We start from the raw sequence: 57671 nt of genomic DNA on the forward strand, positions 1-57671 counted from the left end.
CGGCCTTCCCTGCGCAATGGCTTTACGGCTTATGCCGTGCTCTCCCCGGAGACGAGTTCTTGGTTGACTCCGTCGCTGCCGTTCAGCTCTCGCCTACCCGACAGCTTGACACCTGCAACGGGTGCCAGGACCACACCGTTTTGCCGTACGCTTATCCACGCCGTCGTCGAGGCGTAAACCAGCGTCCACCGCAACCCGCCCAACGTCCGTGACGACGGCCGACGCCCTCTGAGTGGGACGGGATGGCGATAGATGCGCACTGATTTGGGTCGGCCGGCAACAGAAATATTTTTGATTTACAGAAATTTTCTACTTGACACGATTTCGGACAATCAGAATTGATTTGCCCGTCGGGTTGTTTTGTCGCACCCTCGATCGTCATTCCGGGGCTCGCGAAGCGAGAGCCCGGAATCCATCGGGCGACAGCACATGCGGCCTGATGGATTCCGGGCTCGCGCTGCGCGCGCCCCGGAATGACGACGGAGCAGGCAGCTACACCGGCCGCTCGCCTTTCACGGTCACGCGCGTGCCCGACCTTGTATGCGGCCAGTAATCCCACATCGCGCGGTGCTGGCCGCAGCGGTTGTCCCAGAACGCGATGGCGTTTTCGGTCCAGCGGAAGCGGCACTGGAACAGCGGATTTTCCGCATGCTGGTAGAGATAGGCGAGCATCGCATCGCTCTCGTCGCGGGGAACGCCGATCAGGAAACGCGTAAAACCGCGGTTGACGTAGAGCGCCTTCTTGCCGGTCACCGGGTGCGTGCGCACGACAGGATGCTCGGCGCGCGGATATTCCGGGCGGTCTTTGACGCCGTAATTGGCGTAGAGCCCGCGATAGGTCTGTTCGCCGTCATGCAGCGCGGTTAGCGCGTCGAGATAGGCCTTCATGCGGTCCGACAGCGATTCATAGGCCGCATACATGTTGGCGAACAGCGTGTCGCCGCCGCGCGGCGGGCACTGCCTGATGTAGAGGATCGAGCCCATCGGCGGCTCGACGTCGCAGGACACATCGGTGTGCCAGCCCTCGCCATTGGCGCGCGGTGAATCCTTGTCGGCGTAGATCTTCATCAACGCGGGATCATCGCCCTCATGTGGTGCCGCCGGATGAATATGCAGCTCGCCGAACTGCCGGCCGAATGCCAGATGCTGCTGCGGCGTGATGTGCTGGTCGCGAAAGAAGATCACGAGGTTTTCGGCGAGCGCGCGGTGGATTTCGTCCATCGTGCGGTTCGACAGCGAGTCAGCGAGATCGACGCCCGAAATCTCCGCGCCGATGATCGGGGTCAGTTTTTCGACGCCGATAGTCTCGTAGGGTTCGCTCTCGCCGGCGATATGCCGATAGCGGGGTCCCTGCTTGCTGGAGAGTGAAGACATGGGCGTTTCTCCCAATCATTATTGATTGGGAGCATCGTAGCGCAGGCGATGCCGAGCGCAATGCAATAGGTGTCGTCCCGGCCTTGAGCCGGGACCCATACGCCGCGACCTATCGGTGAGGGTGCTGGCGTTAGATATTTTCCGCAAAATTAAGGCCGCGGCGTATGGGTCCCGGCGTTCGCCGGGACGACACCGATGGCTACTCCGCCGCCGTCACCGGTGCCTTGGCATTCGCACCATAACGCTGATCGATATAGTCGATCACCAGCGCCTTGAAGTCGGCGGCGATGCTCGGGCCGCGCAGGGTGCGGAACTTCTTGCCGTCGACGAACACCGGGGCGGCCGGGGCTTCGCCGGTCCCGGGCAGCGAGATGCCGATATTGGCGTGCTTGGATTCGCCGGGGCCGTTGACGATGCAGCCCATGACCGCGACGTTCAACGCTTCGACGCCGGGATATTGCGTTTTCCAGCCCGGCATCTCTTCCCTGATGAAATCCTGGATCGAGCGCGCCAGTTCCTGGAACGTGGTGGAGGTGGTGCGGCCGCAGCCGGGGCATGCCGCGACCAGCGGCACGAAGGTTCGAAAACCCATGGTCTGCAGCAGTTCCTGCGCGACCTGGACTTCCAGCGTGCGATCGCCGCCGGGCTCGGGCGTCAGCGAAATGCGGATGGTGTCGCCGATGCCTTCCTGCAGCAGGATGCCGAGCGCCGCGGATGACGCCACGATGCCCTTCGATCCCATGCCGGCCTCGGTGAGGCCGAGATGGATCGCGTAATCCGAACGCTCCGCGAGTACCTCGTAGACCGCGATCAGATCCTGCACGGCGGAAACCTTCGCCGACAGGATCATCTTGTTCTTGGGCATGCCCAGTTCCTGGGCGCGGGCCGCCGACAGCAGCGCCGACTGCACCATGGCTTCGCGCATCACCGCGCGCGCATCGCGCGGGTTCGGCAAGGCGGTGTTCTCGTCCATCAGCTTGGTGAGCAGTTCCTGATCGAGCGAACCCCAATTGGCGCCGATGCGGACCGCCTTGTTGTTCTTGTTGGCGATCTCGATGATGTCGGCAAACTGGGTGTCGCGCTTGTTCTTGAAGCCGACATTGCCGGGATTGATGCGGTATTTGTCGAGCGCTTCGGCGCAGGCCGGATAATCCGCCAGCAGCTTGTGGCCGATGTAATGGAAGTCGCCGATCAGGGGCGTGGTGATGCCGCGCTTGCGCAAACCGTCGCGAATGTGCGGAACGGCAGCGGCGGCCTCGTCACGGTCCACCGTGATGCGGACCATCTCGGAGCCGGCGCGCGACAAGGCTGCGACCTGGGCGATGGTGCCGTCGATATCGGCGGTGTCGGTGTTGGTCATAGACTGCACGACGATCGGCGCACCGCCGCCGACGGCGACATTGCCGACCATGACCTGGGTGGTTTTATGCCGGGCGCTGGGGCCGGCGACGTCGTCTTGCGGCGGTTTTTCGGGCTTGTTCATGGCGTCTCGAATATCAGGTTTTGGTGACATTCACCAAGGGGACGGGGATGGGCCAGCCGGCCGGACCCAAATTTGAACTTTATCTCTGTATTTTCAATGGCTTAATCCCGCCATTGCGGTTGGAGGCAGGCGATCAACACTCGGCCTCCCTGTCAGCTATATTGGACAGGAATCGCCGGATTGAAAGGGCAAGATGCGCCGGGCAGGGCGGCTTTTCATGTGACGTCGGAGACCCCCTTTTTGTTCAAGCGTGATCTTTTCGGAGAACCGGTTCCCACTTTTCCGGATCCTGCTCTACCATCATTCAAATAACGGGAGGTTTAGCATGTCGGAGCTGATCAGTACGACGGAACTTGCCGGCATCCTCGACCGGCCCAACCTGCGGCTGTTCGATTGCACGACCTATCTCGAACCGGCGCCCGAAGGCAGCAACGCGCCCTATATCGCGGTGCCCGGCGACCAGACCTTCGCGGCCGGCCACATTCCCGGCGCGGATTTTCTCGACCTGCAGGGCGAATTCTCCCAACAGGGTATCGAGCTTCGCTTCATGATGCCTGATATCACGCAACTCGAGGCGGCGTTCGGGCGGCACGGCGTCAGTGCCGATGGCCGCGTCGTGCTCTATTCGATCGGCACGCCGATGTGGGCGACGCGGTTCTGGTGGATGCTGAGATCGCTCGGCTTTGACAATGTCGCTGTTCTCGATGGCTGCTTCGACAAATGGAAGGCCGAGGAGCGGGAGATCGAGACGGGCGCGCCCAAGGGATATAAGAAGGCCACCTTCAAGGCGAAGCCGAGGCCCGGTCATTTCGTCGGCAAGGACGAGGTGCTCGCTGCTGTCCGAGATCACAGCGCCGTGGTCGTCAACGCGCTGGGCCCGCAATTCCACCGGGGACTGGAGCCAAGCCGTTATGGCCGGCCCGGACGGATTCCCGGCAGCTGCAACGTATCGGCGGCAACCTTGCTCGATCCCTCGACGCGCGTTTTCGTGCTGCTTGCGGACGCCGAAGCGAAATTCGCGACGCAAGGCCTGCGCAAGGACAAGCAGGTGATCGCCTATTGCGGCGGCGGCATCTCGGCCACCATCGACCTGTTCCTGCTGCACCGGCTCGGCTACGACAACCTGACGCTCTACGACGCCTCGATGGGCGAATGGGCCAAGGACGAGGCGCTGCCGATCGAGACGGATTAGCATGTGGTGATTGTCGGACGGGCCGAAGACTCGCTTCACCTCTCCCGCTTGCGGGGGACGCGACGAGCGAAGCTCGCTCTTAGGTCGGCGCGTAAGCGCCGGGGGGGGGGCTCTCTCCACACGATCGGTCCGACTCGCGGCAACACCCCCACCCCAGCCCTCCCCCGCAAGCGGGAGAGGGAGCGCAGCGCCTTCGCCGACGCACTTGAGCCCTCACACATTCGGATCCGGCGCTACTTCTGCCCTTGCCGCCACGGGCCGGTTGACGAGATAGAGCCCGGCGATGACCAGCAGCGCTGCGACGCCAAACGCGATCGTCAGCGTGTCGTGCAGGATGAAATACGCGGCCACCACGCCGAACAGCGGCGTGATGAAGGTGAAGGCCGATAATTTGCTGGCCGAATAGGTTTTCACCAGCGCAAACCACAGCAGGAACGTCAGGCCCACGACCCAGAACGCCTGATAGGCCAGCAGCGCCAGCGACAGCGGCCCGGGAATATGGGTGATGGTTTCGCCGGAAATCCACGCCGCAAGCGCCAGGATCGGGATCGAGATCGCCACCTGATAGCCGAGCCCCTTTTCCGCCGGCGCCTTGATCAGCGCGGTGGCCTTGACGATCAGCGTCGTGGTCGCCCACAGCGCGCCGCCCACGACGATCAAAAGATCACCCATCAACACATTGGCATCGACATTGGCCTGGGGGACGCCGATCGCCAGCGCCACACCGGCAAAACTCAAAGCGAGCCCGCCCCATTGCGAGGCGCGCAGCCGTTCGCCGAGAAAGACGTAGGAGCCAAGCGCTACGAAGAACGGCGCCGTGTACAAAAACACCGCGGCCCGCGACGCCGACGTCAGCAGCAGGCCGCGATAGATCAGCACGAATTCAATACCGAAGATGACGCCCGCGATCATGCCGGGCCACAGCGTGCCGTCGCGCGCGAAGAATCTGACGCCGCGAAACCAGCCGATGATCAGCAACACCGGCAACGCGCCAAGCGAGCGGACCAGGGCCTGCAGCATCGGCGGCACGTCCGGCAATACCAGCTTCACCGCGATCTGATTAAAACCCCAGCTCAGGCACAGCATCAGCATCAAGGCGATAGCGCCCGGGGTGAGGGCACGCCCGGCGGCAGAGATCACAGGATTGGACGACATTTATCCTCGTAGCCCGGCTTGGCGCCGCGTTCTTATTTCTGACAATGCGCGCAGGTGCCGGCAATCTCGACGACGGAAAGCTTTGGCGCAAAGCCGGACGCGCGCGCCGCCGCATTGAGGCTTTGCGCGACCGGGGCCGCGGGAATTTCGCCGACCGAGCCGCAATGGTCGCAGATCAGGAACGCCACCATCGCGGTCGCGTCATGGTCGTGCGCGCAGGCGAGAAAGGCGTTGCGGCTTTCGATGCGGTGGACGAGGCCGTTTTCCATCAGGAAATCCAGCGCGCGGTAGACCGTGATCGGCGCCGGCCGCGGCATCGTCTTGGCGAGTTCGTCGATCACCTCATAGGCCCCGAGCGGACGGTGGCTGGACAGCAGCGCCAGCAGCACCTGACGCCGGATCGGAGTGAATTTCTGCGCCCGCTTGGCGCAAACCTGCTCGGCATGCGCGATCGCGTCCGCGGCGCAGCGGCCGTGATCGTGGTCGGGTGCGGGAAAGGTAGGTTTTGCCAGGGTCATTGCGTCAGGTTTGTAGCATTTTGGCGCCCAATCCCAAAGCCCGGTGGTTCCGCAGACACCAGCCATGTTCTGAGGGCGGAGCTGGTAACACTTAAGCCGGCATGCAGAATTCATAAGCAAGCTTATAATATCCAAAGCTTATGGAGGCTGGCGATGCGCGGTTCCGTGGATATGAACTTCCTGTTTACGCTCGGCGAAGTGCAGCGGATGATGCGCGCCTATGCTGACAAGCAGGCGGCGCGCTATGGCATCACCCGCGCGCAATGGGCGGTTTTGGCCAAGGTCGAACGATCCGAAGGCCTGAAGCAGACGGAACTCGCCGAACTGATGGAAATGCAGCCGATCACGCTGACGCGATTGATCGACAAGCTCTGCGACAATGGCTGGATCGAGCGCCGCGGCGACGAGACCGACCGCCGCGTCAACCGGCTTTACCTGAAGAAGGCAGCGCGGCCGCTGCTCGGCAAGCTAGCCGGGTTGCGCTCCGAACTCACCGCGACCGCGCTGGAAGGCATCAATCCCGCCGATGCCCACCGCCTGCTGTCGCAACTCGATCTGATCAAGGAAAACGTTCGCAACGCGGTCCAGAATCCGCCCAGCGAACCGCCCAGGAAGGAACAGCGCTATGGCTGATCCCGTGCTCAAATTCCCCCCCGAGCAGAAGGCTGCCGAACAGAAGGGCAGTCCGGATTCGCCGACGCCGCGCCCGAAACTGGCCGCGGAGCCGCGCCGCCGGCTGATGGCCGGCATGCGCCGCTATCGCCGTTTCCTGCTGCTGGTGGTGCTGCCGCTGGTCGCCGCGGTGGCCGGGATTACCTTTTATCTCAATGGCGGCCGCTACGTGACCACCGATGATGCCTATGTCGGCGCGCAGAAGGTGCTGATCACGTCAGACGTATCAGGCAAGATCATCAACGTGACCGTGAAGGAAGGCCAGCAGGTCTCGACCGGCGACACCCTGTTCCAGATCGACCCGGTGCCGTTCCGCCTGGCGGTAGCGCAGGCGCGCTCCAAGCTCGATGACGCCAAGGTCAGCCACGACACCCTTGTCGCCAACGTGAAGCTGTACGGACAGACCATCGAACTGGTCAACGCCGGCATCGCGCTCAAGCAAAAGGACGTCGAGCGCAAGAATTCGCTGGTCAAGAGCCAGGCCGGCTCGCAGCTCGATCTCGACAACAGCGCCACGACCCTGGTCACCGCACAGGCGCAGCGCCAGCTGGTCACGCAACAACGATCCAACGCCCTCAACCAGCTGCTCGGCGATCCCGAGCTGCCGCTCGAAGCGTTTCCGGCCTACATGCAGGCCAAGGCGGCGCTAGACGACGCCCAGCGCAACCTTGATTTGACCACCGTGCGCGCGCCGATGAACGGCGTCGCGACGCAGGTCGAGCAGATCCAGCTCGGCCGCTTCGTGATGGCGGGCAGCCCGGTGTTTTCCATCATCGACGTCGCCAACCCCTGGGTCGACGCCAATCCGAAGGAGTCCGACTTCACCTATGTGGCGGTCGGCCAGAGCGTCACGCTCGACGTCGACGCCTTCCCCAACCACGTGTTCAAGGGCACGGTCGGCTCGCTCTCGCCCGGCACCGGCGCGCAATTCGCGATCCTGCCGCCGCAGAACGCGACCGGCAATTTCGTCAAGGTGGTGCAGCGCGTTCCGGTGCGGATCTATTTCGACAAGAACGACAAGTTCGTCCGCAAGCTCAAGGCCGGCATGAGCGTCTATGCCAGCATCGACACCAACCATCGCCGCTCGCTCGCGCACCTGCTCGGCCTCTCGCCGGCGGCGGCTAACCACGAAACCGACTGACCATGCCGGCGCCGGACTCGTCACCTGCTGCGGTTCCCGGCCTGCGCCGGAACATGGTGACGATCTGCGCCATGACGGCGACGATCATGCAGGCGCTCGACACCACCATCGCCAATGTCGCGCTGCCCTACATGCAGGGCTCGCTGTCGGCCTCGCAGGACCAGATCAACTGGGTGCTGACCTCCTATATCGTCGCCGCCGCGATCATGACCGCGCCGGTGGGCTGGATCGCCAACCGCTTCGGCCGCAAGCGCATCTTTATCGTCTGCTCGGCCGGCTTCACGATGGCATCCGTGCTGTGTGGCCTGGCGCAAGACATCAACCAGATGGTGCTGTTTCGTCTGCTGCAGGGCGTGTTCGGCGCGGCATTGGTGCCGCTGTCGCAGGCGGTGATGCTGGATTCCTACGCGCTGCACGAACGCGCCAAGGCGATGGCGATCTGGGGCATGGGCGTGATGATGGGTCCGATCATGGGACCCTCATTAGGCGCGTGGCTGACCGAAACCTATTCCTGGCATTGGGTGTTCTTCGTCAATTTGCCGTTCGGCATCTTCACCGTGCTCGGCCTCATGATCTTCATGGACGAGACCGGAAAGGACCAGGAGCTGCGCTTCGACTGGTTCGGCTTCACGGCGCTCGCGGTCTCGATCGGATCGCTGCAGCTGGCGCTCGACCGCGGCGAGCAGCTCGGCTGGCTGGAATCCAACGAGATCATCGCCGAGTTCATCATCGCCGGCATCGGTTTCTATTATTTCCTGGCGCATTCGTTCACGACCTCGAAGCCGTTCATCCAGTTCGCGCTGTTCAAGGACAAGAATTTCGTCGGCGGCTGCGTGTTCATGGCGGTCATGGGCCTGGTGCTGTTTTCGACCATGGCGCTGTCGTCGCCGTTCCTGCAGAACGTGATCGGCTATCCCATCATCACCGCCGGCGTGCTGCTGGCGACCCGCGGCTGCGGCACTTTCGTCGCGATGATGCTGGTCGGCCGCATGATGCGCTTTGTCGAGGCGCGCAATCTGATCATTGCCGGCCTCAGCATCACCGCTATTTCGCTATTCTACATGACGGGGTGGACCGACCAGACCGGCGTCACCGAGATCGTCGTGATCAGCGTGCTGCAGGGATTCGGCTTTGGGCTGGTGTTCGTGCCGCTGTCCACCGTGGCGTTCCTCACGCTGCCCAATCACCTGCGCACCGACGGCACCTCGATGCTGACATTGATGCGCAATGTCGCGAGCTCGGTCGGCATTTCGATCGTGATCTCGCAGCTGACCGAGGGATCGCGGCGGGTCTATGCGGGGCTGTCGGAAAATATCAACCCGTTCAACCACGCCCTGCAGATGCCCAATGTGCGCGGCATGATCGATCTTACCACCGATACCGGCCGCGCCATGGCGGACGCCATGGTCAAGGCGCAGTCGCAGATCATCGCCTTCTCGCAGGACTACCAGCTGGTGATGTTGTTCGTTCTGGTCTCGATCCCGCTGGCCATCATGATCGGTTCGACCAAGGCGACGTTGCGCGCCCAGTCGGTGGCACCGGATCATGCTGTCATCGAGTAGAGACTATCGCGCCTCGCCCGGCTTTGACCGCAGGCACAAATACATGCCGCCAAGCGACAGCGCGCCGCCGATCAGATGGATGATTGTCGGCGCCTCGCCGAGAAAGAGGATCGACAGCACCGCACTGACGATCGGGCCGAGATAGAGGCTGAGCGAAGTCGATACCGCGCCGAAGCGCCCCCCGAGCCAGGCATAGGCCCCGTAGGCAAACAGCCCGGGGACGAGACCCGCAAAGAGATAGACGAGCGCGGCGCGGCCGGTGAAGGCGGCTGATGGTGCCTGCCAGATTTCATGGGCCGCAAACGGCAGCGAGAACAGCGCGCCGGCCGCCGCGAACAGGCCGATCCGCGCCAAAAAGCTGACGCCCTGGCCGACGCGATTTTGCATCAGCGTGTATCCGGCCCAGCCCAGCATCGCGAGCAGCGCCAGGAGATCGCCGGTGGAGAGGCCCGTCCCGACCGAGGCCTGTCCTTTGGTGATGATCAGGAGTGCGCCGGCCAGCGCGACCGCCATGCCGATGATTTGCCTGCGGGAAATGGATTCCCGCCCGGTGGCAAAGGAGAACAGCAGCACGACGATCGGCGACAGCGCCATGATCAGCGCGAGGTTGATCGCCGACGTGGTGATCCCGGCGACATAGACCGGGCCGCCGCAGATGAACATGCCGAGAAAGCCGGCCAGCGCGATGCCCGGCCACTGCCCGCGCAACGATGCGGGCTTCTCGCGCAGCGCCATCACGACGACCGGCAGCAGGCCGAGCGCCACGATGCTCCAGCGGAAGAACGCGATCGAGAACGGCGGAACACTGCCGGCCACGCCGCGCGCCAGGATCATGTTGGAGACCTGGGCGGTGGCGACCAGGAGGAAGCCGAGCAGGCCCAGCACTTCGTGCGTCCGCGCGCCTGTTGCCGCTTGTGGTTCGCTCATGGTCGATCGCTTCAGACATTCCCGGCGGCGCGGTCCTGCCCCGCCGCCCCTGTCAGCTAGCACATCGATCCGAGCAGCTCTAGCGGCAGCCGAAACTCGTGGCCTGCGTTATCGGCCCGCTGCCGTTCCGTCAGCAGGATCTCGTCGGGGGCGGTGCCGTACCCGCTCTATGCGAGCAGCCCCCTGAGGTCGTCGCAGATGAGATCGGCAGCGGCGGCGCTGGCGGGTGAGATCGAGGTGTAACTGAAAAACCCGTGGTTCAATGTCGGAAACTCGCGATAAATCACCGGCACGCCCACGGCCTTCAAGGCGGCGTGATAGTTCACGCTGTGCTCATAGAGAAAGTCGTACGGGCCGACACCGATGATCGCAGGCGCGAGGCCTTTGAGATCCGCGAGAATCGGCGATGCGCGCACATCGTTGAGTTTCGCTTCAACGTCGCCGCTGCCGAAGTACGGCTCACGGATGTCCGGATTGCGGTCCTTGCGCACGTCGAACGCGCCGTAGAGCAGTACCTGGGCAGCGAGTTTGATACCGGCTTCGCGGCACTTGACGGCCGTCACGGCCGCGAAATTGCCGCCGGCACTATCGCCGCCGACCGCCAGCGGCTTGCCCGCTCCGCCCAGCCGGTCAAGGTTGGCGTGCGCCCATTTGGCACCTGCGATGGCATCTTCGACGCCCTGGGGAAAGGGGTGCTCGGGCGCCAGCCGATAATCAACGTTGACGACGACGACGCGCGCACGATTGGCAAACCGGATCGCATGGGCCTGGTGGCTGTCGATATCGCCGACGATGTAGCCGCCGCCGTGGAAATAGACGAGCGTGCCAATCGGCGCGCCTTCGACCGGCTGCACGATCTCGATGGTGATGGGCCCGTTCGGACCCGCAATGCTGGTTCTTTCAAGCTTGCCCGTCGGCAGATTGGGCTTGGGATAGAGAAACGCGCGAATATTGCGCGCCCGTTCGCGGCTGACCGGGCCATTGCGTCCGGCATACAGATCGGGGATGCCGCTTTCCTTCCACTTGCGCTCTATCTCGGCGATGGCGGGATCGAGTGGCTGTCGGTTCTCTGTAGTCATGGTATCTCCGCGGGCAAGAGCGTCAGTTTGCAGGTTCGACGTTCGTCAGATCGATCACGACCGATTGGCCGATCGGCGGCGTCTTGATGGCGTTCGAGGCAAAGTAGGCGACATGTATCGCCGCAACGGGCGCGAGCCACGCGACCTCCACGACGTGGCCATAGACCTTCTTCCAGGCGTCCCCGGCCTGGTCTACCGGCAGGTTCGAGGCTTCTTCCATCAGCCTGGTCAACGTGTCGTCCGTGTTGGAGTAGTAGTTGAAGCCACCCTTGGCATCGAGCACCTGAAACTTGGCGAGGTTCGGAATACCCGAGTTCGAGTTGAGGACCGCGGCCGAGAACGCCTTGTTGTCTGCCATGCTCCGCATAACACCAAAGTGCTGGGCTTCGATGCCCTTGACGGTAATGCCGACCTTGCGAAGCTGGGCGCCGACGGCCTGTTGCAGGAACTGGCTCATGGAGTTGTTGACGTAGGCGACCGTCAGTTCGAATCCGTTCGGATAGCCCGCAGCCGCGAGTAATTCCTTCGCCTTGGCGGGGTCATAGGGGTAGCGCTCCTCGAGCTTGGCGTCGTAGCCGACAAAGCCGCGCGCCTGCAGTTGCGCCGTCGGCTCGGCAAATTTTCCGAAAAGCGCCTGCGACATCAGCTTGCGGTCGAGCGCATGGTTGATCGCCTGGCGGACGCGCACGTCCTTGAGATAGGGTTGCGGACCCTCGCCATTGCGATCACTCAGGATAAGTCCGGTCCAACCGACCGGCTCCGACACGATACGTATGGTGGGCGGAAGGTTCGCCGCATTCGAGTTGGCGGTGAGCGGATCGGAGCTGAGGAGCATCAACTGGCCCGCCTTCATGGCCTGGATGCCGGCGTTCTGATCCTGAAAGACCGAGATAACGACCTTGTCCCACTTCACCCTGCTCTTGTCGTAGTAATGCGGGTTTGGAACGTAGGTATAGCTCTTGCCGAGAATGGTCGCCGCTGGATCGATCTTGTAGGGACCGGCGCCGAATGTTTCCTTGGCGAGACTGTCCGGATTGTCGACGCCTTTGGGGCTGATCAGCATGCCGCCATTCCAATAGGCTTCGAACAGGTTGACGAGGGCGGGTTGCGGTTCCGACATGTTGATACGGAACTGGTACGGCCCCAGCACGTCGATCGACGTCAGGGTCTTCAGATTGGTCGCGAAGCCGCCACCCTTGCCTCGGAAATATTCGATCGATTTCTTTGCAGCTTCCGCCGTGACCGGCTCGCCATCGCTGAATTTAGCGCCCTCGCGCAGCGTGAATGTCACCGACTTGCTGTCGGGGGACATTTCCCATTTGGTGGCCAGCGCCGGGCGGAACGAGCCGTCCGCGGCGACGCGCACCAGCGGCTCGTAGGCAGGCCCGATCGCCATGCCGGCGCGGCCGTTACCGCTCAGCGCGGGATCGAGGCTGACCGGCACAAAGGCACTGCCGACCGTCAATACTTTCTGCTGTGCGAAGGCACTGCCCGCCGCGGCGAGCGATGTGGTTGCGAGTATGGCGGCAAGAAAAAGCCGCCGGGTGGCCAATAGATTTTTCATAAGTGGTTTCCTCCAGCCTCGGATGCAATCATTTCTTTTTGACGGCGCCACGCCTCGCGACGCTGGCGTTGTTCCTTCGGATTCGGAACGGGCGCGGCCGACAGCAGTGCCCGTGTATACGAATGCTGAGGTGCCTCGTGGACGGCCTGAGAATCCCCGTGCTCTACGATCTCACCCTTGTAAAGCACGACGGTGCGGTGAGACACGTGCCGCACGACTGTCAAGTCGTGGGAGATGAACAAGAGCGACAGACCCATGCTCTTCTGCAATTCGCTGAGAAGGTTCAGGACCTGCGCCTGGACCGAGAGATCGAGCGCGCTGACCGGCTCGTCGCAGACGACAAGGCGCGGACGGGCAATGACCGCGCGCGCAATCGCGATGCGCTGTCGCTGGCCGCCGGAAAACTGCGCGGGATAACGCGTGGCGGCGTCGGTCGGCATCCCGACGCGGTTCAGAACGTCGCTGATGCGGGCGTCACGCTCAGTGCGCGACAGTGCACGGTCCATCAGCAGGGGTTCTGCCAGCGTGTCGCCGATCGTGCGCGTCGGATTGAGCGAGCCGTATGGGTCCTGGAACACCACCTGGATCTCGCGCGCCAGATCTCGGCGCCGGCGCCGCGACGCATGCGTGATGTCCTCGCCGTCGAACATGACACGCCCCGACGTGGCCGGAGCCAGGCCGAGGATGACGCGACCGATCGTCGTTTTGCCGGAGCCGGACTCGCCGACGAGCCCGACCGTTTCGCCGGCCATCACGTCGAAGGACACACCATTGAGGGCACGAAAAACCCGCGCGCTGCGCTGCGCGAAATGAACGTGCAGGTCCGAAATGCTGAGAAGCGGTCCGCTCATCCCACACCTTCCTGAATCGATCGCAGCGTCTCTTCGATCGTCGGCAGCGGTTCGCCCGGCTTTGCCCCATGCGGATTGGCTTTCAGCAAAGCCGCGGTATAGGGATGGCTTGGCCTCTCGAACAGATCGACGACGCTTGCGGTCTCGAGCGCGCGGCCCTGATAGAGCACCATCGCCCGGTCGCAGATGTCAGCCACAACGCCCCAATCATGCGTCACGATTATCACCGCCATGTTGCGCGAAGCGCTGAGGGCGCGGAGCAGTTCGAGGATCTCGGCCTGCACCGTGACGTCGAGCGCCGTCGTTGGCTCGTCCGCAAGCAGGATCCTGGGCTCTGCCGCCAGAGCCCGCGCGATACCAACCCGCTGGGCCATGCCGCCCGATATCTGGTGCGGGTAGCGACGGGCGACATCTTCAGGGTTGGTAATTTTGACTTGATGCAACAATGCGATGATCTGCTTTTCGATATCCGCCCTGGACCCGCCCTTGTGCACCCGGATTACCTCGGCGAGGTGATGACCTACCGTGAAACACGGATCGAGCGCGGCCATAGGCTCCTGGAAGATCATGCCTATTGTGCCGCCGCGCAGCGCCTCGAGCTGGCGTTGGTTGCCGAGATCGATGGTCGTGCCATCCAGGCTCATGCGACCGGACGTCATGCGCGTTCCTGCCGGCAGCAGGCCAAGCATCGACATCACGGTCAGCGTCTTGCCGCTGCCGCTTTCGCCGACAATCCCGAGCGTTTCTGCGTTGGCAAGATCGAGATTGACGTGGTCGACCAGCGTGCGTGCACTTTCACCTTGACCGCTCACAATGGTCAGATCGCGCAGCGCGAGGATCGTGTGGGCCGGCGCATCGGTAATCGGCTCGGGTACTCGCACCTGTGGCGTGTGCCGATGCGCGGCTGCGGCCCAGGTCTCGACCGCCGTGTCGCGGAGGCTGTCGCCAAGCAGCCCGAAACTGAGAATTGTCAGCGCCAGCACGCTACCGGTCGGAAGCAGCAGCCAGGGAAAGTCGTTGATCGATGCGGAGGCCTCAAACACCATGCCGCCCCAACTCGGCGCAGGTGGTGGAACACCGAGGCCCAGGAAGTTTATGCCGGTCTGGATAACAACCGTGATGCACGCGAAGAGGGCGAGTTGAACGACCACCGGGCCAAAAATGCGGGGCAGTATGTGCGTCAGGATGATACGCGCATCGCCAAGGCCAGAGATTCGAGCGGCGGCTATGTAGAGTTCCTCGCGGACGCCGAGCACCACGCTGCGCACGACGCGCGACACACCGGCCGAGCCAAGAATACCGAGCGTGACCATGGCTGCGGACATCGACTGGCCGAAGATGCTCAATACGGACAACAGCACCACAATGACGGGAATGGCCTGCAGGAGGCTGACATATTGTACGACGAGGCGATCCCACCAACCGCCGAAATAACCGGCGCTGAGGCCGAGCAGCACGCCGATCAGGCTGACGACCGCCAGCGCCTGAACGACGCCGACAAGGCTGGGGGTCGTACCGTGCAGCAGGCGGCTCAGAACATCACGTCCGAGCGCGTCGGTCCCCAGCAGATGCTCCGCGCTCGGCAGCTGTTTGATGGCGAGCAGATCCTGATCGAGCGGGTCATAGCTCGAGATCTGGCCGGCGAACAGACCGCCGACCACGACAATTGCGATCCAGATCAGCGCAAGGAGCGCAAGTGGACGACCGAGCAGCCTCGCGAGGAAACGGGCCGGCCTGGGCAATGCTTTTGGCACCCGCAGGGTTTCGAGCGCTAGCGCGCCAGCGATCGGAGACTGGCCTTGCGTCATGACAGCCGTACCCGCGGATTGAGCCAGCCGTAACTGAGGTCGACTAGCAGGTTGATCGCGACCGCGAGCAAACCGAAATAGAGCGTGGCGCCTTGCAGGACCGCTATGTCGTTCTGCTGCGCGGCGTCGACGGCCAGACTGCCGAGGCCCGGGAGTACGAACACGCGCTCCACGAATACCGTTCCCGAAATGGCGCCGATCATGACGAGTCCGAGGACAGTGATGACCGGTAACGCTGCATTGCGCAGAGCGTGTTTCCAGATGATCGAGCCCTCGGGCACGCCGCTTGCCCGCAAGGCTCGGATAAAATCACGGCGCAGCACGTCATTCATGCCGTCGCGGGTCTGCTTGGCGATGTTGGCGATCGGCAGGAATGAGACTGAAAGGATTGGCAAGACCAGGCTGGCCAGCCAGCCGGCGGGATCCTGCGAAAACATCACGTAGCCGGTCGCGGGGAGCCAACGCAGCCAGACCGCGAACACCATGATGAAGAGCAGCGCGGCCAGGAACGACGGCATCATCAATCCGACGAGCGACAAGACGTCAATCGCCTTGCCGATCCAGCCACCACGAAGCGCACTCAATACGCCGAACAGGAGCCCAAGCGACACACAGACCAGCATGACGCCGGTCATGATCGACAGTGTAACCCCAAGGCGTGGGTTGAGCATCGACAAGACGCGTTCCTTGGTAAGGTATGACGCGCCGAGATCGCCGCTCAAGGCGTTGCCGAGCCACGATGCATATTGAATCAAGATCGACCGATCGAGCCCCAAATCGTGGCGAAGTGCGAGGTACTGCTCCTGCGTACCGTCGGCTCCCAATATCGTCCGCGCGAGGTCGCTGGGCGACAGGCTGTTCAGGACAAACGACACCAGCGTGACGATCAGCAGCAGCGGCACCGACAACAGGAGCCGGGTTCGAATTGTCGCCAGCATTTCCCCTCCCAACAAGGCCGATCTGTCGTCAGCCGCCTGCCTCAGCAATATCAATCCTGCGCTAGACTAGCGGCAGCCGAAACTCGTGGCCTGCGTTACCGGCCCGCTGCCGTTCCAGGTCGTTTTCAGCGGATAGACGCAGATCGGATAGCTGATGCTTTTGTCGCGCGAGGTCAGCAGGATGTCGCCGGGCGCTTCGCCCTTCTCGACCCAATCGACCAGCGCGGTGAAGAACTGGTCCTGCTCGCGCGTCGGCGTCTGGTTGGCATTGCCGGGCAGTTTCGGCATTGGCACGGTGTCGTTCTTGCCGCCGACCGTGTAGGCCCGGCCCTGCGAAGAGTGCGCGGCGCCCGGCACCAGATACATCCGCATGAACTTCGCCACCTCGGCGTGCCCGCCCATCGCGGCCAGCACGCGCTCATGATAGTTGATGTTGCCGGCGGGCGGGATCGCATCGTCGACGAGGCCGGTCCAGATCACCACCTTGCGGCCGAGGTCGCGCAGTTTTGTCAGGTCAGCCTTATCGGTGATGAGGTTGCTGAACAGCGTCGGCTGCAGCGCGACGTTCTTGCCGACGGCGTCGGCCAAACCGGCATAATCGAGTTCGAGCCATTTGTTGCGCACGGCTGTCGAAGCATTGCTGATCGGTATGGCCGATGTCGCGCTGGCGTCGGCGGCATAGCTGACGTCCTGCATCGCCTGGGCCACGCTGTCAGCGCCGGCGCTGGTGATCTGACCGCCGATGCCGGTCCCGCGGGTGAACGCCCACCAGACCTGCTTGGGGCCGAGCGACTTGCCGCTGCGGCTGTCTGATGTCTGCGCGGCGTCAAAGCTGCCATCCGGCGTGGCGCCGTACCAGATCCGGTTCAGCGCCATCGCCTCCTTTGCGCTCATGCAGGTCGCGGCATCCGGATTGCTGCCGGTCACGCCCTCGCCGGTCGCACCGGCACACAGCGCCGCGGCGTCGCGTGCGGGGTTGTAGTTGCAGGCAAAGGGATCGAGCAGGAAGCCGAGCCCGGCGGTGTCGCAGGCGGCGACGGCGCGCTGGTTGGCGGCGGCGACCTTGGCGGCGAATGCCTTCGCCGCGTCCTTGTTCACGGCCGTGAAGCCCAGTTCGGTCTTCATCACGATCTGCGGATACAACCCGGACGTTCCGAACTTTGCGATATTCGGCGCGGGCTGGGCGATCAAATAGCCATCGTAGAGTTCAGGGTACTCCTGGAAGACCTTCATGCCCTGCCGGCCGCCCTGGGAATGGCCGTCGTAGTAAGTGTATTTGGGCGCCTTGCCATAATAGAGGCTGGCCAGCGCCTTGGTCTTGTTGGCCTGCTCCACCATCGCGCGCACCGAGAAGTCGCGCAGCGACTCGGTATTGAGCTTGCCGTCGGAGAGGAATGTGAACGAGCCGTCCTGGTACCAGGGCTGCCCGGCATCGGTGGTGCCCGACGCATAGCCGATATTGGCGTTGACGATGGCCGGAACCTTGCTGCCGATCTGATCGGCATAGCGATGTCCGCCGCCGACCCATCCGCCGCCGCCATAATTGCGGATGCGCTCGTTCCAGTTGACAGGCGCCGGTAGCCAGACCTCGATGCCGATGCCCTCGGAGTACGAGCGCGCGGTCTTGTCCTTTTCCGCGGTGGCGCCGGGGCCCACCAGCAGTTTCACCAGGCAGAGGTCCGCCGCCGCCGTCACCGGCTGCGGCGCATCGGGCGCCTTTAGTTCCTCGCCCTTCTTCACCCGGCGAACCGCCACGACCGTGGTGTCGGCGTCGGGCTTGAAGGCCGTCTTGATGCCATCGTCGCATGGAAGTTGCTGCGCCAAGGCCGGCGTTATCTGGCCGCAGGCGGCCAGCAGCAGGACCGCCCAAATGCGGTTGCCCGGTGTGATCGACATCGTTTTCTCTCCCCGTGATTTTTGTGTCGTTATCGCTTTATGCGGATGGCTGATCGATCGCGCCGCCGAGAAAGAGCTGGCCGACGCGGGGATTACTGAGCACCTTGTCGGCCCTGTCGACGAGACGGGTCTGGCCAAGCTCGAGCACGATGCCGTAATCGGAGATCTCGAGCGCCGAGCGCGCGTTCTGTTCGATCAGCAGGATGGAAACGCCGCGATCGCGCAATTCCTGCAAAATGCCGAAAGTCTGCCGGATCAACAGCGGCGAGAGCCCGATCGACGGCTCGTCGACCAGCATCAGTTGCGGATTGAGCAATAGCCCGCGCGCGATTTCGAGCTGCTTCTGTTCGCCGCCCGACAGCGTCGACGCCTGTTGCGTCGCCTTCCGGCGCAGCACCGGGAATTGATCGAGCGCCGCTTCAATGCGCGCCGGCAAGTCCGGAATATCGCGCCCCGCGACCACCGCGCCGAGCTCGATATTGTGGCGCACCGACAATTCCGGGAAGATGTTGCGGCCCTGCGGCACGTAGCAGATGCCTGATGTCAGCAGTTCGCGCTGGCTGAGGCCGGTGACGTCGCGGCCCTTGAATACGATCTTGCCTTCGCGCAGTTTCAGCAGGCCGAAGATCGCCTTGAACACGGTGGATTTTCCGGCGCCGTTCGGCCCGATCACCGTGGTGATGGTGCCTGCCGGCACCGAAAAACTGGTGCCGTTGAGGATGGTCATCTTGCCGTAGCCGCCGACCAGGCCTTTAACGTCGAGGATGGGTTCGCTCATCTGTGTTCCCTCATCCACCGTTTCAGTGGCCGAGATACGCGTCGATGACGGCGCTGTTGGCACTGATCTCCGCGGGCGTACCGATCGCCAGCACCTTGCCTTCCGCCATCACCACCACGCGCGAGCACAGCGACATCACGAATTCCATGTTGTGCTCGATCACGACGAAGGTGGCGCGCTTCTCGCGGTTGATCTCGGCCAGCCGCGCTTTCAAATCGCCGAGCATCGTCAGATTGACGCCGCCGGCCGGCTCGTCGAGCAGCACCAAGCGGGGGCCACCCATGAAGGCCATGGCGGCATCGAGCAGTTTCTGCTGGCCGTAGGACAATCCGCCGGCCAGTTCACCGGCGAGATGGCCGAGCTTGAAAAACTCGATCATCTGATCGGCCGCCTGGCTGAGGCCTGCATCCGATGGACCCAGCAGCCGCGACAGCATGTTGCCCTGGTGCTCCTGGCCGGCGAGGATGAGATTTTCCCGCACCGACAGTTTTGGAAACACCTGAAGCAATTGGAACGTGCGGCTGACGCCGAGCCGGTTCAAATCCGACGGCCGAAACCCGGTGACGACCTTGCCATCGACCTTCACCTCGCCGGCGCTCGGCTGCAACTGGCCGAGAATGCAATTGAACAAGGTCGACTTGCCGCAACCGTTCGGACCGATCAGGCCGAGGATTTCGCCTTCCTGCACGTCGAAGCTGACGCCATCGACCGCATTGATGCCGCCGAAGTTCTTCTTGATGTTGCTGATCTCGAGAACCGCGGTCATGGCGCCGGCTCCAGTCCTGATTTCGCAACCGCGCGCAGTGCGGAGGCGGCCTTGGTGCGGCGCTCGGTCAGATAGCGATCGAGAATGCCGAGAATGCCGGTCGGCGAATAGATCAGCAGCAGGATCACGGCAACCGCGTAGAGCATCAGATAATAACCCTGGGTGAAGCGCAGCCATTCCGGCAGCAGCACCGCGATCATCGCGCCCAGGAACGGGCCGAAGAAGAAGCCCGAACCGCCGACGATCACCATCATCAAGAGATCGAGCGAAAGCGACAGATTGAAAGGAACGGGATCAATGTACTGCGTCAGTGGCGCATACAGCGTGCCGGCGACGCCGCCGAGCGCCGAGCCGATCGCAAACGCCATCAAGGTGTAGCGCCTTGTATCGATGCCGAGCGAGAGCGCCCGCACCGGGTTTTCGCGCAAGGCCACGAAGGCGCGTCCCCAGGGCGAACGGATCAGCCACCAGGTCGCGAACGACACCAGGGCGAGCGAGCCAAGGCAGACATAATAGAATGGCAACGGCCGGTTGGTCGGATATCCCAGAATCGTCGGGCGCGGAATGTTGCTGATGCCGTAGATGCCGTTGGTGAGCCAGCTCTCGTTGCGGAACACCAGGAAGGCGAGCGTGGAAAACGCCAGCGTCACGAAGGCAAGATAATGATGCTGCACCCGCAGCGCCGGATAGCCGAGGATCCAGCCGATCGCGAAACAGAGGACGATGGCAACGCCGAGCCCCGCGATCAGCGGCATTCCGTTCGCGGTCATGATCGCCGCGGAATAGGCGCCGATGCCGACGAAGGCGCCCTGCGCCAGCGAGACCTGGCCGGCATAGCCCAGCGTCAGATTGAGCCCCATCGCGGCGATGGTCATGACAGCCCATTGGCTCAGGATGAACAGGCCGTAGCGATTGAGGTACATCGGCGCGATGATCAGGGCCGCGATCACGACCAGACCGAGCGCGACACGCCAATATCGATTGAGCAGGCTCATACCGTACGCTCCTCGGCGCGGCCCAGCAGTCCCTGCGGACGAAGCAGGATGATCAGGATCAAGAGCACCATCGGCACGGCCGCGCGATACTGGGTCGAAACATAGGCCGCCGCGAGATTGTCGACGACGCCGATCAGCAAGCCGCCGGCGATCGCGCCGCGCACCTGGTTGAACCCGCCGACGATTGCTGCGATGAACGCCGCCTGCCCCAGCACTTCGCCGCTGGAAAATTTGGCGAGATAGATCGGTGTGATCAGCAGCGAGGCCAGCGCCACCAGAAAAGCGTTGATCAGGAACGTCAGCAGGATCATCCGCTCGACGGGAATGCCGATGATGCGGGCGACGGTCGGGTTTTGTGCGGTGGCCTGCATCTGATGGCCAATGGACGTGCGGTTCAACAGCATGGTCAATCCGACCACCGCGGCGATGGCGAGCGCGAGCACACCGACGCTTTGCAACGCGACCTGGCGGCCGAGGATCGAGATATCACCAGCCGGCACGATGGAGGGAAACGGCGAGGCTTCGGCGCTGAAGAACTGTTTCACGGCTTCCTTGATGCCGATCGCCAGCGCCATGGTCGCGATTGCCAGCGGCAACACGCCGTGGCGTAGCATCGGGTCGACCAGCAGCATCTTGAAGCCGAGGCCGAGCAGCAGCATCGACAGCAGCATGCCGATGACGATCGCGAGCCAGAACGGCGCGCCGACGTGCATCGCCGCCAGCATCAGGAACGCCGGCAGCATGACGAATTCGCCCTGCGCGAAGTTGATGGTCTGTGACGTCTGCCACAGCAGCGTGAAGCCGACCGCGACGATGGCATAGATCGCGCCCGTCGCCAGTCCCGCTATCAGAAGATCTAGCAGATTGGACATGCCTTTACCCTGACCTTTGCTCATCCTGAGGAGCGCGCTCCTGCGCGCGCCTCTAAGGATGGCCGCGATACCACCTTGCTATCCACCCTTCGAGACGCTTGCGGAGTTTATCATCGGGCCGCGCTTCCCGCGGACCCGGTGGCAAGCGCCTCAGGATGAGGCCCGTACCTTAGTTGAGCTTCGGCAGCACCTGCTTGATGACCTGCTTGCCATCGACGATCTCGACCAGGAAACCCTGGCGATCGATGTCGCCGTTCTTGTCGAAGGTCGCATCCATCAGGATGCCGGGCTCGCTGGCCGCCTTGATGGTGAGGCCATGGAGGTTATCGGCGAACGCCTTGGAATCGACCTTGCCCATCTTCTCGGTGGTGGCCTTGATCATGTAGATCGCCAGATAGCCCTTGAGGCCATTATGGTCAGGGACGTAATTGTACTTCTTGACGAACTTTTCCTTGAACGCCTTGATCAGGTCGACCGGGGCATCGGTGGTGAGGCCGACATGGCCGCGGGCACCGTTCGCCGCATCGCCCGCCAGTTCGACCACCTTCTGGCCGACCAGCGTGGTTTCGCCGATCAGGGGCACGGTGACGCCCTGACGCTTCAGCTCTTTCAGGATGCGGGCGCTTTCCTCTTCGTTCAGATAGATGAAGACCGCGTCGGGCGCGGCGGCCTTGATCTTGCTGACGTCGGCGGCGAAATCGGCCTGACCTGCTTCGGTGGAAAGATCGGCGGCGACCTTGACGCCGAGCTTGGCGAATTCCTTGGTGATGACGTCACGTCCGCCGCGGCCGAAATCGTTGTTGACCCAGACGATCGCAACCGATTTCGCCTTCACCTCGTCGTTGATGTATTTGGCGACCTTCGGCATCGAGGACTGCTGGCCGAACGAGGTGCGGAACAGGAATTTGTTGCCGCCCTGCGTCAGTTCGGCGGCTTCGCCGCCCATGATCTGGGCGATGCCGGCTTCGGCCGCGAGCGGCGCCGTGACCTTGACCGATCCGGAATAGCCGGGGCCGAGCAGGACGTAGGGCTCGCCGTCGAGCGCCTTCTGGACCTGGGCGCGCGCCACGCCGGGGTTGGATTGCGAATCGGCGTGGGTGACTTCCAGCTTGCGGCCGAGCACGCCGCCCTTGGCGTTGACTTCCTCGATCGCAAGATCGATGCCGTTCTTCCAGTTGGTGCCGACCGTGGCGCCGCCGCCGGACAGTTCGGCCACATTGGCGAGCTTGATGGGAGCACCGGACTGCGCCAACGCCGCCGCAGCCGTCATGGTCGCGAGCAGGATACCTGCCAAAATTCCTGATTTCATTTCCATCCCCTATTGTCTTGATCTTTTGATCTTGTCGACGCGAGCCTTGTGACCGGCTACGCGTCCGATGTCGCAGAGTAGCGCCTTGCCATCACGCCGTCGAATGCATTTCCCATTTCGACGATGGACGGCTTCATTCCCGTAAATAACTCGAAGGCGTCCGCGGCCTGGTGGATCGCGAGATCGCGCCCGGTCATGATTTCAGCACCCTTGGCTTTGGCCGCGGTCAGCAGCGGCGTCCAGAGCGGCGAATAGACCGCGTCGGCCACCCAAATGTCGCGGCGCAACAGCGCCTCCGGCACCGGCGTGCCGCGATCCGGCAGCATGCCGATCGGCGTTCCGTTGACCACGCCGACGGCACCGCGCAGCGCGTCTTCCACGGTTTGCGCAATCCGCACCGGTTGGCGGCCGCGCAACTGCGCCGCAATCTGTTCGGCCTTGGCGCGGTCGGTATCGAAGATGTTGAGTTCGGCGACACCGAGCGCCGCGAGCGCATGCGCAATCGCCTTGCCGACGCCGCCGGCGCCGATCAGGGCAACGGGGCCATGACCCGATGCCTTCACAAGATTGGCGACCGCACGCTCGAACCCCGTGGCGTCGGTATTGTATCCGACCAGCCGGCTGCCACTGACGACAACCGTATTGACCGCGCCGATCGCGCGCGCGGCCGGCGACAAATCATCGAGCAGCGGAATCACGGCTTCCTTGTAGGGAAACGTCACGTTGACCCCGGCAAAACCAATGCGTTTGATGCTGTCGAGCAACGTGCGCAATTCAGCCGAGCCCTGGCCCGCGACCTCGATCAGCTGATAATGACACCGGATACCCAGGGCAGCGGCCGCCTCCTCGTGCATCGCCGGCGACGCCGAATGCGCAATCGGGGCCCCGATCAGGCCGGTGAGAAACTTTTGACCGATCGAAGCTGGGCGTTTGGACACGTCGCTATGGTCTCGCAGTATCAACATGGGATTGCGCGGCTTAGAGCACCAAAACCGCGCAAACGATACCGCCTTCGCCAGATAACACAATTACCCATTTATTCGACAAACATAACTTGATGTTATTTTTTGCGGCCGCGCGATGCCGCCGTCGCCGGACTTTTCCGGCTGGGCTCCAGCGCCCGCATTTCCGACCGCAGGCATTCGATGAAATGCTCGACATGCAGCGAAAGCGAGGCGCCTCTTTTCACCGCGATATACGTGTCGAACCTCGTGGGCTCCACGATCCGAAGCATTTCCACGCCGGGATAACCGCCATGCGCGACGGTAAACTGATCGATGACGGCAATTCCAAGCCCCGCCTTGACCAACGCGCAGACGGTGGTGCCGAACCGCGCCCGGATCGTGATGTCGTAGGACAATTTATTGCGCGCGAAGATCTCGGCCATGATGCGCCCGTAGGGGTCGTTGGGGTCGATGCCGATCAGGGGGTAGCGGATGATCTCCGCGGCGGTGACCTGTTTTCGACCCGCCAGTTCGTGTCCCTGCGGCACGATGCAGAACAATTCACCTGACGCCAGCGGCATGAAATCGAGGCCGGGGTGGTCGAGCCGATAGCTCATGGCGACGCAATCGCCCTTGCCGAGCAACAGATAGTCGATCGCCTCCTCGATCTTGAGGATGTTGATGTCGATGTGCAGATCGGGGTAGCGCCGACGGATGCGCTCGATCGCGCGCGGCACCATGATCTGGGAAATACTCGGCACCGAGCCGATGCGCAGTTCCGACAGCGTGCCGCGCCCGATCTTTGAGATGATTTCGGTGAGGTCGTCGACCTTCTTGTAGACGCCGTTGATCTGCTCGAAAATATTATGCGCTTCGGAGGTCGGGAAGTAGCGCCCGTTCTGGCGCTGGAAGAATCGGATGCCGAGCGAGCGCTCGGTATATTTCACCAGCCGGCTGATGCCCGGCGCCGACACGTTGAGCAGTTTTGCCGCCCCGCCGATCGTGCCGGTAATCATCACCGCCCTGATAACCTCGACCTGGCGCAGCGTCATCATGTGCAGCAACTCCGAAGGTGAACCTGAGAGATACTCCCATGTTCGATCGGCGCAAATGACCTTATCAACGCCTTCTCAGGGTCGTTCTCAGAGTTTGGCCGCTGCGATCACGGCCTTGGCAGCATCCAGCGCGCGCTGGGCGCGATCCTTTGCTCCCATGGTCTTGGCAAGCTCGGCGGTCGGGACTTCGAGGCTGATGGTAATATCCGCCGGCATGGCGCGCGCCAGCGAGACGAGGTCGATGCCGCCCTCCCCGGGAAACATCCGCTCATGGCGGGCGGCATGGATCAGTTCGTCGTTCGTGGTGGGCCGCTCGGCCGGGCCGTCGCATAACTGCCAGTAATGCAGCCGGTGGACGGGCACGCGCGCAAGTTCGGCGGTTGAACTCCTCGACCGGTCGAAATGCAGCGCATCGACCAGGATGCCGGCATTGGCCTGCCCCATCGGCGCGACGATGCTGTTGGCCGTCGCCAGATCCGGGACATAGGTCCAGGGCATGAATTCGAGATCGGCCGTCAGCCCATATGGGGCGGCGGCCTCGCAAAACCTCGCAAAGCTATCCCTGAACCGGGCGAGATCAGGATCGTAACCCGCGACCAGGATGTGCTTGGCGCCGAGCCGCGCACCGGTCTCGAAGAAGGCGGAGAAGCCGGCAATCCCGGTTTCAGGCCTGAGCGCGACCACTTCCAGGTCGGCTACCTTGATGCCGGTCGCATCCAGCCGGGCCAGCGTTTCGTTCAGGCTCGCTTTGTCATCCAGCGGATAGGCGATGCCGCCGGGCATCGCGGGCAGCAGGCGAATTCCGACGGCGTCATAGCCGCAGCTAGCGGCAATTTCGATCAGCGCGGGAGGCGCCAGGTCGAGGACGGTCAGCGCGGCGAGCGAGAACGACGGCATTATTCAATGTCTGCGATACGGGCGTCGAGTGCGAACATGCCCTGATAGACCTCCGGCTCACCGCCGCTGAACAAGTCCGGCGCCATTTCAGTTGCTCGACGCAATGCGCCACCAAGCGCCGTCTCGTCAAGCGCCTCGATGATCAGGAGGCCGGCAAAGATGCCCTCATCCTTCCGCATGCCCTTCTCGACCGTCGGCACCGAGGTGCGGGCCAGATCGGTCGTGCCGATCTGCACCGCGGCAATGCCGTCGAGCGCGACGAGCGCGTCGGCAAGCTGCCGGGGTTTCTCCGGCAGACGTTCGACGCGGAGCGCGGCGATGGTCGATCCCTCGCCGCGACCCGCGCGGGCGGTCATGACGCCGCCGCCGCGAATGAAATTGCCGAGCCGGGGCATGGTGCGCTGCGACCACGGCGTCGGGGCGTTGAGCCGCGCCAGATAAGCGGGCCCGTCGAGCACCTCGGGGGCTTCCAGTTCGTAGAGAATGAAGAACCTGGCAATGTCCGTCCGCGCGGCGCGGAACACGCGAACGCCCAAAAATCCCCTGGTCGTCACACGCTCGGTGGTGTGCTCCCGCGTCAACCAGTGCCTGTAGTCGGTGAGATGGTCGGGCTCGACATCGCTCCAGATTGCCAGAAAGCCTGCGCCGCGCATGCGCTATCTCCCCTTGAGGCCATGCAACGAGGCGGGAACGGCATCCGGCAGCTTGCCCAGCTTTTGAACGGCAGCCAGCATCGCCGCGATGTATCCGTAAGGACCGAGACCACAGATCACGGCGGTGGACGCGCTCGACGTGATCGAATGCCGGTGCAATTCGTCCCGCGCATGAATATTGGAGATGTGGACCTCGATCTTCGGGCCTTCGAATATTTTCAGTGCGTCGATCAGCGCGATCGAGGTGAACGAATAGGCCGCCGGGTTCATGATGATCGCATCATAGTTGCCGTGCGCCGACTGGATCCAGTTGACCAGTTCGCCTTCGAGATTGGACTGGTGAAACGAGACCGTGACCCCGAGATAGTTTGCTACTTCCTCACAGCTTGCCTGGATCTCCTTGAGCGTGGTCGGGCCGTAGATGTGAGGCTCCCGAATTCCGAGGAAATTCAGATTGGGTCCGTTCAGGATCATGATCTTGATGGCCATCGAGGCTCCCTCTTTTCGCTTGATATGCCGCTTCTAGCCGGCAAGCCACTTGGCCGGGACCGTCACCAATGCCGGGAACAGCACCAACAGAAACAGGACGATAAGCTGGGCGATCATAAACGGCCAGACGCCCTTGATGATATCTTCCATGCTGATCCTGGAGACGCCGCAAACGACGTTCAGCACGATACCGACCGGCGGCGTAATGAGGCCGATGGAATTGTTGATGATGAACATCACGCCGAAATAGACCGGATCGATGCCGGCCGCCTTGATGATCGGCATCAGGATCGGCGTCAGGATCAGGATCGTCGGCGTCATATCGAGCGCCGTGCCGACGATGACCACGATAACCATGATCGCGAACATCAAAAGCGTCTTGTTGGCCATGAAGGGCTTCAGGAGGTCGACCACCTGGGCTGAAATCTCCGATACCGTGATCAGCCAGGAAGAGACCAGCGCCGCCGCCACCAGGAACATCACGATACTGGTGGTCAGGGCGGCGGAGACGAAGACGCCGTACAGCTGCGAGAATTTCAGTTCGCGATAAATGCAGGTGGTCACGAACAGCGAATAAACCGCGACAACAACGCCGGCCTCGGTCGGCGTAAAGATGCCGAAACGCAAGCCGACGATGATGATCGCCGGCAACATCAGCGCCCAGAAGCCGTCGATCACGGCGTGGGCAACTTCCTTGAACGATGCCCGCGGCGGCGGCGTCAGGTTTTCCTTGTGGACCACCCACCACCAGGCGACGCACAAGCCGGCACCAATCATCAGCCCGGGAAAGATACCGGCGAGAAACAGCTTGGAGATCGACACGCCGGCGGCGACGCCGAAGATGACGAAGCCGATGCTGGGAGGAATGACGGGACCGATCACGCCGCTCGCAGCCACAAGTCCTGCCGCGTAGATCTTCTTGTGTCCGGCCGCCACCATCATCGGCACCAGCACGGCTGCGAGCGCGGCGGCATCGGCCGCGGCCGATCCCGATAGCGATGAGAGGATACAGGCCGCCAGGATCGTCACATAGCCAAGGCCGCCGCGGAAATGTCCGACCGCAACGAGGGCGACATTGACGATGCGCCTGGCCAGCCCTCCCTTGTTCATGATCTCGCCGGCGAGCATGAAGAAGGGAATGGCCATCAGCGGGAAACTGTCGGCGCCATTGATGATGTTCTGCGCCACGATCTGGGAATCGAACATGTTGATCGTGCTCATCAGCGCGACCCCGCAGATGAGTAGCGCAAAGGCGATCGGCATGCCGAGTGCCATGGCGCCGAGCAACGAGAAGGTGAAGACCGCGATGGTCATGTGCGGCGCCCCCGCGATGCCATCAGATGTCCTCCTCCTTGACGGCGACCAGCTCGGATTCGCTGGCCTGGCCGGAGACGACGCGGAACAAATCGTAGAGCAGCATGATTCCGACCGAGACGCCGAAGATCACGCCGACAAAATAGAAGATGCCGAGCGACAGACCGGTCGCCGGCGCGCGATCGTCGATGTTGATGATGGTCTGGCGCCAGCTACCCGCCAGCAGCAGCCAGTCGGCATACAGCATCAGGCAGTAGCTGATGACGAAGCAGATGCGTTTTCCGAGGGGTCCCAGCATCCGCACCAGCGTATCGACGCCCAGATGCGAATGCTCGCGCACGGCGACGATGGCGCCCAGAAACGTCAGCCAGACCAGCATCCAGCGCGACAGTTCCTCCGAAATCTTGATGCCGGAATTGAAGCCGTAGCGCAGCACGACATTGCCGAACACCAGCACCACCATGACCGCGAGGCACAGCGCGATCACGCCCTTGAGCAACGCGCAATAGAGGTCGAGTATCCGTCCCATCGGCGCCGTCTGGAGCTGGAGTTCGTGCAGGGCCGCTGGATACCGGCCCTGCTTCGCCGATATCAGCGGCGCGTCACTTGACCTCTTTGCGGACGCGATCAAGCTCCGCGTTGAACAGCTTGACCGTATCAGGCTTGAGGGCCGCAGAAATCTTGTCGACCACCGGCTGGACGGCTTTGCGCATGCGCTCCAACTCTTCCGGCGCCACCGCGTTGTACGTCATGCCCTTGGCCTGCAATTCGGAGAGCGCCTTTTCGGTCTGCAGCCGCGTCTGTTCCTTCTGGTAGGCGCGGCTTTCGTTGTAGGCTTCCTGCATCATCTTCTGTTCGGCCGGCGACAGCTTGTCCCAGAAAATCTTGCTGACGATGATGATGTTCTCGGTGAAGGTGTGGCCGGTGGCGGAGACGTATTTCTGGACCTCAAAGAACTTGTTGGACAGGATCACGGTGTAGGGATTTTCCTGGCCATCGACCGTGCGCGTTTCCAGCGCCGAGTAGAGCTCACCGAACGCCATCGGGATCGGGTTGGCCTTGAAGGCGCTGAAGGACTCCAGATAGACCGGGTTGGGGATCACGCGCAGCTTGAGGCCGGCGAAATCTTCCAGCTTGGCGATCGGATGCTTGCTGTTGGTGACGTTGCGGAAGCCGAGCCCCCAATAACCGAGCCCGACCAGTCCGCGCTGCGGCAGCGCGTCGATCATCGCCTTGCCGAATGCGCCCTGGACCAGCGCATCGGCCTGGTCGGTGGTGTTGACGATGAACGGGAAGTCGAGCAGGCCGAATTCGGGAATGACGGTCGCGAGCGAGGTCGTGGACGCCGACAGCATCTCCTGCGTACCGCCGCGCAGCGCCGATTGCTGCTGCAGCTCGTTGCCGAGCTGGGATGAAGCGAACTCGCGGACTTTCAACTTGCCGCCGCTCTTGGCGAGCAGGATTTCCGCGAATTTTTGCACGCCGAAGCTGACGGGATGATCGGTGTTGTTGAGGTGTCCCCAGCGGATGGTCCGCTCCTGGACCTCCTGCGCGGATGCGGTGCCGACCAAAAGCGCCCCGCCGAACACGGCTGCGGACAGAACTGCAAACAGCTTCATCTCATCCTCCCCTAGCGATCCGGTGCCCAGCCGCGGCTTGTTGCTGCGATTTTTGGTGTCTGGCCGGTCCTTTTCGGTGGAAACCATATAACGAAATGATTGTCAAATGATAGTCATGGAAATATATGATGTTATGTAATTCACCATGTGATCGTAGTTTGCGGCAAGGGGCCGCCATTCGCGGCTATGCTCGCCGGCGAGTCGCGTCAGCCTTTGCAGGCCCAAAAAGCGGGATAGACATTGACGATCATGGAGCAGCAGCAGACCCCGATGTCGGCCGGCGACAGCGGCTATCACCGCATTCGCTCCGACATCATCTTCGGCGTGCTCAACCCGTCGGGACGGCTCAAGCTCGACTCGATGAAGGAAGATTACGGCCTCAGCGTTTCGACGCTGCGCGAGATCCTCAACCGGCTGGCCTCGGAAGGCTTTGTCGTTGCCGAAGGTCAGCGCGGCTTCGAGGTAGCTCCCGTCTCGATCCAGAATTTGCGCGAACTGGCGCAGCTGCGAATCCTGCTCGAACATCATGCGATGACCGAATCGTTCCGGGCCGGTGACATGGAGTGGGAAGGCCGCGTGGTGTCAGCGCATCACAAGCTGGCGGCGACCGAGCGCGCTATCCTCACCGCGGGCGACGATCCCGAACTTCGCAAGCGCTATGACGGTGAATTCCACCAGGCCCTGATCTCGAGCTGCGGCTCGCGGGAGTTGATGCAGACTCACTCGGTCGTGTTCGACAAGTACTTCCGCTACGCCCTGCAGTACCGCGGCAGCGCCACCATCGCGCAGCACCAGGCGCTGCTCGATTGCGCGCTGAAGCGCGACGTCGAGGGCGCGAAATTGATCCTGACCGATCATATCAACAGCTGCGTGGCGCACGCGCTGTCGATCGGGACGCTGAAATGAGCCGTTCGGTCGAGTTGTTGTGACCGGCCGCCAAACAGATAATCGCCGGTGGGATGCCGAGATCGATCTATTGGTGATCGGCGCCGGTGCCGCGGGCATGACCGCAGCTCTGGTCGGTGCGCTCGAAGGCCTCCAGGTCATTCTTTGCGAAAAGTCCGGCATGGTCGGCGGCACCACCGCGACCTCGGCCGGAACGGTCTGGATACCCGGCAGCCGGCAAAGCGGGGCGGCCGGCGTGCCCGACAGCGTCGCATCAGCCAAAACCTATCTCACCGCGATATTGGGCGATGACGCCAACGATGCGCGGCTCGCCGCCTTTCTCGCGACCGGGCCCGCGATGCTCGATTATTTCCAGCAGAAATCCAGCGTGGTTTTCGTGCCGCCACCGGTTCATCCCGACTATCACGCCCAGCCCGGCGCCGCGCTTGGCGGCCGGGCGCTCGGCGTCGTGCCGTTCGACGGACGAAAGCTCGGCGATGACTTTGCGCGGGTGCGGCCACCGCGCCGTGAATTCATGGTGCTCGGCGGCATGATGGTCGGCAAGACGGATATTCCGTCCTTGCTGCACCCGTTTCGCTCCTGGGCTAATTTTTCGAACGCGACGCGCCTGCTGACGCGGCAGGCGCTGGACCGGATCAAGCATCCGCGCGGCACCCGCCTGATCATGGGCAACGCGCTGGTGGCGCGGCTGCTCTACAGTTTAAAACAACAGGCCATCGACATCCGTTACCAGACGCAGCTCAGCGAGCTGATCGAGGACGACGGCAGAATCATCGGCGCGGTGTTCACGACAAACGATCGCGACATCAGCATTCGCGCGCGACGGGGCGTCGTGCTGGCGGCCGGCGGCATTGGCTGGAGCAGCGAGTTGCGCAACCGACTGTTTCCGGACGACACCCAGCGCTATTCGATGTCGCCGGATAGCAACACCGGCGACGGCATTCTCGCCGGCGAACGCGCGCACGGCGCTCTCGCGCAGGACATCAGGAGCCCGGCATTGTGGATGCCGAGTTCGGTGATGCCGCAGGACGACGGCCGCCTCTCGGTGTTTCCCCACATCATGCTCGATCGCGCCAAGCCCGGGTTGATGGCGGTCAACAGATCAGGCGTACGCTTCGTCAACGAAGCCAATTCGTATCATGACTTCGTCGAGGGGATGCTGCGGGCGCATCAAACGGTGCCCAGCATCCCGTCCTATTTGATCTGCGACCGGAGTTTCGTCGGGGATTACGGCCTTGGCCTGATCCATCCCGGGACCCGCGACCTCACGCGCTTCCTGAAGTCGGGCTATCTGTTCCAGGGCGACAGCATCGCGAAACTGGCGCAGGCCATCGGCGTTGATGGCGGCGCGCTGGCCGGCACCATCGAACGGTACAATCGCTTTGCCGAGACCGGTGTCGACGAGGATTTCGGCCGCGGCACCAGCGACCTCAACCGTTTCAACGGTGATCCCACGAACAAGCCAAATCCCTGCCTGCGCAAGATCGGCCCCGGTCCGTATTTCGCAGTCGCAGTCTGGCCTTCCGACCTCGCCAGCAGCGCGGGCCTGCGCACGGACAGCAACGGCCGGGTGCTGACATCTACAGGACAGCCGATTCCCGGCCTCTACGCCGCTGGCGCCGACGCCGCCTCGATTTTCCGCGGCACCTATCCCGGTCCGGGAACCATGATCGGCCCGGCCATGGTGTTTGCATGGCGCGCGGCGATGGATATCGCGGGCAAGTCGAACGAGCTGGGTGCTACTTGATCGGCGGCCGCGGCAGCACGGCCTCACCTGCTTCCATCCGGTAGACATAGTCGAGCGAATACCAGGGCGAGCCGACATCGGTTGCAGTCGGATGCGCCTCGTCATGCCGCACGAACTCGCCGATCAGCGCCTTGGTCACACCGAACTGCACGTCGCTGTCGATATGCGGATCGGCGGGATCATAGACCTGGGAAATCAGCACCTTGAATCCCGGCTTGAAGATCAGCGCATGCAGATGCGCCGGCCGGTAGGGATGCCGGTCCTGCGCCTTCAAGAGCCGCCCGACCACGCCATCGGTCGGAATGGGATAGCCGACCATCATCACCGAACGAAACGCGAAGCGCCCGTCGGCGTCTGACGTGAACTTGCCGCGCAAATTCATCTCGGCCTGTTCAGGATCCTGGTTCTCGTACAGCCCGACCGGCGAGGCGTGCCAGATATCCACCTCGGCGCCGGCAATCGGATGGCCGGCGTGGTCAACGACGCGGGCGGTGACGAACAGCGCCGCGCCCGGCGTGTCGGACCGGACGATCGAGCCGCCGTTTGCAACGCGCGGAGAATTCAGCCGCCAGAACGGCCCGAGCAGCGATTGCGCCGTCTCGGTGTTGCCCTGATCGCCATTGTTGAGCAGGCACACCAGCGAGGAAACGCCGAGCGAGCCGGCTATCAGCACTACTTCATTGTGGGTGTCGGTCGATTGCTTGCCGAGTTCAGCCAGAATGGCAGTGGCTTCGCGGAATTCGGCTTCGGTCAATCTTACGTCACGGACAAACCCATGCAGATGCTTGACCAGCGACAGCATGATCTCGCGCAGCCGCGGATCGGAGGTCCGCTCCATCACGGCAGACGCTGCAACCGTGACATCCTGCTCGCGCCCGATGATCATTCCGCGCTCCTTGCGGCCGCGACGGCGCCGCGCTTAGACGTCGAAGAACACGGTCTCGTCATCGCCCTGCAAATGGACGTCGAACCGATAGACTGCGCTGGGATTGCAATTCGCACGCTGGGCGATCAGCGTGGCGCGGCGGTCGATCGGTACCAGCGCCAGCACGGGATCGGCGGCATTGGCGGCCTCGCCGTCGAAATAGATCCGCGTGTAGAGATGCAGCAGCATGCCGCGCGCGAACAGCGCGAGCACGAGATGCGGCGCCTGCGGCTTGCCATCGGGATCGGACACCGTGCCCGGCTTGATGGTGTCGAAGGCATAGCCGCCGTCGGCATCGGTGCCGCAGCGGCCAAAACCCTTGAAGGATGAATTGGGCAACGCCCGCTTGTCCTGCGGATCGGAGAAGCGGCCTTGCGCGTCGGCCTGCCAGATCTCCAGCATGCAATCCACCATCGGCTTGCCGTCGCCGTCGAACACCCGGCCCTCGACGCGGACGCGTTCGCCTGACGTATCCGCCGTCACGAGATTGTTCGAGAAAGCGTCGTTCCAGTCATACTTGCCGTTCGATGTCAGGCCGTAGGCGAAATACGGGCCGACGGTCTGTGACGGGGTAACGCCTTCCGGCTTGTTCTGGGCCTTGGACACTTACTTGGTCTCCATCGGCGTGGCGTTGCGCCCGCGCAGCACAATGTTGAAGCGGTAGCACAGCGCCCAATCCGGCTTGGTGTTTTCCAGGTCGAAGTCGGACACCATCCGGTTACGCGCCTTCTCGTCGGTCACCGAATTGAAGATCGGATCGAACGGGAATAGCGGATCGCCGGGGAAATACATCTGCGTCACCAGCCGCGAGACGAAGGAATGCCCGAATACCGAGAAATGGATATGGGCCGGGCGCCAGGCGTTGTGATGGTTGCCCCAGGGATAGGCGCCGGGCTTGATGGTGACGAAGCGGTAATAGCCTTCGCCGTCCGATTGGGTGCGGCCGGCGCCGGTGAAATTCGGATCGAGCGGCGCCGGATGCTGATCGACGACATGGATATAGCGGCCGCAGGCATTGGCCTGCCACAGCTCGACCAGCGTGTTGGGCACGCCGCGGCCGTCTTCATCCAGCACATGGCCGTGCACGATGATGCGCTCGCCGAGGGGCTCGCCCTTGCCCTGGAGCGTGAGGTCGTTGTCGTTTTCGCGCACCGTCTCGTGGCCGTAGACCGGTCCGGTCAATTCCGACAGCGTATGCCGCATCGGGATCAGCGGCTTGGTGGGCGAGCGCTTCACCGTGCTCTTGTAACCGGGCGACAGCCGCGGCGGATGCGCCGTCAAGCTTTGCAGCGGATAGGATAATGTCATGACGAATTCCTCCCTGGCCTAGCCGGTGAACCTGCCGCCCAGATCATTATATGACATAACTAATTCGGGGAAGGATGTTTTTACGCCCTCCCAAGCCGTTGCATCAATTGATCTTTTCGATCGCCATCGCGACGCCCTGACCGACGCCGACGCACATAGTTGCCAAGGCAAGCTTGCCGCCCCGCTTCTCCATGCCGTGCACCGCCGTCATCGCCAGCCGCGCGCCGCTCATGCCGAGCGGATGGCCGAGCGCGATCGCGCCGCCATGCGGGTTGACGAAATCGGCATCGTCCTTGACGCCGAGTTGCCTGAGCACGGCGATGCCCTGCGAAGCGAAAGCTTCATTGAGTTCGATCAGATCGAAATCGCTGATCTTGATGCCGAGCCGCTCCATCAGCTTGCGGGTCGCCGGCACCGGGCCGATGCCCATGATGCGCGGCGGTACCGCGGCCGAAGCTAACCCAAGGATGCGCGCCCGCGGCGTCAGCCCGTGCTTCTTCACGGCGGCTTCGGAGGCGAGGATCATCGCGGCCGCGCCGTCATTGACGCCGGACGCATTGCCCGCCGTCACCGTGCCGGGATTGCGCACGATCGGCTTCAGTTTTGTCAGACCTTCGAGCGTGGTTTCAGGGCGCGGATGCTCGTCCTTGTCGACGGTGATCGGGCCGGCCTTGCCGCCGGGCACCGAAACGGGGGTGATTTCTTCCGCGAAATAGCCGGCGGCGATCGCAGCGCCCGCGCGCTGCTGCGAGCGGATTGCCATCGCGTCCTGATCGGCGCGCGACACCTGGAATTCCTCTGCAACGTTCTCGCCGGTCTCCGGCATCGCGTCGACGCCGTATTGCGCCTTCATCAAGGGATTGATGAAGCGCCAGCCGATGGTCGTGTCGAAAATATCGGCAGAGCGTGAAAACGCTTCCGGCGCCTTGCCCATCACGAACGGCGCCCGGGTCATCGATTCGACGCCGCCGGCAATGGCGAGATCGATCTCGCCTGCGCGGATCGCGCGGCCGCCGGCACCGACCGCATCGAGGCCCGAGGCGCAGAGACGATTCAGCGTCTGGCCGGGAACCGAGTCCGGCATACCCGCGAGCAGCAGCGCCATGCGCGCCACATTGCGGTTGTCCTCGCCGGCCTGATTGGCGCAGCCGAAAAACACCTCATCGACCGCTTTCCAGTCGAGATTGGGATGCTTGGCCATCAGCGCCTTGATCGGGACGGCTGCCAGATCGTCGGCGCGCACCTTGGCGAGCGAACCGCCAAAACGGCCGATCGGTGTCCGTACGGCATCGCAAATGAACACATCACGCATTGAATCTCTCCCTGAACGCCGCGTTTGGGCCGTTGACCCCACTGAATTGATGGCGAGTTTTAGGAGCGGCGTAGCGGGAGGTCAATTGACCGTGCCAGCAACGCAGACAGTCTGTTCCCTCCCCCCTTGCGGGGGAGGGTTAGGGAGAGGGGTAAGCCACACGCACTGCCGTTGCCGCCACCCCTCTCCCCGACCCTCCCCCGCAAGGGGGGAGGGAGCGGATGGAGCGGGTCGTGCGGTCTTTATTTCCGGGCGTGGAAAACCGGGATGAACCGGCCAAACCAATAGGACCAAGAGACAAAATTTTGTAGTTTGCGCCCCGCAATGACGATCCAGCAAAACATCCCCGCACCCCCGCCTCCCGAGGCAACTCCGGCCACTGATGCGACAGCGCGCGTCACGCCGATGATGGAACAGTATCTTGAAATAAAGGCCGGCCATCCCGGGCTGCTGCTGTTCTACCGGATGGGCGATTTCTACGAGCTGTTCTTCGAGGACGCCGAAATCGCCTCCAGGACGCTCGGCATCGTGCTGACCAAGCGCGGCAAGCATCAGGGCATGGACATCCCGATGTGCGGCGTGCCGGTGGAGCGCTCCGAGGATTATCTGCATCGTCTGATCAATGCCGGCCACAGGGTCGCGGTGTGCGAGCAGACCGAGAATCCCGCGGCCGCCCGCGCGCGCGGCAACAAGAGCGTGGTGAGCCGCGGCGTGGTGCGGCTGGTCACGCCGGGCACGCTGACCGAAGACACCCTGCTCGACGCAAAGACCAATAATTACCTGCTGGCGATCGCACGGGCGCGGGGATCAAGCGGTGGCGACCGCATTGGCCTTGCCTGGATCGATATCTCGACCTCCGAATTCATGGTCACGGAATGCTCGACCGCCGAGCTTGCGGCCACCTTGGCGCGGATCAATCCGAACGAAGTCATCGTCACCGACGCGCTCTACGGCGATGCGGATCTCGGCACCCTGCTGCGCGAACTGCCCGCGGTGACGCCGCTGACGCGCGATGTCTTCGACGGCGCCACCGCGGAACGGCGGCTGTGCGATTATTTCGCGGTCGCCACCATGGACGGCCTTTCCGCGATGTCGCGGCTGGAAGCGACCGCGGCCGCCGCCGCCGTCACCTATATCGACCGAACCCAAGTCGGAAAGCGTCCGCCGCTGTCGCCGCCGTCGCGCGAGGCCGCCGGCACCACGATGGCGATCGATCCGGCGACCCGCGCCAATCTCGAACTAACGCGTACCTTGGCGGGCGAACGGCGCGGCTCGCTGCTCGATGCGATCGACTGCACCGTCACCGCCGCCGGATCGCGGCTATTGGCGCAGCGCCTTGCGGCCCCGCTCACCGACAGCGCTGCGATCGCGCGGCGGCTGGACGCCATCGCCACTTTCGTCGCCGACAGTTTTGCGCGCGAGGATATCCGCACCACGCTGCGCGCGGCGCCTGACATGTCGCGCGCGCTGGCGCGATTGTCGGTGGGCCGCGGCGGCCCGCGCGATCTGGCTGGGCTGCGCGACGGTATCCTCGCCGCGGACCAGGCGCTGGCGCGACTGGCACAACTGGATGCGCCGCCGGCCGAGATATCAGCCGTGATGGAGGCGCTACGCCGTCCCTCGCGCGATCTTGCGCGCGAATTCGAGCGGGCGCTCGCCGAACAATTGCCGCTGATCAAGCGTGACGGCGGCTTCGTCCGCGAAGGCTATGAGCCCGCGCTCGACGAGAGCCGCAATCTGCGCGATGCCTCGCGCCTCGTGGTCGCCGCGATGCAGGCCCGCTATGCCGACGACACCGGCATCAAGGGCCTGAAAATCCGTCACAACAATGTGCTGGGCTATTTCGTCGAGGTGACGGCGCAGCACGGTGACAAGCTGATGACCGCGCCCTTGAACGCGACCTTCATCCATCGCCAGACGCTGGCGGGCCAGGTGCGCTTCACCACCTCCGAGCTCGGCGAGATCGAAGCCAAGATCGCCAATGCCGGCGACCGCGCGCTCAACCTGGAATTGGAAATCTTCGAACGGCTGTCGGTCATCGCGCTTGCCGCCAGCGACGATCTGCGCGCCGCGGCGCACGCCTTTGCACTGCTCGATGTCGCAACCGCGCTGGCAAAACTTGCGGTCGACGAAAATTACGTGCGGCCCGAGGTCGATGGCTCGCTCGGTTTTGCCGTTGAGGGCGGCCGCCATCCCGTGGTGGAAGCCGCGCTGAAGCGCGACGGCCAGCCGTTCATCGCCAATGCCTGCGATCTTTCGCCCGGGCCGGGCCAAAAATCCGGCCAGATCTGGCTGATCACCGGCCCGAACATGGCGGGTAAATCGACCTTCCTGCGCCAGAACGCACTGATCGCGCTGCTGGCGCAGATCGGCAGCTACGTGCCGGCCTCGCGGGCGCGGATCGGCGTTGTCGATCGGCTGTTCAGCCGCGTCGGCGCCGCCGACGATCTGGCGCGCGGGCGTTCGACCTTCATGGTGGAAATGGTAGAGACCGCCGTGATTTTGAATCAGGCCAGCGAACGCTCGCTTGTGATCCTCGACGAGATCGGCCGCGGCACCGCGACCTTCGACGGGCTGTCGATCGCATGGGCCGCGATCGAGCACCTGCACGAAAGCAACCGTTGCCGCGCGCTGTTCGCGACGCATTATCATGAACTGACCGCGCTCTCGGCAAAACTGTCGCGGATGTTCAACGCCACGGTGCGCGTCAAGGAGTGGCAGGGCGACGTCGTGTTCATGCACGAGGTGCTGCCCGGTTCGGCCGATCGCTCCTACGGCATCCAGGTCGCCAAACTCGCCGGCCTGCCGCCAGCCGTGATCGCGCGCGCCAAATCGGTGCTGGCAAAGCTCGAGGCCCAGGATCGTGGCCAAACCGCGCGCGCCTTGGCCGATGATCTCCCGCTGTTCGCGGTGCCCTCGCGCGCGGCTGCCGAACCCGCACCGCCGAGCGAGGCGGAGCAGTTGCTCGCCGCGGTGAAGGCGCTGCATCCGGATGAGTTGTCGCCGCGCGAAGCGCTGGATGCGCTGTATCGGCTCACGACGCTGGCGAAAGAACGCAAGGCTTGAGGCGCGCCGCGAAAGCGTTCGCGTGGACCGCGCTGGTGTACGGCGCGCCGCCCGTGCTGCTGTTGATCTCCGGGCTGTTTGAAGGCGGCTGGCGGATATTCGTGTTTCTCGGATTGATCGCACTGCCGCTGTTGCCGCTGATCCTGATGCAGGATTCACGCGGCTGGCGGACGCCGCCGCCCGGCGTGCCGCTGGCGGTGGCATTGGTCTCGCTGGTGGCGACAACGCTGCTGTATTTGCGCCTGTTTGGCGTCATTCAATGGAGACTGCCTTGGGGCGCAGCGGGCTAGCGGCCCAATTCGGCGAACGGCTGGATCAACTTCAGCGTGGCGGCGAGGCGGATGCTGCGCTTGCCGGCCAATGCGGTTGCCTCCATTTCAGCACCGTTGGCGTCGCAGCGCCCTGAGAAACCGATGCCGACTTCATAACCGCCGAACAGCGGATGCTCGGCCTTCGCCGGGGTGTGTTCCTGATTGACGAACTCGCCCTTCCAGCTGCCGTTCGCCGAACTATAGGCGCCGAGATAATAGAAAAATGCGTCGCCGCCGAGAATCCGGCCGTCATGCAGCAGCATCACCCCGGTATGCCCGCCGGCCAGGCCGTCCAGCATCCGGATGTCGATCGAGTAAAGTCCGCTGGCGATACCACCGTCGCCGACCACACCGGGCGGCGGAACGTCGTCGTTGCCGAGCGGCGTCATCACGGCGCGAAACACCGAACCTGTGTCCTCCACCACCTCACCTGCGAAGCGATAGACCTCACCCTCCGCCCTGCCGCGGATGCTCAGGGTGACCTGGTCGGAACTGACCAGCGACCTCGGGCGTGGCGATGCGCTGTGGCGCCGGGTCCTGAGCCTGGCGACGATTTCACCGTCCACGATCTGGTAGCTGCCGAAATGGGCGAATGCCGTATTGCCGCCAAGCATCGTTCCGGCCTGGGCGTAGAGCACGCTGCGGCCGGAGCCATCATTGATGTCGTATTCGACCTTGTACAAACCCTCCACCGCACCGCCCCAGTTCTGCTCTGCCGCCAACCTAGCGGGTCGCGCGGCGGCGGTAACTAGCAATCTTCCGAACCGGCGACGAAATGCCTGATACCGCCGCCTATGTCTCTCGCAACCAGACCTCACCAACCGAGTGATCGGAACGCTTGCGGAGCACGACATCGGCACGTGTGCGGGTAGGCAGAATGTTCTCACGGAGATTTGCGCGATGATGCTCACGCCACAGCCTGTTCGCGACCTCCCGCGCATCGCTTGGTGGCAAATCCCTGTAGTGGTGGAAGTATGAGGCGGGCTGCTGGAAGGCGGTCCGCTGCAAACTGAGAAAGCGCTCGACGTACCACGACTGGATGTCGACCTCGTCAGCATCCAGGTAGATCGAAAAGTCGAAGAAGTCAGAAACGACCATGGGCGCCGTGCCGCGCGCATGCAGCACGTTGAGGCCCTCAAACATCAAGATGTCCGGATGCCGAACGACCTGATGCTCCGAAGGCACGATATCCCCGATCAGATGCGAGTACCCTGGCAGTTCAAGATCGCCCCTGCCCGCTTTCACCGCCGACAGGAACCGCAGCATTCTCGGCAGGTCGTAACTCTCAGGAAAGCCCTTCCGTCGCATCAGCCCTCGTTCCTCCAGAACCCGGTTGGCATGCAGGAACCCGTCAGTGGTAACGAGTTCGACCCGGCGATGGTCCGGCCACCGCGCCAAAAGCGCGCAAAGCACGCGGGCAAACGTGCTCTTGCCAACCGCAACACTGCCCGCCAACGCGACGATATAAGGCGCGCTGTGCGGTGCGCGGCCCAGGAACGCACTCTTGACATGTGCAAGGCTACGCGCCGCAGTGAAATGAAGGTTCAGCAGCCGAGCTAGCGGCAAGTATATGTCGGCGACTTCGTCTGACGTGATCGGCTCGTTCAGGCCGCGAAGTGCCGTGAGGTCCGCTTCGGAGAGCGTCAGCGGTGTGTTGAAGCGTAACGCTGCCCACTCGCTTCGTCCGAAGGTCATATATGCCGAAAGCTCCTCGGATTGGCTCATCGGTTCCGCTCTCGGCAAAGGTGGACGCACTCACCAATTTGGCCGCAGTAAATCCATGTTGCAACTCGGATTACAGCAGGGATCGTCATCGCACAGCCTTCCGCCGTCCCTTCCACCACAGCGCCAGATTCCAAGAGACGCAGGTCGCGAGCCCGAGGCTCAGTCCGATCACCGAGCCGAACTGCAGCGCGGCGACGTGCAGGACCGCAATCGCAAGGCCCAAACCGATCAGGCCCCAGGCGCTGTTGGCGAGCACGGCTGCGGTCGGTGGGCCGCCGATGCGCGGGTGCAGGATCAGCATCATGGAAGTGAACACGATCGGAAACAGCGCGATGATGCCGCTGATTTTCGGACCGACCCAGCCTGACGTCGTGACCACGGTCGCAACCAGGGTCGCAACCAGCGAGGCACGCAGGGGGATGTCGTACCAGCGCCGCGTGACCGGCGGCATCTTGACGTGACGGTAGCGCGCCAGCAGCGGCACGCAGATCGCAAAGGTAATCGCATTGACGATCAGCCCGCCGGCCAGCGTCCAGTGTACTGCGCGGATGATCGAGGCGAGCGCGATCCACACCGCGACCGCGGAAAGGCAACTGACGACCGCGCTCCGGCGCTGCGCCAGCACGACATAGGTCAGCCCCATAAAGATCGTCGCGGCGTTGATCGGCAGGCTCGCCAGCGCACCTTCGGCGATGAAGGCCGCGTCATGATCGAGCGCGAGAAACACATAGGACGGCCCCGCCGAAATCGGCAATGTCGCGATCAGCGCGCCGATCACCGGGCCTGACTTCTCGGTGATGATGGACGCCGTCACCACGAACGCCGCGGTGATGACCATGCGCAGGACGAGCGTCAGGAGGAAGATGGATTCGGGAGACATTAGTCGGGCCGATTCTCTTACCCTCCCCTGGAGGGGGAGGGTCGGCTCACATGGAGCGTAGCGAAATGTGAGACGGGGTGGGGTGACGGTCTATCAACTTGGCGACCGCTCGAGTGGAGAGACTGTCACCCCACTCCGCCGCTCATTTCATGAGCGTCGACCCTCCCCCTCCAGGGGAGGGTAAGAACACGCGGGGCTACACCCGCTTCATCGACACCGCGACCTTCGGGCCGTTCCGGATGGTCTGATAGACCACGCAATAGCGTTCGGTGAGTTTCAGAAGCAGATCGAGCTTGTCCTGCGGTGCGTCGGTCTCGACGTCGAAGCGCAGACGGATTTCGGCGAAACCGACCGGCGCTTCCTTGTCGACGCCGAGCGTGCCGCGGAAATCGAGATCGCCCTCGGCGATGACGTGGCCGCTCTTGAGCGGAATTTCGACCGCGGTCGCCACCGACTTCAGCGTCACGCCGGCGCAGGCGACGAGCGCTTCCAGCAGCATGTCGCCGGAACACAGCTCAAGCCCGGAACCGCCGGTGGCGGGATGCAGGCCTGCAACGGCCAGCGCACGGCCGGTTTCGACCTTGCAGGTAAGGCCTTCATTGTCGATCGAGCCCTTGGCTTTGAGCGTGATGACGGCGGCTGAGGGATCGGACTTGTAGCGCTCCTTGATCGGGGCCTGCATCGCACGGAGTTCGGCGGCGTCCATTTTTTTCTCCCGGCTGTTTTTGTACGTCCGGATTTAAAGCCTTATGGAGCCGATGTCACCACCACATCGCCTCGCCGGTGGTCGATTTGGCATCGGCGTCGGGCACATTGCGGTCGAGCGAGCGATCCAGCGCGGTCAGCACGCGGCGCTTGAAATTGTCGAAGTGCGGCGAATTACGGTCGCGCGGCCGCGCCAGATTGATTTTGATCTCCTCGAACAGCCGGCCCGGCCGCGGACGCATCACAAGCACGCGATCCGCCAGCACCACGGCCTCATCGACGTCATGCGTCACCAGCATGAGCGTTGGCCTTGTATCGTTCCAGAGATCGAGCAGATGGTCCTGCAGGTCCCGTCGCGTGAAGGCATCGAGCGCCGAAAACGGCTCGTCCAGCAGCAGCACTTCCGGCTGCGGCACCAGCGCGCGGGCGATCGCGACCCGCTGCGCCTGCCCGCCGGACAATTCGCGCGGCCAGGCGTTGGCCTTATCCGCGAGGCCAACCCGATCCAATGCACGCGCGACCTTTTCGCGCCTTGCGGCGGCGGACAACTCAGAAAGGCCGAAACCGATATTGTCGGCGACGCTGAGCCACGGCAGCAGCCGTGGCTCCTGGAAGATGATGCCGATTTTTGCGTGCGGGGCAATAATTGCAATGTCGTCCAACGTCACCGTGCCCGTGGTGGCGCGGTCGAGGCCGGCGATGGCGCGCAGCAAGGTCGACTTGCCACAGCCGGAGCCGCCGATGATGGCGACGATCTCGCCGAGCTTGATGTCGGCGGAGAACCGCTCCAGTGCATGGACGCCGTTCGGATAGGTTTTGCCAACGCGATCGAGTGCGAGCATCAGGCCGCTCCGCTCTTGCCGCCGAACGCATCCTGCCAGCGCAGCAGCGGCGCGGTGGCGATCTCGATCAGCCAGTCGGTGGTCTTGCCCAGAATCGCGAAGATCACGATCGCGGCGACGATCTGCGCCGGCTTGCCGAGCTGCTGGCCGTCGATCAGGAGATAGCCGAGCCCTTCGGAGGCGCCCATGAATTCGGCGGCGACGACGAACATCCAGCCGAGGCCAAGGCCGACGCGCAGCGCCACGACATAGGCCGGCAGCACCGCGGGCAACAGGATGCGGCGGATCATCGCCGGGCCACTGAGCCGGAACGTGCGGCCGACCTCGACGATCTTGCGGTCGACCGAGAGGATTGCGCCCATCACGCCGAGATAGACCGGAAAGAACACGCCGACCGCGATCAGCGCAACCTTCGAGGTTTCGAAAATCCCGAGCCACAGGATGAACAGCGGCACCCAGGCGATCGACGGTATAGCGCGCAACGCCTGCACGGTCGGATCGAGCAGCCGCCGCGCCAGCCCCCAATAGCCGGAGATCGCCCCGAACAACGTGCCGGCAACGACACCAAGGATAAAGCCCGAGGCGACCCGGCTCAACGTCGCGATGATATGGCGCGACAGCTCGCCGCTCCTGGCGAGTTCCACCATGGTGGCGAAGATTTTGGTCGGCGGCGGCACCAGCCGGCCGTTGGAAAAGCCTGCCCAGACCGCGATTTCCCAGGCCAGCGCGAGTCCCACCGGCAGCAGCAGCCCCAGCGCCGGCCCCGCATAACGCCGCAGCCGCGCCGACGACGCTTTTGGCGTCATCGCATCGGTCCGTTCCAGCGCTGGCAGTTCAACGGTCATGGCCATAGCAAGAACGCGTCTTTCGAGGGATTGCAAGGTGGCGGCTTACCCTCCCCTGGAGGGGGTGAAAACCTCAATTCGTCGGCAGCGGGACGCGATCGTCGATCAGCGCATCCAGCGTCGCCTTGACGTCGACCGTGGCGGCGACGACGCCGGCCTGCTGCAGGGCAAGGCCGGCGGCGAGGATGGATTCGCGCTGCGGTGCGCCGATGCGGCTGTGGGTCAGTTCGGTGCGCTCCTTGAGCTGCTTGTCGACGACCGCGTCCGGCAGCTTGGTGATGCCGATGAAAGTTTTCTTCAGGTCGTCGTAATTGGCCAGCGAGTATTTGCGCGCCTCTTCGTATACCGCGAGCACGCGGCGAACCGCGTCCGGATGGTCCTTCAGGAACTGCTCGCGCACATTGAGGATGCCCCAGGTGTTGGCGTCGGGCTTGCGGAAGAACAGTTTGGCGCCCTCCTCGACTTCGGCCTGCGCCATCATCGGATCGAGCCCCGCCCAGGCGTCGACGTCGCCGCGGATCAGTGCGGTCTTGCCGTCGGCGTGCTGCAGCAGCACCGGGGTGATGTCTTTTTCGGAGAGACCCGCGCCGAGCAGCGCACGCACCAGGAAGATGTGCGGATCGGTGCCGCGCGTCACCGCGACGCGCTTGCCCTTGAGGTCGGCAATGCTGGCGATCTTGGAATCCTTTGATGTCACCAGCGCGGTCCATTCGGGGCGCGAATAGACATAGATCGACTTGATCGGATTACCGTTGATCTTGGCGACCAAAGCGGCCGAGCCCGCGCTCGATCCGAAGTCGATCGATCCGGCGTTGAGGAATTCGAGCGCCTTGTTGGAACCGGCCGACTGCACCCAGACGACGTTGATGCCGTCCTTGGCGAACTCCTTTTCCAGCAGGCCCTTCTGCTTGAGGATCATCGACACCGGGTTGTAGGTCGCCCAGTCGATGCGAATTTCCTTGAGCGGGTCGGCGGCGAAGGCCGCACCGGGCAGCAAGGTCGAGGCTGCGATAACAGCAGCAAACGCGCGCCGTGAAATCCTGGACATTCCCTCGTCTCCTCATATCCCAAAAAAAACTGTCTTTTATTTCAATGAGTTAAACCGCAAGGTCAACCAGAAAATAGCTGCCGCGAAAGCTGCGCCTTGAGAACGGGTTTACCCAAAGCAGCGCGAATCCAGCATAGAACCACTGTTGCCTCACAATCATCCGTGACAGCGTCTGCGCCGTCCGATATCGGGATAGATCATGGACAGCGTTGTGACCGAGGACCGCCCTGTGGCGGATGATCGTTTTGATACCGCGCGGATCACCGCCGCGATCGATGCGCTCGCCGAAAAAAATGCCGGCCGCGAGGACGTGTTTCGCTCGGCGATGGCACAATTGCTCAAGGCCGAGTTGATCGCGGCGCGAAAAACCGCGCAAGCCGTGCTGCTGAAGGACCGCCACGGCCGCCGCTGCGCGGAGCGATTGTGTTTCGTGCAGGATGAAATCATCCGCATTCTCTATTCCGCCGCCACGCGGCACCTCTATCGCTCGCATGTCCGATCGGGCGAAGAGCGCATGTCTGTCGTCGCCACCGGCGGTTATGGCCGCGGCCTGATGGCGCCGGAATCCGATATCGATCTGCTGTTCATCCTGCCCTACAAGCAGACCGCCTGGGGCGAGCAGGTCGCCGAAGCCATTCTCTATTGCCTGTGGGACATGGGACTGAAGGTCGGCCACGCCACGCGTTCGGTCGATGAATCGGTCCGGCAGGCGCGCGGCGACATGACGATCCGCACCGCCATCCTCGAAACCCGGTTCCTGACCGGCGACCAGCCGCTCTACGACGAACTGGTCGCGCGCTTCGACAAGAACGTGGTGCAGGGCACCGCGGCGGAATTCGTCACCGCCAAGCTCGCCGAGCGCGAAGAACGCCATCGCCGCGGCGGGCAGTCGCGCTATCTGGTCGAGCCCAACGTCAAGGACGGCAAGGGTGGCCTCCGCGACCTCCATACACTTTTTTGGATCGCGAAATACGTCTATCGCGTGCGCGAGACCGATGAACTGGTCGAGCGCGGCGTGTTCGACGCGCAGGAATACCGCACCTTCCGCCGCTGCGCCGATTTCCTGTGGTCGGTGCGCTGTAATTTGCATTTCGTCTCCGGCCGCGCCGAAGAGCGGCTGTCGTTCGACATGCAGCGCGAGATCGCGGTCCGCCTCGGCTATACCTCGCATCCCGGCATGCAGGATGTCGAGCGCTTCATGAAGCACTACTTCCTGGTCGCCAAAGATGTCGGCGACCTCACCGCGATCCTGTGCGCCAAGCTGGAAGACGAGCAGGCCAAGCCGGCGCCGGTCTTGAGCCGCGTCGTGGCGCGGTTCCGGCCCAGCATCAAGCGTCGCCGGGTGCCCGACAGCGACGATTTCATCATCGACAACAATCGCATCAATCTCGCGGCGCCCGACGTCTTCAAGCACGATCCAGTCAATCTGATCCGGATCTTCCGCCTCGCACAGAAGAACAACCTCGCCTTCCATCCCGACGCGATGCGCACGGTGACGCGCTCGCTGAAGCTGATCAACACCCAGTTGCGGGAAAATCCGGAAGCCAACCTTCTGTTCATGGAGATCCTGACGTCTGACAACGCCGAGACCGTGCTGCGGCGCATGAACGAGACCGGCGTGCTCGGTCACTTCATCCGCGCCTTCGGCAAGATCGTGTCGATGATGCAGTTCAACATGTATCACCATTACACGGTGGACGAGCATCTGATCCGCTGCGTCGGCTTCCTGCAGGACATCGAGCGCGGCGGCAACGACGAGTTCACCGTCGCCAGCGACCTGATGCGAAAAATTCGTCCCGAGCACCGCGCGGTGATCTACATCACCACGCTGCTGCACGACATCGCCAAGGGGCGACCCGAGGATCATTCGATCGCCGGCGCCAAGGTGGCGCGGCGGCTGTGCCCGCGGCTCGGCTTCAACGCCGCCGATACCGAGACGGTGGCGTGGCTGATTGAAGAGCATCTGACCATGTCGACGGTGGCGCAGTCGCGCGACCTGTCGGACCGCAAGACGATCGAGAATTTCGCCGCCGTGGTGCAATCGGTCGAGCTGATGAAGCTGCTGACGATTCTCACCACCGCCGACATCCGCGGCGTCGGTCCCGGCGTGTGGAATGGCTGGAAGGCGCAATTGCTGCGCACGCTGTATTACGAAACCGAGCCGGTGCTGACCGGCGGCTTCTCGGAAGTGAACCGCGCCCAGCGCATCGCGGTGGCGCAGTCCGAATTCCGCGCCGCCTTCACCGAATGGCCGGAGCAGGAGCTCAACGCCTACATCGCGCGGCATTATCCGGCGTACTGGCTCAAGGTCGAACTGCCGCGAAAAATCCGCCACGCGCGTTTCCTGCGGGCCAGCGAACAGGCCGGCCACAAGCTTGCGATCAATGTGGGCTTCGACGAAGCGCGCGGCGTCACCGAACTGACGATCCTGGCGACCGACCATCCCTGGCTGCTGTCGATCATCGCCGGCGCCTGCGCGTCGGCGGGCGCCAACATCGTCGATGCGCAGATCTACACCACCACCGACGGCCGCGCGCTCGACACCATCGCCATCTCCCGGGAATACGACCGCGACGAAGACGAGGGACGCCGCGCCACGCGAATCGGCGAGATGATCGAGCAGGTGCTGGAGGGCAAATTGCGCCTGCCCGAAGTGGTGGCGCGCAAGGCGGCCGCGCGCGGCAAGGTGCGGCCCTTCGTGGTCGAGCCTGAAGTCACCATCAACAATCAATGGTCGGACCGCTACACCGTGATCGAGGTGTCCGGCCTCGACCGCCCGGGTCTGCTGTACCAGCTGACGACGGCGATCTCGAAGCTCAACCTCAACATCGCCTCCGCCCATGTCGCGACCTTCGGCGAGCGCGCCCGCGACGTGTTCTACGTCACCGATCTGCTCGGTGCGCAGATCACTGCGCCGACGCGGCAGGCCGCGATCAAGAGCGCGCTGCTGCACCTGCTCGCGAGCGAGGACAACGCCGCCCAGCCGGCGGCGTGATTCTCCCTTACCTCTCCCCGCTTGCGGGGAGAGGTCGGATCGCTCTTGCGATCCGGGTGAGGGGGTACCGGTCCAGCGACCGAGATCCTGTGTTGCGGATAGAGCCCCTCACCCCGACCCTCTCCCCGCAAGCGGGGAGAGGGAGATAGCACCTGTCTCTCAGAACTGGGTAATCGGCTCCAGCTTCTCGCCCTTGCGGAACGCGCGCAGCGGCGCCGTGTCGGTATAGACCCGCTCCTCGATGATCTTGCCATTTTTGATGCGGAACTTGTCGACGCCGCGCCAGTCGAATCTGACGCCGCCTACGTTGCGCGTGGTCTGCCATTCGATGATCACGACGTCGCCGCGCGAGGTCCAGTCCAGCAACTGCCAGACGAAATCCGGTGCCGCCGCGGTCTGCACTTCCATCAGCCGGTCGAGTTCGTTGCCCGCCACGCGCCGGCCCACCAGCGGCCTATGCAGCGAGCCTTCGGGGTGCCAGAGATCGAGAAATGCCTTTCCGTCCCGCGCCGCCCAGGCGGCGGCAAATCGCGTCACAAATTCCTGAATTTCTGCGTCCGTCATTGATCGTCTCCTTGTTGGAATGTGGGGAGACGCTAGGGGCGTGGCGGCAGACTGTCTGGCGGTTTACGGACCTGACATGTCTCCGTCATTCCGGGGCGCGCGTAGCGCGAGCCCGGAATCCATAACCCAGATCGGGAGTATGGATTCCGGGCCTGCGCCAAGAGGCGCATCCCGGAATGACGCGTTGAGAGATTGCACGCCCATTACGCGCCGATCACTACACCCTCATGCTCCAGCAACCACCGCTTCCGCTCCAGCCCGCCGCCATACTTGACCAGCGCACCGTTGGCGCCGATCAGGCGATGACAGGGCACGACGACGCTGATCGGATTGGAGCCGTTGGCATGACCGACCGCGCGCATGGCTTTTGGTGCGTTCAGCCTGGCTGCCAGTGCGCCGTAGCTCATCGTTGTGCCGGCAGGTATCTTCGGCAATGCGGTCCAGACCCTTTGCTGGAACGGCGTACCCGCAACGCGCCACTTGATCGCGTTGAGGCGATCGAGATCGCCTTTGAAATACGCCGTTAGCGCCGACCTCAACTCTTTCGGTGACCGCGCCTCCTCGAGATCGACCGGGCCATATTGCAGCCGCAGCAACTCCTTCATGCGCGGCTCATGCTCTTCCCAGTCCAGCGCGCGCAGCACGCCGCCGGAATCGGTCACCAGCAACGCGGTTCCGATCGGCGTTTGCAGCCGGTCGAGATTGAAGGTTTCAGGCGGCTTCGCGCTCATCGATTTTTCCGGACAAGGCGGGATGCGGTACACCCGCGGCCCACAGATGCAACGCCGCATAGGCGCGCCACGGCCGCCAGCGCTCGCTGCGCGTCAGCAATTCCGCAGGCGACGGCCGCCGACCTTCGCCGTCGGTCATCGCGCGGAGCAATCCAATGTCGGCGGCGGGGAACGCATCGGGTTCGCGGAGCTCGCGCATGGCGATGTACTGCGCGGTCCATTCGCCGATTCCCGGCAGCGCCCTCAATTTCACGATCGCATCCTCAAGGCTGGCGCCGCGGCTGAATATCGCGGGATCGGCCGAGATCGCCTGCGCCAGCGAGGTCACCGCCATCGCCCGCGCACCGGGCATCCCGAGCGTTGTCAGATCGGAGCAAGCAATCCGCGCCGCAAAGGGAAACAGATGGCTGAGACCCTCGCTGTCTGTCATCGCAGGCGGCAGCGGATCGCCAAAGGCCTGCACCAGTTTGCCGAGCAGTTTGGTCGCGGCAGGAACCGTGATCTGCTGGCCGAAGATCGCGCGCACCGCGAGTTCGAAACCGTCCCATGCCCCAGGGACTCGCAAGCCCGGCCGCGCCGCGACCAGCGGCGCCAGCCTCGGGTCGAGCGCGAGATGCGCGCCGATCGTATCGGGATCGGCGGCGAGATCGAACACCCGGCGGACCCGCGCGATGATCTGCGGCAAGGCCGCCATCTCGGGGAAGCGAACGCGGACGTCGATCCGGTTCTTCGGCGCGGGCACGACGCTGATCACGCCGCACTTGCCGCCGATCGCAATCGTGCGGCGATAGCTATCGCCGGCAACGATCTCGACACCGGGAATGGCGCGGGCGCTGAGGAACGACAGCATCGCGTCCCAATCATAGGGCGGCCGATACGGAAGACGAACCGACAGCGCACCGGCTTCACGCCTGGTCTTGTCGCGGGAACGCCGCAACGCGGCCGGCGGACGTCCGAACAGTTCCAAAAAGGTTTCGTTGAAGCGGCGCACGCTGTTGAAGCCGGACGCCAGGGCGACCTCGGCCATCGGCAGCGGCGTTTCGTGGATCAACTGCTTGGCAAGCAGCACCCGTCGGGTTTGGGCCACCGCAATCGGCGAAGCGCCGACGTGTTGACGGAACAGCCGCCGCAATTGCCGCCCGCCGACGCCGAGCCGATTAGCCAGACCTTCTACATCGTCACCATCGAGCCCGCCGGATTCGATCAATGCCAGCGCGCGCGAAACCGTATTGGAGCTGCCGCGCCAGAACGCGAGGTCAGGCGACACTTCCGGCCGGCAGCGCAGGCAGGGACGGAAGCCGGCCTCCTGGGCTGCGGCCGCCGAAGCATAGAACGACACGTTCTCGAATTTCGGGGTGCGCGCCGGACAGATCGGCCGGCAATAGATGCCGGTGGTTTTGACACCGACAAAAAGCCGCCCGTCGAACCTGATATCCCGGGTCGAAATCGCGCGGTAGCAAGCGGTACGGTCCATATCCATCAGGAAATCATCCACCATCGTGCAAGGCTTGTCCCGCGCTTTGCGCGCGGATACGCGGCTCAGTTCTCGAAAATCAGGCAAGTCGTGGTGCCCTGGGCAAGCAAACGTCCCTTGCTATCCGTGATGCGTCCTTCCGCGGTGCCGACCCGCCGGCCGCTGCTGAGCACAATGCCCTCGGCCCTGATCGTGCCGGTCTCGGGCGTAATCGGTCGCACCAGCGAAATCTTGAACTCCAGCGTCGTCGATCCCAGACCTTTCTCCAGGGTCGACTGAATGGCCAGCCCCATGCAGCTGTCGAGCAGCGTGGCCGAGAAGCCGCCATGCACGGTGCCGGCTGGATTGAGATGGTCGTCACTCGGTTCGGCGGTGATGACCACGCGCCCGCTCGCGGCTTCGGTGACATCGTAGCCCAGTGTGCGCGCGATCGTGTTGAGGGGCAGCGTGCCATCCGCGAGCCCCTGGACAAATTCCAGGCCGCTCATTTCCTTGCGCCTGATGACGCTGACGGTGCCGTATGTTCTGTCGGTACGCATTCCCATTGATTCCTCGCGCTGTCGCTCGATCGAAGCATCTGATATCGCGTCCCGCCTGTCTCGCGGTTTTCGGACCTCATCATTCTCTGCAAAATATCGGCACGCCGCCGCACTTTTCACGCTGAGCGTGCTAGCGTCCACCCGAATTCCGCTGTCGGTTTTGGGGGGCCGCCACATGACGCTTTTCGCCAATTGTCTGGTCGCGGTGGTCGCCGCGCTGCATGTCTATTTTCTGGTGCTGGAGATGTTTCTCTGGACCAAGCCGCTGGGGCTGAAGACCTTCCGCAACACGATCGAGAAGGCAACGGAATCGGCGGTGCTGGCCGCCAATCAAGGGCTCTATAACGGCTTCCTCGCCGCTGGCCTGGTCTGGGGCCTGGTCCATCCAAACCCGGGCTTCGCGTTCCAGATCAAGGCATTCTTTCTGCTCTGTGTGATCGTGGCAGGCAGCTACGGCGCCGCGACCGTCAGCCGTCGAATCTTGTATGTGCAGGCGGCGCCCGCGGCGCTCGCATTGATCCTGCTCTGGTTGGCGTAAACGCCTGGCCGTTCTGGCTGGGCCGCTTCGTTCAGAGAGGAACTGGCGATGCCGTGTTCCGCACGGCATCGTTGTCCGTTTTCGGTATCCCGTGCGGGCTCCAATGCCCAATGTGGTGTCATTCGGAACGTGAACATGTCGATTGGATTCTTTTTGGGCAGACAGCAATTGCTGCCCTCGAATTAACCTTGCCCTCGCCAGCCAGAAATCCAGGACCGTTTCAGCTTGCATCGCCTTGCATTGCAGCATCCGTTCCGCCACTATTGCAACCAGCGATGGCGTCCACCGGGTCATATTAGGTCCCAAGACAAGATCATCGGCTCAATCAACACATGAGGAAACGAGCAATATGAGGAATGGTATTTTCCATTTGATCACCGGCACGGCGCTCGCGATCGCCCTGTCGGCTTCGTCGGCTTCGTCGGCCTACGCGCAGAAGAAATACGACACCGGCGCGACCGATACCGAAATCAAGATCGGCCAGACCGTGCCGTTCTCGGGCGCCTATTCCGTCTATGCCAATATCGGCAAGACGCAGGCCGCCTACATGAAGATGATCAACGACCAGGGCGGCATCAACGGCCGCAAGATCAATTTGATCCAGTATGACGACGCTTACAGCCCGCCGAAGACGGTCGAGCAGATCCGCAAGCTCGTGGAGAGCGATGAAGTCCTCCTCACTTTCCAGGTCATCGGAACCGCGGCAAACGCCGCCGTGCAGAAATATCTCAACGGCAAGAAGGTGCCGCAGCTGTTCGCCGCCACCGGCGCCTCGAAGTTCACCGATCCCAAGAACTTCCCCTGGACCATGGGCTACAACCCGAACTACTTCGTCGAGGGTCGCATCTACGGCAAGTACATTCTGAAAGAACATCCGGATGCCAAGATCGGCATCCTCTACCAGAACGACGATCTGGGTAAGGACTATGTCAACGGGCTGAAGGCGGGCCTGGGCGACAAGGCGGCTAAGATGATCGTGGCCGAGTCTTCCTACGAAGTCTCCGACCCGACCATCGATTCGCAGGTGTTGAAGATCAAGGACGCCGGCGCGACCCTGTTCTACAGCGCCTCGACGCCGAAGCAGGCGGCGCAGGCAATCCGGAAGATCCACGAACTCGCCTGGAAGCCGATCCACATCCTCGACATCAACGCCAGCCCGGTCAGCGCCACGCTGCAGCCGGCAGGCCTCGAAGCGTCGAAGGGCGTGATCAGCGTCAACTATGGCAAGGATCCGGCCGATCCGACCTGGAAGGGCGATCCGGGCCTGCAGAAGTATCTCGACTTCATGGCGAAATACTTCCCGGAAGGCGACAAGATGAACACGGTGAATACCTACGGCTATTCGACCGCTCAACTGCTCGTGCAGGTGCTCAAACAATGCGGCGATGACCTGACCCGTGAAAACGTCATGAAGCAGGCGGCCTCGTTGAAGGACGTCGTACTCGACCTCGGCCTGCCGGGCATGAAGATCAACACCGGCCCCGACGACTACCGCGTCAACAAGCAGTTGCAGATGATGAAGTTCAACGGCGAGCGTTGGGAACTGTTCGGCCCGATCCTCGAGGACGCCGGCCCGGCGGGCTAGCCTCAACTTCCATCGATACGAATGATCGGCGGTCCCTCGAGGCCGCCGATTTTTTGTGCGTTGTTATTTCGGGATTTCCCCAAACGTCTTTCCGACCGGCAGCACGGCGTGCCGGACCAGCCGCGAATCCTCCACCGCCGCCTGGCGGTGCTTCACCGCCTCGCGATACACAGGGTCGCGGATCATCTCGGCGAAGGCGGCGACACTTGGATATTCGGCGATGAAGCAATGATCCCAGCGCTCTTCCGCCGGCCCGATCAGCATCAGTTCGAACCGTCCCTGCCAGACGATCCGCCCGCCGAGCCGTTCGAACACCGGCCCGCTTTCCCGTCCATACGCCGCATAGGCTTCAGCCCCTGACGCCTTGCGGCCGTCGGGATAGGCAGCTTGTTCCCGCAGACGGACCAGATTGAGCATGTGGATCGGGCCCGGCCGGTCGTTGGCCCGAAATTGCGCGAACACTTCCTTGGTCGGATCGATGTGGCCCATGGCGGCTTCCCTTGCTGACATATGCTGTTCCTTTAGCACGCGCCGCCGCACCTCCTAATCCCGCGTTAACCTCTCCGTAACCGACCCTTAAACTGCGGACGTTAACTTGCGGCGGGCGGGATGTGAGCAGCGTTTGCGTATGGCGTGGGGACGGAAAAAGAGCGGCGGCCGCAAGGAACCGCAATTCGGGCTCGCCGCCGCGCTGAGCGAATTGCGGCTGTCGCCGCAGGACCGCGTCCCGTCCGGCGACGACAAGCCGAAAAAATCATCCGCCAAGCGTAAACCTGAAAACGATGACGACGAGCCGCCGCGTGAGCGCAAGCCGCGCGCTGACCGCAGCGGCGCCAAGCGCCGGTCGAAATCACGCGGTGGATTCCGCATCGGCCGGCTGTTCTATTGGGGCGCGGTGCTCGGCCTGTGGGCCGCGATCGCGGTCGTCGGCGTCGTCATCTGGGTCGGCGCGCATCTGCCGGCGATCCAGTCGTTGGCAATTCCAAAACGTCCGCCGACCATTCAGATCGTCGGCCTCGACGGCAGCGTGCTGGCCTCGCGCGGCGAAATGGCCGGCGCCAATGTCTCGCTGAAGGATTTGCCGCCCTATCTGCCGAAAGCGTTCATCGCCATCGAGGACCGCCGCTTCTATTCGCATTACGGCGTCGATCCGATCGGCATCGCGCGGGCGGCGGTCACCAACGTCATGCATCGCGGCGTCTCGCAGGGCGGCTCGACACTGACCCAGCAGCTCGCGAAGAACCTGTTCCTGACCCAGGAACGCACCATCGCGCGCAAGCTGCAGGAAGTGGAACTCGCGATCTGGCTGGAGCGCAAGCATTCCAAATCGGAAATCCTCGAGCTCTATCTCAACCGCGTCTATTTCGGCTCCGGCGCCTATGGCGTCGAGGCCGCGGCGCAACGCTATTTCGGCAAGTCCGCCAAGAATGTCACGATCGCGGAAGCGGCGATGCTGGCGGGCCTCGTCAAATCGCCGTCGCGGCTGGCGCCGAACCGCAACCCGGAAGGCGCGGAAGCGCGCGCCCAGATCGTGCTCGCGGCGATGGCCGATGCCAAATTCATCACCGACGCGCAGGCCCAAGCCTCGATCGGCCATCCCTCCTACAATGTGAAACCGGTCGGCGCCGGCACCGTCAATTACGTCGCCGACTGGATCGGCGAAGTGCTCGATGATCTGATCGGCCAGATCGAACAGAGCATCGTGGTCGAGACCACGATCGATCCCAAACTTCAGAGCGTGGCGGAAGCCTCCATCATCGACGAACTCGCCGCCAAGAGCGTGAAGTTCAACGTCACCCAGGGCGCGCTGGTGGCGATGACGCCGGACGGCGCGGTCCGCGCCATGGTCGGGGGGAGGAACTATGCCGAGAGCCAGTACAACCGCGCGGTCACCGCCAAGCGCCAACCCGGCTCGGCCTTCAAGCCGTTCGTCTATCTCACCGCGATCGAAGCGGGATTAACGCCTGAAACGATCCGGCAGGATTCGCCTGTTGATATCAAGGGCTGGCGGCCTGAGAACTACACCCATGAATATTTCGGATCGGTGACGCTGACCCAGGCGCTTTCGATGTCGCTCAACACGGTGGCGGTGCGGCTCGGCATCGAAGTCGGTGCCAAGAGCGTGGTGCGGACCGCGCACCGGCTCGGCATTTCCTCGAAGCTGGACGCCAACGCCTCGATTGCGCTCGGCACCTCGGAAGTCTCGGTCATCGAGCTGGTCGGCGCCTTTGCGCCGTTCGCCAACGGCGGGCTCGGGGTTTCCCCGCATGTCGTGACCAAAATCCGCACCAATGAAGGCAAGGTGCTGTACGCGCGGCAGCCGGATCAGCTGAGCCAGGTGATCGAGCCGCGGCACGTCGCGATGATGAACACCATGATGCAGGAGACGCTGCTGTCGGGCACCGCGCGCAAGGCGGAGCTTCCGGGCTGGATGGCCGCCGGCAAGACCGGCACCAGTCAGGATTTCCGCGACGCCTGGTTCATCGGCTACACCGCAAATCTCGTTACCGGCGTCTGGCTTGGCAATGACGACAACTCGCCGACCAAGAAGGCCACCGGTGGCGGCTTGCCGGTCGAGGTCTGGACCCGCTTCATGCGATCGGCCCACCAGGGCGTGCCGGTTGCGAACCTGCCGAAATCACAGGCCGGCGGCGGTGGCCTGCTCTCAAATCTGTTCCCCGCCTCGCAAGTCAACGCGCCGCCACAGCCATCGTATCAGCCATCCGCGCAAGCGCCGGTGCCGCTTGCACCGATCCCCTCAGGCGGCGGCTATCGCCAGCCACCGACGCGCACGTCGGCGCCACCGCCCAATCCATCGGCACGCCCGGAGGCGGCCGCGGGACTGGATGGATGGCTGATGGACCGAGTGTTCGGCGGAAATCGCTAGACCGCAGGCGGCAGACACAAAATCGCGAAAACAACCCCATGCAAAGTAGAATGGGGCCCGGTTCTCCGACTTAGTCCTCGACCCCGTAACGGTGCAGGTCGTTGCCGTGGGTGTCGAGCCAGGACTTCGCGCGCTCGACATGGCCGCAGACTTTCGCGACGACACGCCAGAACCGCGCCGAGTGGTTCATCTCGACCAGATGCGCGACCTCATGGGCGGCAAGATAGTCCAGCACAAAGGGCGGTGCGAGGATCAGCCGCCAGGAAAACGACAATGATCCGGCCGAGGTGCAGGAGCCCCAGCGGCTCGATTGATCGCGGATCGACACCCGCTTGACCCTGACGCCGAGTTCTTCCGCATAGGCCAATGATGCCTTGTGCAGATCCTTGCGCGCTTCACGCTTGAGGTAATCATGGACGCGGCGGTCCATGTGGTCGGCGCCGCCGGCGACGCAGAGAACTTTCTCGCCGCTGTCGCGGGTTTCGGTCCACACCGTGCCGCGCTCGCCGGCACGATGCACGATGCGGTGCGGAACACCGCGGAGCGGTACCACTGTGCCAGCATGAAACGGTGCGGCCTTCGGCAGGCGACCGAGACGTGCGGCGATCCAACCGCCATGAAGCTGCGCAAAATCCTTTGCTTCCGCCAGCGTGCCGCGCGGCGGCATGGTCAGGATCGCCTCGCGATCGGTCGGATTAATGCGTAACGTGTAACGGCGCGCGCGGCGGTGCCGACGCAGCCGAATCGCAAAGAATTGCGAGCCGTGTTTGACCAAAAGAGTCGCGGGTTCGGCGGGCCGCCGATAGAGGAGGGCGCGAGTAGCCATGTCTGACAGTCCGGGGGGCAAGAGTTCGCCCGGATTCTGCCATAACCGCTGCCACTCAAGC

Annotated in this window: 53 protein-coding genes (1 of these 53 running past the window's edge); 12 read left to right on the plus strand and 41 right to left on the minus strand. The window is 63.3% G+C overall.

All coding sequences use genetic code 11. The annotated features are described in order from the left end of the window. Window positions 1-492: 492 nt before the first annotated feature. Window positions 493-1374: a TauD/TfdA family dioxygenase gene (locus JQ611_RS34530; RefSeq protein WP_212467976.1), complete on the minus strand. Its 882-nt coding sequence runs from the start codon at window positions 1372-1374 to the stop codon at window positions 493-495. A gap of 199 nt (window positions 1375-1573) precedes the next feature. Continuing rightward, the gene (ispG, locus tag JQ611_RS34535; RefSeq protein ID WP_212268785.1) at window positions 1574-2857 is read right to left on the minus strand and encodes a flavodoxin-dependent (E)-4-hydroxy-3-methylbut-2-enyl-diphosphate synthase; all 1284 of its coding nucleotides are present in this window, start codon (window positions 2855-2857) and stop codon (window positions 1574-1576) included. Window positions 2858-3182: 325 nt separating this feature from the next. On the opposite strand from ispG, the gene JQ611_RS34540 reads away from it, so the two are divergent. After that, window positions 3183-4049 carry a sulfurtransferase gene (locus JQ611_RS34540; RefSeq protein ID WP_212467977.1) on the plus strand — a complete coding sequence of 289 codons (867 nt, stop codon included), beginning with the start codon at window positions 3183-3185 and terminating at the stop codon, window positions 4047-4049. Window positions 4050-4262: 213 nt separating this feature from the next. Here the strand turns inward: JQ611_RS34540 and JQ611_RS34545 are convergent, their stop codons facing one another. Both JQ611_RS34545 and JQ611_RS34550 read right to left on the minus strand, forming a co-directional pair. Beyond that, complete coding sequence (locus tag JQ611_RS34545) at window positions 4263-5204, minus strand: DMT family transporter (RefSeq protein ID WP_212467978.1); 942 nt, start codon at window positions 5202-5204, stop codon at window positions 4263-4265. Window positions 5205-5236: 32 nt separating this feature from the next. Continuing rightward, entirely contained in the window at window positions 5237-5722 is a 486-nt protein-coding gene (locus JQ611_RS34550) for a Fur family transcriptional regulator (RefSeq protein WP_212268782.1), read from the minus strand. Window positions 5723-5875: 153 nt separating this feature from the next. Between JQ611_RS34550 and JQ611_RS34555 the strand changes: the two genes are divergently transcribed. From JQ611_RS34555 to JQ611_RS34565, 3 genes are read left to right on the plus strand one after another with little or no spacing between them, the layout of a single operon-like run. After that, on the plus strand, window positions 5876-6355 hold the full coding sequence (locus JQ611_RS34555) for a MarR family winged helix-turn-helix transcriptional regulator (RefSeq protein WP_212268781.1): 480 nt from the start codon (window positions 5876-5878) through the stop codon (window positions 6353-6355). Then, a complete protein-coding gene (locus tag JQ611_RS34560) occupies window positions 6348-7535 on the plus strand; it encodes an HlyD family secretion protein (RefSeq protein ID WP_212467979.1) in 1188 nt (395 codons plus the stop codon). The genes JQ611_RS34555 and JQ611_RS34560 overlap by 8 nt, the downstream gene beginning before the upstream one ends. Window positions 7536-7537: 2 nt before the next feature. Continuing rightward, a complete protein-coding gene (locus tag JQ611_RS34565) occupies window positions 7538-9097 on the plus strand; it encodes an MDR family MFS transporter (protein WP_212467980.1) in 1560 nt (519 codons plus the stop codon). Between the two features lie 3 nt (window positions 9098-9100). Here the strand turns inward: JQ611_RS34565 and JQ611_RS34570 are convergent, their stop codons facing one another. From JQ611_RS34570 to JQ611_RS34665, 20 genes are all read right to left on the minus strand, one after another. Continuing rightward, on the minus strand, window positions 9101-10024 hold the full coding sequence (locus JQ611_RS34570; protein WP_212467981.1) for a DMT family transporter: 924 nt from the start codon (window positions 10022-10024) through the stop codon (window positions 9101-9103). A gap of 167 nt (window positions 10025-10191) precedes the next feature. Continuing rightward, complete coding sequence (locus JQ611_RS34575) at window positions 10192-11103, minus strand: alpha/beta hydrolase (RefSeq protein WP_212467982.1); 912 nt, start codon at window positions 11101-11103, stop codon at window positions 10192-10194. 22 nt (window positions 11104-11125) lie between these two features. After that, window positions 11126-12667, minus strand: coding sequence for an ABC transporter substrate-binding protein (locus JQ611_RS34580; protein WP_212467983.1), 1542 nt, complete (start codon window positions 12665-12667; stop codon window positions 11126-11128). Beyond that, the gene (locus tag JQ611_RS34585) at window positions 12664-13518 is read right to left on the minus strand and encodes an ATP-binding cassette domain-containing protein (RefSeq protein ID WP_212386471.1); all 855 of its coding nucleotides are present in this window, start codon (window positions 13516-13518) and stop codon (window positions 12664-12666) included. Before JQ611_RS34585 ends, JQ611_RS34580 begins: the two co-directional genes overlap by 4 nt. Next, window positions 13515-15326, minus strand: a complete 1812-nt coding sequence (locus JQ611_RS34590) for a dipeptide/oligopeptide/nickel ABC transporter permease/ATP-binding protein (RefSeq protein ID WP_212467984.1) — start codon at window positions 15324-15326, stop codon at window positions 13515-13517. Before JQ611_RS34590 ends, JQ611_RS34585 begins: the two co-directional genes overlap by 4 nt. Further along, entirely contained in the window at window positions 15323-16264 is a 942-nt protein-coding gene (locus tag JQ611_RS34595) for an ABC transporter permease (RefSeq protein WP_212386469.1), read from the minus strand. The genes JQ611_RS34590 and JQ611_RS34595 overlap by 4 nt, the downstream gene beginning before the upstream one ends. 66 nt (window positions 16265-16330) lie before the next feature. Next, window positions 16331-18160 carry a tannase/feruloyl esterase family alpha/beta hydrolase gene (locus JQ611_RS34600; RefSeq protein WP_212467985.1) on the minus strand — a complete coding sequence of 610 codons (1830 nt, stop codon included), beginning with the start codon at window positions 18158-18160 and terminating at the stop codon, window positions 16331-16333. 37 nt (window positions 18161-18197) lie between these two features. Then, entirely contained in the window at window positions 18198-18938 is a 741-nt protein-coding gene (locus tag JQ611_RS34605) for an ABC transporter ATP-binding protein (protein ID WP_212268774.1), read from the minus strand. A gap of 22 nt (window positions 18939-18960) precedes the next feature. Next, the gene (locus JQ611_RS34610) at window positions 18961-19704 is read right to left on the minus strand and encodes an ABC transporter ATP-binding protein (RefSeq protein ID WP_212467986.1); all 744 of its coding nucleotides are present in this window, start codon (window positions 19702-19704) and stop codon (window positions 18961-18963) included. Further along, entirely contained in the window at window positions 19701-20699 is a 999-nt protein-coding gene (locus JQ611_RS34615) for a branched-chain amino acid ABC transporter permease (protein WP_212268772.1), read from the minus strand. The genes JQ611_RS34610 and JQ611_RS34615 overlap by 4 nt, the downstream gene beginning before the upstream one ends. Beyond that, a complete protein-coding gene (locus JQ611_RS34620; RefSeq protein WP_212268771.1) occupies window positions 20696-21571 on the minus strand; it encodes a branched-chain amino acid ABC transporter permease in 876 nt (291 codons plus the stop codon). The genes JQ611_RS34615 and JQ611_RS34620 overlap by 4 nt, the downstream gene beginning before the upstream one ends. Window positions 21572-21740: 169 nt before the next feature. Further along, window positions 21741-22880, minus strand: a complete 1140-nt coding sequence (locus JQ611_RS34625; RefSeq protein ID WP_212268770.1) for an ABC transporter substrate-binding protein — start codon at window positions 22878-22880, stop codon at window positions 21741-21743. A gap of 56 nt (window positions 22881-22936) precedes the next feature. Next, window positions 22937-23818, minus strand: a complete 882-nt coding sequence (locus JQ611_RS34630; protein WP_312010897.1) for a shikimate dehydrogenase — start codon at window positions 23816-23818, stop codon at window positions 22937-22939. A gap of 122 nt (window positions 23819-23940) precedes the next feature. After that, entirely contained in the window at window positions 23941-24879 is a 939-nt protein-coding gene (locus tag JQ611_RS34635; RefSeq protein ID WP_212268768.1) for a LysR family transcriptional regulator, read from the minus strand. An 87-nt stretch (window positions 24880-24966) separates the two neighbouring features. Then, entirely contained in the window at window positions 24967-25776 is an 810-nt protein-coding gene (locus JQ611_RS34640; RefSeq protein WP_212268767.1) for a sugar phosphate isomerase/epimerase, read from the minus strand. Beyond that, a complete protein-coding gene (locus JQ611_RS34645) occupies window positions 25776-26429 on the minus strand; it encodes a hypothetical protein (protein WP_212467987.1) in 654 nt (217 codons plus the stop codon). The genes JQ611_RS34640 and JQ611_RS34645 overlap by 1 nt, the downstream gene beginning before the upstream one ends. 3 nt (window positions 26430-26432) lie before the next feature. Continuing rightward, a complete protein-coding gene (aroQ, locus tag JQ611_RS34650; RefSeq protein WP_212467988.1) occupies window positions 26433-26918 on the minus strand; it encodes a type II 3-dehydroquinate dehydratase in 486 nt (161 codons plus the stop codon). Between the two features lie 33 nt (window positions 26919-26951). Further along, window positions 26952-28232, minus strand: a complete 1281-nt coding sequence (locus JQ611_RS34655; protein WP_212268764.1) for a TRAP transporter large permease subunit — start codon at window positions 28230-28232, stop codon at window positions 26952-26954. 22 nt (window positions 28233-28254) lie between these two features. Then, window positions 28255-28761: a TRAP transporter small permease gene (locus tag JQ611_RS34660; protein ID WP_212467989.1), complete on the minus strand. Its 507-nt coding sequence runs from the start codon at window positions 28759-28761 to the stop codon at window positions 28255-28257. 73 nt (window positions 28762-28834) lie between these two features. Further along, window positions 28835-29851 (minus strand): TRAP transporter substrate-binding protein, encoded by a 1017-nt coding sequence (locus tag JQ611_RS34665; protein WP_212268763.1) that lies wholly within the window; start codon window positions 29849-29851, stop codon window positions 28835-28837. A gap of 249 nt (window positions 29852-30100) precedes the next feature. On the opposite strand from JQ611_RS34665, the gene JQ611_RS34670 reads away from it, so the two are divergent. Beyond that, the gene (locus JQ611_RS34670; protein WP_249133691.1) at window positions 30101-30757 is read left to right on the plus strand and encodes a GntR family transcriptional regulator; all 657 of its coding nucleotides are present in this window, start codon (window positions 30101-30103) and stop codon (window positions 30755-30757) included. Between the two features lie 19 nt (window positions 30758-30776). Then, window positions 30777-32504: an FAD-dependent oxidoreductase gene (locus JQ611_RS34675; protein ID WP_312012332.1), complete on the plus strand. Its 1728-nt coding sequence runs from the start codon at window positions 30777-30779 to the stop codon at window positions 32502-32504. On the opposite strand, the gene JQ611_RS34680 is transcribed toward JQ611_RS34675, so the two are convergent. The 4 genes from JQ611_RS34680 to pcaF all read right to left on the minus strand — a co-directional run bounded on the left by JQ611_RS34680 (window position 32497) and on the right by pcaF (window position 36049). Next, window positions 32497-33390: a dioxygenase gene (locus JQ611_RS34680; protein ID WP_212386465.1), complete on the minus strand. Its 894-nt coding sequence runs from the start codon at window positions 33388-33390 to the stop codon at window positions 32497-32499. The two genes, JQ611_RS34675 and JQ611_RS34680, sit on opposite strands and share 8 nt — an antisense overlap. A gap of 33 nt (window positions 33391-33423) precedes the next feature. Beyond that, entirely contained in the window at window positions 33424-34035 is a 612-nt protein-coding gene (gene pcaG / locus JQ611_RS34685; protein ID WP_212467990.1) for a protocatechuate 3,4-dioxygenase subunit alpha, read from the minus strand. Continuing rightward, window positions 34036-34737 carry a protocatechuate 3,4-dioxygenase subunit beta gene (pcaH, locus tag JQ611_RS34690; protein WP_212386463.1) on the minus strand — a complete coding sequence of 234 codons (702 nt, stop codon included), beginning with the start codon at window positions 34735-34737 and terminating at the stop codon, window positions 34036-34038. A gap of 103 nt (window positions 34738-34840) precedes the next feature. Next, complete coding sequence (gene pcaF / locus JQ611_RS34695; protein ID WP_212386462.1) at window positions 34841-36049, minus strand: 3-oxoadipyl-CoA thiolase; 1209 nt, start codon at window positions 36047-36049, stop codon at window positions 34841-34843. Window positions 36050-36373: 324 nt separating this feature from the next. On the opposite strand from pcaF, the gene mutS reads away from it, so the two are divergent. Beyond that, entirely contained in the window at window positions 36374-39115 is a 2742-nt protein-coding gene (gene mutS / locus JQ611_RS34700; protein ID WP_212467991.1) for a DNA mismatch repair protein MutS, read from the plus strand. Continuing rightward, window positions 39112-39405 (plus strand): hypothetical protein, encoded by a 294-nt coding sequence (locus JQ611_RS34705; RefSeq protein ID WP_212467992.1) that lies wholly within the window; start codon window positions 39112-39114, stop codon window positions 39403-39405. The genes mutS and JQ611_RS34705 overlap by 4 nt, the downstream gene beginning before the upstream one ends. On the opposite strand, the gene JQ611_RS34710 is transcribed toward JQ611_RS34705, so the two are convergent. The 7 genes from JQ611_RS34710 to JQ611_RS34740 all read right to left on the minus strand — a co-directional run bounded on the left by JQ611_RS34710 (window position 39402) and on the right by JQ611_RS34740 (window position 45471). Beyond that, window positions 39402-40148, minus strand: a complete 747-nt coding sequence (locus JQ611_RS34710) for a GrlR family regulatory protein (RefSeq protein ID WP_249133688.1) — start codon at window positions 40146-40148, stop codon at window positions 39402-39404. The two genes, JQ611_RS34705 and JQ611_RS34710, sit on opposite strands and share 4 nt — an antisense overlap. 70 nt (window positions 40149-40218) lie before the next feature. Beyond that, window positions 40219-41151: a type I pantothenate kinase gene (gene coaA, locus JQ611_RS34715; RefSeq protein ID WP_212268756.1), complete on the minus strand. Its 933-nt coding sequence runs from the start codon at window positions 41149-41151 to the stop codon at window positions 40219-40221. A gap of 85 nt (window positions 41152-41236) precedes the next feature. After that, window positions 41237-42031: a hypothetical protein gene (locus tag JQ611_RS34720; RefSeq protein WP_212467993.1), complete on the minus strand. Its 795-nt coding sequence runs from the start codon at window positions 42029-42031 to the stop codon at window positions 41237-41239. Window positions 42032-42227: 196 nt separating this feature from the next. After that, the gene (locus tag JQ611_RS34725; RefSeq protein ID WP_192736401.1) at window positions 42228-42737 is read right to left on the minus strand and encodes an OsmC family protein; all 510 of its coding nucleotides are present in this window, start codon (window positions 42735-42737) and stop codon (window positions 42228-42230) included. A gap of 55 nt (window positions 42738-42792) precedes the next feature. Further along, window positions 42793-43578, minus strand: coding sequence for an ABC transporter ATP-binding protein (locus JQ611_RS34730; protein ID WP_212467994.1), 786 nt, complete (start codon window positions 43576-43578; stop codon window positions 42793-42795). Next, window positions 43578-44429: an ABC transporter permease gene (locus JQ611_RS34735; protein WP_212467995.1), complete on the minus strand. Its 852-nt coding sequence runs from the start codon at window positions 44427-44429 to the stop codon at window positions 43578-43580. The genes JQ611_RS34730 and JQ611_RS34735 overlap by 1 nt, the downstream gene beginning before the upstream one ends. 67 nt (window positions 44430-44496) lie before the next feature. Continuing rightward, a complete protein-coding gene (locus JQ611_RS34740; RefSeq protein WP_212467996.1) occupies window positions 44497-45471 on the minus strand; it encodes an aliphatic sulfonate ABC transporter substrate-binding protein in 975 nt (324 codons plus the stop codon). Window positions 45472-45670: 199 nt separating this feature from the next. On the opposite strand from JQ611_RS34740, the gene JQ611_RS34745 reads away from it, so the two are divergent. Further along, complete coding sequence (locus tag JQ611_RS34745; RefSeq protein ID WP_212467997.1) at window positions 45671-48466, plus strand: [protein-PII] uridylyltransferase; 2796 nt, start codon at window positions 45671-45673, stop codon at window positions 48464-48466. Between the two features lie 159 nt (window positions 48467-48625). Here the strand turns inward: JQ611_RS34745 and JQ611_RS34750 are convergent, their stop codons facing one another. The 4 genes from JQ611_RS34750 to JQ611_RS34770 form a co-directional block, all read right to left on the minus strand. Beyond that, window positions 48626-49030 carry a nuclear transport factor 2 family protein gene (locus JQ611_RS34750; RefSeq protein WP_212467998.1) on the minus strand — a complete coding sequence of 135 codons (405 nt, stop codon included), beginning with the start codon at window positions 49028-49030 and terminating at the stop codon, window positions 48626-48628. Window positions 49031-49233: 203 nt separating this feature from the next. After that, on the minus strand, window positions 49234-49761 hold the full coding sequence (locus JQ611_RS34755) for a methylated-DNA--[protein]-cysteine S-methyltransferase (protein WP_212467999.1): 528 nt from the start codon (window positions 49759-49761) through the stop codon (window positions 49234-49236). After that, a complete protein-coding gene (locus tag JQ611_RS42855) occupies window positions 49742-51322 on the minus strand; it encodes an AlkA N-terminal domain-containing protein (protein WP_312012333.1) in 1581 nt (526 codons plus the stop codon). Before JQ611_RS42855 ends, JQ611_RS34755 begins: the two co-directional genes overlap by 20 nt. Further along, the gene (locus tag JQ611_RS34770; RefSeq protein WP_212268749.1) at window positions 51301-51774 is read right to left on the minus strand and encodes a PaaI family thioesterase; all 474 of its coding nucleotides are present in this window, start codon (window positions 51772-51774) and stop codon (window positions 51301-51303) included. The genes JQ611_RS42855 and JQ611_RS34770 overlap by 22 nt, the downstream gene beginning before the upstream one ends. A gap of 175 nt (window positions 51775-51949) precedes the next feature. Here JQ611_RS34770 and JQ611_RS34775 point away from each other — a divergent pair, with 175 nt between their 5' ends. Continuing rightward, window positions 51950-52312, plus strand: a complete 363-nt coding sequence (locus JQ611_RS34775) for a DUF1304 domain-containing protein (RefSeq protein WP_212268748.1) — start codon at window positions 51950-51952, stop codon at window positions 52310-52312. A 349-nt stretch (window positions 52313-52661) separates the two neighbouring features. Continuing rightward, window positions 52662-53897 (plus strand): ABC transporter substrate-binding protein, encoded by a 1236-nt coding sequence (locus JQ611_RS34780; RefSeq protein ID WP_212468000.1) that lies wholly within the window; start codon window positions 52662-52664, stop codon window positions 53895-53897. 63 nt (window positions 53898-53960) lie between these two features. Here the strand turns inward: JQ611_RS34780 and JQ611_RS34785 are convergent, their stop codons facing one another. Then, complete coding sequence (locus JQ611_RS34785; protein WP_212268794.1) at window positions 53961-54386, minus strand: DUF1330 domain-containing protein; 426 nt, start codon at window positions 54384-54386, stop codon at window positions 53961-53963. Between the two features lie 139 nt (window positions 54387-54525). On the opposite strand from JQ611_RS34785, the gene JQ611_RS34790 reads away from it, so the two are divergent. Continuing rightward, window positions 54526-56784 (plus strand): transglycosylase domain-containing protein, encoded by a 2259-nt coding sequence (locus JQ611_RS34790; protein ID WP_212468001.1) that lies wholly within the window; start codon window positions 54526-54528, stop codon window positions 56782-56784. A gap of 70 nt (window positions 56785-56854) precedes the next feature. Here the strand turns inward: JQ611_RS34790 and JQ611_RS34795 are convergent, their stop codons facing one another. Beyond that, window positions 56855-57671, minus strand: partial view of a M48 family metallopeptidase gene (locus tag JQ611_RS34795; RefSeq protein WP_212468002.1) — the 3' portion only. 35 nt of this gene lie beyond the right edge of the window; the window shows 817 of its 852 coding nt (coding positions 36-852); its start codon lies beyond the right edge, outside the window; it ends in the stop codon at window positions 56855-56857.

It is taken from the genome of Bradyrhizobium sp. AUGA SZCCT0182 (assembly GCF_018130185.1).
In the GTDB taxonomy this organism is placed as follows: domain Bacteria; phylum Pseudomonadota; class Alphaproteobacteria; order Rhizobiales; family Xanthobacteraceae; genus Bradyrhizobium.

Excerpts from the sequence above, each read along its gene's own strand:
- JQ611_RS34530 (WP_212467976.1), bottom strand. The coding sequence starts at position 1,374 with ATGTCTTCACTCTCCAGCAAGCAGGGACCCCGCTATCGGCATATCGCC.
- ispG (WP_212268785.1), bottom strand. The coding sequence starts at position 2,857 with ATGAACAAGCCCGAAAAACCGCCGCAAGACGACGTCGCCGGCCCCAGC.
- JQ611_RS34540 (WP_212467977.1), top strand. The coding sequence starts at position 3,183 with ATGTCGGAGCTGATCAGTACGACGGAACTTGCCGGCATCCTCGACCGG.
- JQ611_RS34545 (WP_212467978.1), bottom strand. The coding sequence starts at position 5,204 with ATGTCGTCCAATCCTGTGATCTCTGCCGCCGGGCGTGCCCTCACCCCG.
- JQ611_RS34550 (WP_212268782.1), bottom strand. The coding sequence starts at position 5,722 with ATGACCCTGGCAAAACCTACCTTTCCCGCACCCGACCACGATCACGGC.
- JQ611_RS34555 (WP_212268781.1), top strand. The coding sequence starts at position 5,876 with ATGCGCGGTTCCGTGGATATGAACTTCCTGTTTACGCTCGGCGAAGTG.
- JQ611_RS34560 (WP_212467979.1), top strand. The coding sequence starts at position 6,348 with ATGGCTGATCCCGTGCTCAAATTCCCCCCCGAGCAGAAGGCTGCCGAA.
- JQ611_RS34565 (WP_212467980.1), top strand. The coding sequence starts at position 7,538 with ATGCCGGCGCCGGACTCGTCACCTGCTGCGGTTCCCGGCCTGCGCCGG.
- JQ611_RS34570 (WP_212467981.1), bottom strand. The coding sequence starts at position 10,024 with ATGAGCGAACCACAAGCGGCAACAGGCGCGCGGACGCACGAAGTGCTG.
- JQ611_RS34575 (WP_212467982.1), bottom strand. The coding sequence starts at position 11,103 with ATGACTACAGAGAACCGACAGCCACTCGATCCCGCCATCGCCGAGATA.
- JQ611_RS34580 (WP_212467983.1), bottom strand. The coding sequence starts at position 12,667 with ATGAAAAATCTATTGGCCACCCGGCGGCTTTTTCTTGCCGCCATACTC.
- JQ611_RS34585 (WP_212386471.1), bottom strand. The coding sequence starts at position 13,518 with ATGAGCGGACCGCTTCTCAGCATTTCGGACCTGCACGTTCATTTCGCG.
- JQ611_RS34590 (WP_212467984.1), bottom strand. The coding sequence starts at position 15,326 with ATGACGCAAGGCCAGTCTCCGATCGCTGGCGCGCTAGCGCTCGAAACC.
- JQ611_RS34595 (WP_212386469.1), bottom strand. The coding sequence starts at position 16,264 with ATGCTGGCGACAATTCGAACCCGGCTCCTGTTGTCGGTGCCGCTGCTG.
- JQ611_RS34600 (WP_212467985.1), bottom strand. The coding sequence starts at position 18,160 with ATGTCGATCACACCGGGCAACCGCATTTGGGCGGTCCTGCTGCTGGCC.
- JQ611_RS34605 (WP_212268774.1), bottom strand. The coding sequence starts at position 18,938 with ATGAGCGAACCCATCCTCGACGTTAAAGGCCTGGTCGGCGGCTACGGC.
- JQ611_RS34610 (WP_212467986.1), bottom strand. The coding sequence starts at position 19,704 with ATGACCGCGGTTCTCGAGATCAGCAACATCAAGAAGAACTTCGGCGGC.
- JQ611_RS34615 (WP_212268772.1), bottom strand. The coding sequence starts at position 20,699 with ATGAGCCTGCTCAATCGATATTGGCGTGTCGCGCTCGGTCTGGTCGTG.
- JQ611_RS34620 (WP_212268771.1), bottom strand. The coding sequence starts at position 21,571 with ATGTCCAATCTGCTAGATCTTCTGATAGCGGGACTGGCGACGGGCGCG.
- JQ611_RS34625 (WP_212268770.1), bottom strand. The coding sequence starts at position 22,880 with ATGAAATCAGGAATTTTGGCAGGTATCCTGCTCGCGACCATGACGGCT.
- JQ611_RS34635 (WP_212268768.1), bottom strand. The coding sequence starts at position 24,879 with ATGATGACGCTGCGCCAGGTCGAGGTTATCAGGGCGGTGATGATTACC.
- JQ611_RS34640 (WP_212268767.1), bottom strand. The coding sequence starts at position 25,776 with ATGCCGTCGTTCTCGCTCGCCGCGCTGACCGTCCTCGACCTGGCGCCT.
- JQ611_RS34645 (WP_212467987.1), bottom strand. The coding sequence starts at position 26,429 with ATGCGCGGCGCAGGCTTTCTGGCAATCTGGAGCGATGTCGAGCCCGAC.
- aroQ (WP_212467988.1), bottom strand. The coding sequence starts at position 26,918 with ATGGCCATCAAGATCATGATCCTGAACGGACCCAATCTGAATTTCCTC.
- JQ611_RS34655 (WP_212268764.1), bottom strand. The coding sequence starts at position 28,232 with ATGACCATCGCGGTCTTCACCTTCTCGTTGCTCGGCGCCATGGCACTC.
- JQ611_RS34660 (WP_212467989.1), bottom strand. The coding sequence starts at position 28,761 with ATGGGACGGATACTCGACCTCTATTGCGCGTTGCTCAAGGGCGTGATC.
- JQ611_RS34665 (WP_212268763.1), bottom strand. The coding sequence starts at position 29,851 with ATGAAGCTGTTTGCAGTTCTGTCCGCAGCCGTGTTCGGCGGGGCGCTT.
- JQ611_RS34670 (WP_249133691.1), top strand. The coding sequence starts at position 30,101 with ATGGAGCAGCAGCAGACCCCGATGTCGGCCGGCGACAGCGGCTATCAC.
- JQ611_RS34680 (WP_212386465.1), bottom strand. The coding sequence starts at position 33,390 with ATGATCATCGGGCGCGAGCAGGATGTCACGGTTGCAGCGTCTGCCGTG.
- pcaH (WP_212386463.1), bottom strand. The coding sequence starts at position 34,737 with ATGACATTATCCTATCCGCTGCAAAGCTTGACGGCGCATCCGCCGCGG.
- pcaF (WP_212386462.1), bottom strand. The coding sequence starts at position 36,049 with ATGCGTGATGTGTTCATTTGCGATGCCGTACGGACACCGATCGGCCGT.
- mutS (WP_212467991.1), top strand. The coding sequence starts at position 36,374 with ATGACGATCCAGCAAAACATCCCCGCACCCCCGCCTCCCGAGGCAACT.
- coaA (WP_212268756.1), bottom strand. The coding sequence starts at position 41,151 with ATGAGCCAATCCGAGGAGCTTTCGGCATATATGACCTTCGGACGAAGC.
- JQ611_RS34720 (WP_212467993.1), bottom strand. The coding sequence starts at position 42,031 with ATGTCTCCCGAATCCATCTTCCTCCTGACGCTCGTCCTGCGCATGGTC.
- JQ611_RS34725 (WP_192736401.1), bottom strand. The coding sequence starts at position 42,737 with ATGGACGCCGCCGAACTCCGTGCGATGCAGGCCCCGATCAAGGAGCGC.
- JQ611_RS34730 (WP_212467994.1), bottom strand. The coding sequence starts at position 43,578 with ATGCTCGCACTCGATCGCGTTGGCAAAACCTATCCGAACGGCGTCCAT.
- JQ611_RS34735 (WP_212467995.1), bottom strand. The coding sequence starts at position 44,429 with ATGGCCATGACCGTTGAACTGCCAGCGCTGGAACGGACCGATGCGATG.
- JQ611_RS34740 (WP_212467996.1), bottom strand. The coding sequence starts at position 45,471 with ATGTCCAGGATTTCACGGCGCGCGTTTGCTGCTGTTATCGCAGCCTCG.
- JQ611_RS34745 (WP_212467997.1), top strand. The coding sequence starts at position 45,671 with ATGGACAGCGTTGTGACCGAGGACCGCCCTGTGGCGGATGATCGTTTT.
- JQ611_RS34750 (WP_212467998.1), bottom strand. The coding sequence starts at position 49,030 with ATGACGGACGCAGAAATTCAGGAATTTGTGACGCGATTTGCCGCCGCC.
- JQ611_RS34755 (WP_212467999.1), bottom strand. The coding sequence starts at position 49,761 with ATGAGCGCGAAGCCGCCTGAAACCTTCAATCTCGACCGGCTGCAAACG.
- JQ611_RS34770 (WP_212268749.1), bottom strand. The coding sequence starts at position 51,774 with ATGCGTACCGACAGAACATACGGCACCGTCAGCGTCATCAGGCGCAAG.
- JQ611_RS34775 (WP_212268748.1), top strand. The coding sequence starts at position 51,950 with ATGACGCTTTTCGCCAATTGTCTGGTCGCGGTGGTCGCCGCGCTGCAT.
- JQ611_RS34780 (WP_212468000.1), top strand. The coding sequence starts at position 52,662 with ATGAGGAATGGTATTTTCCATTTGATCACCGGCACGGCGCTCGCGATC.
- JQ611_RS34785 (WP_212268794.1), bottom strand. The coding sequence starts at position 54,386 with ATGGGCCACATCGATCCGACCAAGGAAGTGTTCGCGCAATTTCGGGCC.
- JQ611_RS34790 (WP_212468001.1), top strand. The coding sequence starts at position 54,526 with ATGGCGTGGGGACGGAAAAAGAGCGGCGGCCGCAAGGAACCGCAATTC.